The following is a 57,270-nucleotide window of genomic DNA, read 5'->3' as shown; positions in this document are numbered from 1 at the left end:
TTCAAGTACTGGAGTAATTCCTTTTTCCACATTGCCTACTGCCAACCTTTCCAGGGATGCTGCCTGATCTGTGTTTGTGATGATGACAGGAGTTACTGTACTCTTTGCTTTTGTCCTGATTATCTCAAGTTCGAAGGATACAAGTTTATCCCCAGTTTTCACAGAATCCCCCTGCTTCACGTGGGTTTCAAAACCTTCACCCTTCAGAGATACCGTCTCCAACCCAATATGGATCAGGATTTCTGCCCCATTCTTTGCCCTTATTCCTACCGCATGCTTTGTCGGGAAAACCTGCATGACTTCGCCATCTACAGGTGAGACAACAACACCTTCTTCCGGTTCAATTGCAATTCCATCGCCCATCATTTTCTCGGAAAATACAGGGTCTGGGACAGAACTCAGATCCACAGCCTTCCCAGTGATCGGCGACAGCAGCTGAACTGTATGGATTGGTTCTTCTTTTTTTCCGAACAACTTCTTAAACATGGATATCACCCCTTCCGTATGCTTAATCTTTAAAGAGTTTGATGTACTCTCCATAACCCTCTTCCGCCAACTTTTCTTTCGGAACAAATCTCAATGCTGCAGAATTGATGCAGTATCTCAACCCGTTTTCACCTGGCCCATCATCGAAAACATGGCCCAAATGGGAATCTGCACTTTTGCTCCTTACTTCTGTCCGGACCATAAAATGGCTCAAATCCTGCTTTTCGACGACTTCTTCTTCTTCAATAGGCTTTGTAAAGCTTGGCCAGCCACAGCCGGCGTCATATTTTTCACGAGAACTAAATAACGGCTTCCCTGAAACAATATCGACGTAGATTCCCTCTCTAAGGTCATTCCAGTATTCATTCCTGAAGGGTGGTTCTGTACCATTATTCTGTGTAACCTCATACTGCATCGGAGTAAGTCTCTTCTTCAGTTCTTCTAGATTCTTTGTCATGATTACTTTTCCCTCCAATGATTTTTGATAAAGTCTTCGCGGCCAGAACCCCTGTGATAAGCATTATATCTTTCCGGATTCTTCTTATAAAAACCTTGATGGTATGTTTCTGCAGGGTAGAAAGTTTGCGCAGGGATAATCTCTGTCACGATTGGCTTTGTAAAGCGGCCGCTTTCTTCCAGGCTCATTTTAGACTTTTCAGCCAATTTCCTTTGTTCTTCATTGTGATAGAAGATAGCGGTTTGGTACGACTTTCCCCTGTCGTAAAACTGGCCGCCTGGATCGGTCGGATCTATTTGCTGCCAGTACAGCTCCAGCAATTCCTCATAAGAATATACATCCGGATCAAATGTAATTTGCACTGCTTCATAATGTCCCGTATTTTCAGAACACACTTGTTCATATGTAGGATTTTCAGTTGTGCCTCCTGTATAGCCTGAAACAACGCTGACAATCCCCGGCTGTTCATCAAACGGCTTTACCATGCACCAGAAGCACCCACCGGCAAATGTTGCAAGCTCCACACTTTGTTTTTCCATATACAGCACCTCTTCCTGTAAAAGCATCTCACTCAAATACTTATTCCCTATTGTATATCTTTTAAAGCAAAAAACACATTTTGAGCTCCGATAATAAAATAGCCCCTTCCAAAGAAGAGGCTTAAGGTCATTTTCGCTTGAATTTTGTCTTTTGGCGAATTTCTTTATTGATATTTTTCCAGTGTTTTTTTTCTTCAGCCTGGGCTTTTCTATCAACCTTTCTGTCGATATATGCAAGTTCTTTTTGAAGCTTTTTATAGCTGTTAAACCTGCTTTCCTCAAGCAAACCTTCATTGATGGCGTTCCATATGGCACAACCCGGCTCATTATTATGGCTGCAATCACGGAACCTGCATGCAGAAGAATATTCTACTACATCCACAAAGCTCTCACCGATGCCTTCTTCACTCGACCAAAGCTGAACTTCCCTCATGCCAGGGGTATCGATGAGGATACCTCCCCCAGGGAGCAGAATCATTTCCCGATGTGTCGTCGTATGTTTTCCCTTATCATCACTTTCGCGAATCTCCTGAACCACTTGCTTCTCAACACCTGTCAGATAGTTGACAAGGCTTGATTTCCCTACACCAGATGAGCCAATTAAGGCTACCGTTTTTCCTGGTGAAAGAAAGTTTTTCAATGCTTGTGTCCCCATTTCCTCCACAACACTGATTGCAATCACTGGAACACCAAGGGATACCGACTCTACTTGCTTTAATTTTTCATCAAGATCATTGATCAAGTCTGCCTTGCTCAAGATTATGACAGGACTCGCTCCGCTTTCCCACGCAAGCAGCAGATATCTCTCAATTCTTCGAAGATTAAGGTCATCATTCAATGAGTTGACAATGAATACGGTATCAATATTGACAGCGACAATTTGTTCCTCTGTCACCACCCCAGCTGCCTTTCGGGAAAACTTGCTCATCCTTGGCAAAATCCCGTGAATTGCACCTTTTGATTCTCCAGGCGATTGTTTAACAGCAACCCAATCCCCTACAGCCGGCAAGTCTTTTCGTGCTGAAGCTTCATACGACAATTTTCCTGCTAAAGTACAGAGATATTCCCCATCTTCAAGCCACACCCTGTAGCTATGCTTATGCTCGAGCGCAACCCTGCCCAAAGTATAGCCTTTCTCTTTATACCCCTCAAAAAGGCTGATCATTTCAGCCGTAATTCCGATGCTTTCAAGTTTCATCATTCTCTTTTTTCCTCCATTATGCTTTTTAAATAGAAAAAACCACAGGCACACACGGCCCGTGGTTCATAAGCATAGAGAAAAAAAGACAAAAGTCGATTGATCCGCTTAGGATAGTGGGCCGTGCAACAAGTAACCATCAACTCTAACAACAATTAACATTCTGCTCATTGCACTCCACCTGCCTCTCGTATAATTAATATTAGTATATGGAAAATCGTTCCTTATGTAAAGCTTTTTTTGCTCAATTTTAAGTTGTCAGGAATTTATCATCTTGTAAATCCATTGGTGCTGGCTAATCGTACACCTGACATGCCCATTTTGCATATTTTACTGTGGAATATTGAATAAATTAGGAGTGAGGGGTATGGCCAGTTCAAGAAACCAGATTGATTACTTGCATAAAGCTGCCATGTACGATTTGTTGGCAAATTACTATAAATACCTTAATCCAAATTTGCATGTTATGTATTATCACAAGCATCTCCGCAACATGGGGAAAGCGGTCCAAATGATGCGTTCTAATCCAGTACTTGCCAATCAAACTATAAGAACTGCATCCATGCTGCGTTTTTTGCATGCGTCCCCGGATGTGAGAAATGTAGATATATATGTGAATGGCAGCCGGGTGCTGCGTGATTTTGAATACAAAAACAGCAGCAGCCATATGCAGCTGCCGCCTGGTAAATATCAGATTGATGTTTATCCTGCTGGAGAGAACGTATCCACTTTAATAAGCAAAAAAATCACGGTTGAACCTGGGAGAATTTATACTGCCGCATTCGCAGGGCCATCAACTAAATTAAGGCTGCTGCCATTTGAGGACCGACCGCAAACTCCAATCGGTGAAACAAAAGCAAGATTCATCCACCTCAGTCCCGATGCGCCAGCGGTCGATATAGCAGGGACCAATGGGGATATCATTTTCCCAAACGTGTCTTTCAAACAGGCTACCACCTATCTTGCACTAACACCAATGACAGTCACGCTTGAGGCTAGGGTAGCAGGGACCAAAAATACGGTTCTAACCATCCCTGACGTAAAACTGGAGCCGAATAACGCCTACACCATTGTTGCAGTTGGCACTGCTAAAGGTGAACCGCCTATCGAGGTATTGCTTCTTCAGGGATAATCACCCGGCCGGGAAACCGGCCCATTTTTTTGTAGGAAGAATAGCGCGCCCTTAATCCGCAGGGACAAACAAAGTGAATTTAATGTTGTCTTTTTTTAAATCAAATTCGTTTACGCGTACTTTAATATCACTTTTAAGCTTGAGGCCTTGCATGGATACATATACCCTTTCATCTTCGGGTTGTATGATCACTGCTTCGGGCAAATCGTAACTGTCCCTGACAAATTTAAGGACAGTCGAGACAGGAAGACGCAGTTTTCCAACTGAGATCGAACGCTGGTTCAGAATTAAATCGCCATTTTCCAAGGCCTGAGGCTCAAAGGTCAATCTTAATTCCAGCTCCTGGCTGAATAATGGGAGTGTTCCATATAACTCTACTTCATCCGTGAGCAAAACCTGATAATCAATCTTACTGTTTTTCACTTCTTCTTCAATATAATGATTAATGACCCTATTTAGATCACGTTTGTTTGTTTCCACACGGAACGCAACATCATCCGAACCTTCACTCTTTTTTACAGGTTCCGCCTTTGATTCTCCGGCTGGCGAAGTGATAAGGATCCAGAAAAACAGAACGGCTGCCGTAACTATGCCCAGTAAAACAAAGAATCCAAGTTTCCATTTGTTTCTCATCATTCTTGCAGCTCCTCTTCCATCCACCTTGATCAATGCCCCAATGTGTCGATGACTTGTTGATCAAGTTTTTCATATACCCTGTCAGAGATCAGTTGATAACCTCGGTCATTCGGGTGAAAATAATCAGTATAAAGCAAGTTTTCCTCATTATTCAGGAAAATGTCATGAATGTCGACAAAAAAGGCATTTCCGTCATTCGAGACAATGGCCTGGCTCTCACTATTCCATTCATCTACGATTTGGTTCATTTCTTTAACATCAGCAAACCAATTATAAAAAGGGTTATACAACCCGATTAAAACGATTGGTGCATCTTGATTCAGGCTTCTTATTTTAGAAAAGATGGCTTCTAATTGCTCGCCGAAGACTTCCTGTTCTGCTTTAAAGTAATTCAGCTTCAAGCTGGTAAAATTCCTTTTCACAACTTCCATGAGATCATTGCCGCCAATTGTTAAGATGATCAGATCAGCTTCCTCAACAGAGGATTGCATATTATGGCTCTCCAGCCTTACAAGAAGCTGGTCTGTCCGGTTTCCCCGAACACCGAAATTTTCAAAATTGGCATTCCTGATGGTCTTTTCTTCTTCAAGCTTTTCGGCAAGATAAGGTATATAGCCTCCGGAATCTGTACTATCCCCTACCCCTTGGGTCAACGAGTCTCCTGCCGCTACAATATGTAAGTCCTTTGGGAAGAATGAAGATGGCAATGCCTCCTTCAATTCCAGGCTCGTTTCCTTCACTTTATTAAAATTCCCTTTTTGCAAGCTATCAAACTGGCTGCAGGAAACTAATATTGCGCCAAGAAAGAAATAAAGTAAGATAAGTTTCTTCCGCATCCTTGATCACCTGCCATTAAAAGTATTCCTATTATATCATTTACGAGTATTTGATTAAAATTTATTGCAGTCTTTAATCACCGGTTAAAAAAAATAGGCCACAAGCTGCGGCCTACTGTAATGCTTTAATATCTTCGATGATCTGCTCGAAAGGAACTTCATTCAACCCAGTATAATATTTTCGCATATCCCCATTTTGGTCGACAAGATAAAAATCTGTCCCGTGGATAACCTGGTCACCGGATTCCGGTTTTTTGACAAGTGCTTTGAAGCTTTCAAGTGCGAACTTTTCAATTTCTTCCTGGGAATATCCAGTCAGGAATGACCAATTGTTAAAGTCGACATTGAATTTCTTGCCGTACTCCTTCAAAACTTCAGGGCTGTCAACTGTCGGGTCTACACTGAAAGAAACAATCTCTACGTCTTTCAAGCCTTCCTCTTTGATCATGTCCTGAAGCTTTGCCATATTGGCAGTCATTGGCGGGCATACATCCGCACAATTCGTGAATATAAAATCAGCTACCCAGACTTTTCCTTTTAAATCCTTCTTGCTGACAGATTCACCATTTTGATTGGTAAAGGCAAAATCCTCGAGTGGATAATTCTTCGCATCCTTTAAACCGCTATTGCCGCACCCGCCGGCAAAAGCCATTACTGCAGCTATGAGAATTATGAACAATCCTTTTTTCATTATATTCACCTTCGTTCTCTCAATAATGTCCATTCCAATTCTAGCAGACGTTTTTGAGAGAAGAAAGAAAAACATGTGATAGAAGTGTGAATTTCATATTCAATTATTGGGACTAAAAGAATTCTTCATCGCCGTGAAAAAATCCTTTATAAACTCTGTGTAACTGAAATTGACTGCCACTTTATGGACAGGATAATCAGCTTTGTTGACTGTTTTTCTAAAATCACCAATGCTTTGGCCGAATGATTCACCTCTATTCACAATAATTTTCACAGGAATTTCACGGTAAACCATATGATTTTCATTTACCATCCCCCAGAGGGTGAGGACATCATGAAACGGAGCACCGGTTAATTCAGGAGTCCTGGTCTTATAAAATTTGTAGTAATAATCGAACATAGGCTTTACCAGTTTGCCTACTTCACTGCCTACTGATTGGTAATACGCATCAAGTTCATTGATTATGGCAGGGGTCACAATCGCCCCGCTGGTTACATTCAACGGAAAGATTTTCACAGGAGCTTTTGCATGTGTGAGGACAAGATTGGCTGCATATGGATCTCCATAGAAATTAGCTTCTGCAACTGCGGTTACATTTCCCGGTTCATTGAAAGCGCCGCCCATCAAGTAAAACTCTTTGACCTTTTTCATTGTTTCGGGATAAAGAACGAAAGCTGCAGCAAGCGAAGAAAGCCTGCCGACATTGACTATGATAATTTCATTCGGGTTTTCTTCAATGATTCCCTGAATACCGTGAAAATTTTCCAATGTGTAGTCCACTTCGAAATCTGGTATAATCGGTCCCAATCCTTCAAGACCGTGGACATCGGGTACATATTCAGGCGGATCACCTGTCAATGACAATTCCGCCCCAGCAAAAACCGGGATATCTTTCCTTCCAGTCAGTTCCTGCAGATAAGCAGCATTTCGCAAGGCATCCTGTTTTGAAACATTTCCATAATCAGCCACGACACCAACCAAATCTATATCTTTATTGAAAAATGCATATAAGACAGCAATATTGTCATCAATTCCAAAATCGCTGAAAAACAACACTTTTTTCACCATAACGGACATCCCCCCCATATAAAAATATATTGAGGGATTCAAAAAATGATGGCAAAAATTTGAAAAACCCTGAAATTTACTCAGGGCTTTTCTTAACTATTGGGACAAATATCTCAAAAGCTGTCCCCTTCCCTTTTTCGCTAGACACCTTTATTTGACCCTTCATCCTTTCAATAATCTGGTAACAGACCATTAATCCCATTCCTGTTCCCCGTTCTTTCAAAGAATAGAATGCTGTTCCCAGTCTCGATAATTCCTCCTCTGTCATGCCAATGCCCGTATCACGGATTATGAAGACACAATACTGGCCTTGCTGCTCAAGAATCAGGCTTAACTCGCCGCCTGCTTTCATAGCTTCAATTCCATTCTTAAGGATATTAATCAGCACCTGTTTTAACTCATTCTTATTTCCCCTGATATTGACATCCGTTTTTATTTGGGTGTGCAGGGATATGTTTTTTGACATCATTGCATACGAAGCCATCAAATCCATCGCCTGCTCTGCCATATCTTTGCTTTCAAATATCTCAAGCTTATCTACATCAGGTTTGGCAAGGCTTAAATAATCATTAATAATCGTTTCAGCCCTGTTCAATTCTTCAATCATCAGCTTTACATACATATGTTCTTCCTCGCTCAATTTTTTAGCAAGAAAGATTTGAAGAAAACCTTTGACGACTGTCATTGGATTACGGATTTCGTGCGCTACTGATGCAGCCAGCTGGCCAATTGCATTCATTTTTTCAGCCCGCTGCAGTTCCTGCTGCAATTTTGTCTTTTCGTAAATATCCTCAATCGTATTGATCGCTTCTTCCAGTAACAAGGAATCCTTATCCTTTATTGGCGTTTGGCCCAACTGTTTTGAGGCAGCAGATACCCTTTCGAATAGATGGGACAGCTGGGAAGCCATTTCATTAAAACCGTCGCTCAATAAGCTCAGCTCCGATTGGTCATGAACCGGAAGCCGGACAGCGAAATTGCCAGAGCTGATTTCCTTGATTCCAAAAAACAAATCCTCAACTGGCTTCAGTACCTTCTTCAACCCCCAATTAAGGGTAAAGTAGACGCCGACAATGATTGCGGCCATTTCCAATAGCAAGATAAAGAGAATTTCTGCCTGATTTTCTTTTATGACCGAAGCTTTTGCATCAATTCCAAGGATTGCCACAACATTCCCGTTTTCATCAAGAATTGGTGCAAATGATGAAATCCATGACCCATATTGGTCATTGAATATGTCTGTGCTGGTAATCGTCTTATTTTCCCTGGCACTTCTGAATTCCTCTAAGAATTCATTACCGGCGTCATAGTACATAAGCGAACCAAATGCGTAATCACTGTAAATATCAGATGCCGCGAGGATATAAACCTTATTGTTCTGATATTCATCGGGCAGAACAATATAAGCCCCCAGGAAAGATGCACTCCTGTCACTCACCATGCTCAGCAGCGTCTCAAGGCGGTTTATGGAGGGATTCGAACGATCCCTGAACTCATAAGCCTTCTGGATGTCCGCCGGAGAAAAAGTAGATGACCAGAGGCCAGCTACTCCTTCAACCTTGTCTGCCATTTGGCTTTTCAACTGTTTTGACTGGAGATAGAAGCTGCTTCCGATTGTTGATACAACAACGAGGGTTGTAATCATAAATGAAAACAGGAGTATTTTATTGAACAATGGCAAATTCTTCACATTAAGTTTCATAATTTCATTGTCACATTCCGTTTCATTCAAAAGTGAATTCATGTGAATATTCGACGTATTCATTTAAAAATCCTGTTTTTTAGGTGGTGCTATTCCTGATTTAGTAATATTTAGAATTTTCAAGTATGATTCAAAAGAAAAAAATCCCGAACCGAAGGATTCAGGACTTTTAATTCAGCAAAATATTGGTTTATGTAATCATTATTCAAAGTAGTACATAAATCCGATTGTTCCGGGTCCGGTATGTGTACTAATAATCGGGGTTGTTTCTTCTATGGTAAAATTGGCATAACCTGTGGTTTCAATCACTGCTGCTTTGACTCTCTCAGCCAGCTCAACACCTTCAGCCTGCACGAGGCCGACGCCTTTGATTGTCTTGCCTTTCACATCTTCTGAGAATTGATTCCTGAGGAATTTCACTACTTGAGTGTGGCTCCTTGCTTTTGACACTGGAGTGTATTCCCCGCCTTCCAGCGACGCAATCGGTTTGATATTCAAAAGGGAACCGATCATCGCTTTCCCTTTTCCGATTCGGCCACCTTTGACCAAATTTTCAAGGGTATCCACTACCACAAACAGACGCGTATTTTCTCTGATCCGAGCTAACCTTGATAAGATTTCGTCTGACGTTTTGCCTTCATATGCCATTTTCGCTGCCTCAATCACCTGAAAAGCCAGAGCTTTTGAAATGAATCGTGAATCGACTACATTCACCTTTGCACTGGTCATCTGTGCAGCACTTTCAGCTGAGCGGACAGTGCCGCTCATTCCTCCAGTCATGTGGATAGAAATCACTTCATACCCATCTTCAGCCAGCTGATCATAAACTTTTAGGAATTCACCGGCAGGGGGCTGTGAACTTTTAGGCAATTCTGCCGAGGCTTTCATTTTTTCCATAAATTCTTTTGGAGTAATGTCCACCCTATCCAAATAACTCTCACCATTAATTGAAATTGACAACGGAACAACAGTGATTCCTAATTCTTTAATGGTATTCTCACTTAAATCACAAGTGGAATCTGTCACAATTTTGATTTTTGTCATAAATTCACATCCTATCAAAAAACGCTATTACTATTATACCTGTTCCATAAACCGTTTAAAATAATTGTTGCTCAATTCACATGCCTGTTCATTTACCTCAAGTGTGAGCGCGACAAAACTCTATAGATACCTCATTAAAAGAACAAAAGCGCCCTGTAGAGGCGCTTCAAAATGAATCTTCATGCATTATTTTTCAATTCGGCCGATTTGAATAATTGCTCATAATCAGGCCATTTCATGACTCTTTTTAAGTACTCTTTGAACGAATAAAATTTCTTTGCGTTTCTTTCCTGGTTTATTGCGGTAATGAATGTTTGCAAACGGACTTGGATCATAAAATAATAACGGCTTTCTTCTTCTAACACAGGAATATCCACGACTTTAACCTTCTGTCCAACAACATTTTTGAACTCTAGGCTTTTGAATAGCAAAATATCAATCCTCTTTTATACCCGTTTGATTTTATTATACCCTAAATCCCGGTCGAAATGTGTCTGTTTGCGCGGTTAAAATAATTTTTTATAAAAAAATTAATTTGATTTTATTAGTTTAATGGGACAAAAAAACGAGTGATTTAACACTCGTTTTGATCTGATTCTCATTTAATTCATGCTTAGACTATAATGATGATTCCTCGCTATTTTCCTCTTCCATGTCCCCATACTTCTCCTGCCATTCTTTTTCCTTCCTCAGCTTTCTTTTATAGACGACTTTGGAAAGATTGATGCTGATTTCATATAAGAGCAATAGCGGAATCGTAACAATGATATCTGACATGAAATCAGGCGGCGAAATGATGACTGAAATTACTATTAGGACAAAGTATGCGTATTTCCGGATCTTGACCAGAACATACGGGTTAATAACTCCCAGGGATGTCAGGAACATGACGACAACCGGCAATTCAAACAGTATCCCGAATGGGATCGTCATATGCATGATGAACTTGAAATACCTGTCTGCCGTAAAGTTCGTCACAAGCATATCTCCGCTGAGTTCTACCAGGAAATTCAGTACTGTCGGGAAAATGACAAAGTAACCGAATGCAAGTCCAACGATGAACAGGATAAATAATGCCGGAATATACGAAAGTGATATTTTCCGTTCTACGGAACTTAATGCCGGTTTGACGAATAGCCATATCTGTGTGGCCAAGACGGGAATCGTGCCAGCAATCGCGATGATTGTGGCTATCATAAAGTAAATCCAGACTATGTCACTTGGCCCCAGAACGATTAACTTTACATCCAGATCCCGGACAAAAAAGTTATAAATTTCTTTAACGTAGACAAACCCTACACCAAAGAATATAAGGAATGCCACTGCAGAAATGATCAGCCTATTTCTCAGTTCATCAAGATGATCAACAAGATTCAATTCTTTATCTTCCATACCTATCCCCTGCCAATTCCGTTTGTTGCAATTTAAATTAAGTTTGCCTCAATAACATTTTGGAATAAAAAAGATGTAAGACATAAGTATCTTACACCCTATTTAGTAACTTTATGGATTTCCTTCTTTTCTTCTTCGAATTCTTCCATAACATCACTTGTCAATTCACGAGTCGATTTCTTGAATTCACGAAGTGTCTGGCCAAATGCACGGCCGATTTCAGGAAGCTTCTTCGGTCCAAAGATAATTAAAGCTAATACAAGGATCAAGATTAATCCAGGAACTCCGATGTTTGATAACATATCAACATCTCCTTTTTACATTTTGTAAATCTACTATGATTATAGTACTTTTACTCCGTGAATTGCAGGAAAGTCGTGAAAGTTCATAAGAAATTCACAAAGGATGCCATAATCCAATATTGTAGGACATTTCTTATTCTATAACAACTTTCCTTAATTATCTATTATTAATATTATACCAGTAAATTAAACAGCTGATTATCCTTGTTTAATTCCATAAAAGCGAAACCCTTTTTCTCCATGCTGGCGATGAGCCTCGGATAATCATGCTTATTCTTCAATTCAATCCCAACAAGTGCGGGTCCACTTTCTTTATTATTTTTCTTCGTGTACTCGAATCGTGTAATATCATCACCTGGCCCAAGCACATCATCCAGGAATTCACGCAACGCTCCAGCACGCTGCGGAAAGTTGACAATGAAATAATACAATAAACCTTCATGGAGTAAAGAGCGTTCCTTAATTTCCTGCATTCTGCTGATATCATTATTGCCCCCGCTTACCACGCATACTACAGTCTTTCCTCTAATTTGCTCCTTCAAAAGATCGAGTGCTGCGATTGGCAATGCTCCTGCAGGCTCCGTTACAATCGCATGTTCATTATACAGTTCAAGGATAGATGTACAAACCTTGCCTTCCGGGACCGCAACAAGTCCGTCAACGTTTTCGCGGCAGATTTCATAAGTTTTCCCGCCTACACATTTTACTGCAGCACCGTCAACAAATGTATCAATGGCTTCTAGTGGGAACGCGCCCTTTCCCTCAAAAGCTGCGGCCATGGAGGCTGCGCCAGTGGGCTCTACACCGATTAACCTGGTTTGGGGTGAAACACTTTTTATGTATGTGCTCAAACCAGCCATTAATCCCCCTCCGCCAATGCTGGCAACAACAAAATCCACACTCTCCTGGCAGTCATTTAATATTTCCACGGCTACAGTCCCCTGGCCGGCAATAACTTTTTCATCATCAAAGGGATGGATGAACTCCCTTCCTTCCCTTCTTGCGCATTCACGCGCCTCACGATAGGAATCATCGAAGGTATCTCCAATGAGGACAATTTCCACAAATTCACGGCCGAACATCTCAACCTGGCTTACTTTCTGGCCTGGCGTGGTTGCCGGCATGAAGATTTTCCCGTTCACTCCCAGCTGTCTGCAGGCGTATGCTACACCTTGAGCATGATTTCCCGCACTGGCACACACAACACCTTGTTCAAGACCTGCTTCCCATAAAAGCTTCATTGAATAATAAGCTCCCCTTAATTTAAAGGAACGCACATGCTGCAAGTCTTCACGCTTCAGGTAAATTTCCGCTTCGTACTTCTCTGATAACCGCTGGTTCAATTGCAATGGTGTATGGGCAACAATCTCTTTCAGATGCCTGTAGGCTATTAAAATATCCTCCACATTCACCCATTTTTTCTTTAATGTTTCTTGTTCCATTTTTGTCACCCTCTATTCGCTGAAAATATTAATTTGTCCATTATAACATGAATCATAAAAATATCGAGAGAATTTTTACAATATTTAAAATCTTATACTTTTGATTTGAATAAAATGGTTATAAAATATCATAAAATAACGAAAAGACGCTGGAGGGAAATGAAATGGAATTTTCATTGAACAGTTATGACGGGGCTTTACCAGTTGAGGTTACAATCGATGAAGACAATGGCCGTTATATGATTAGAAAAAGTGACACAAGCGGAGAATTTTTCAACAGTCCAATTGAGATGGTCAAATGGATTCGGGCAAACCTAAAGCCTGATGACTTTTGCATTCCGGCAGAATTCACAAAAATGATGGAGAGCCTTACACAGTTCGAATGATGAAATTGGGTGAGTTACAAGTAAAAACCCCTGCAAAGAGCAGGGGTTTTCCATTATGATGCGATCCTCTTTGCTTTCCGGGAATCGATTATGATTTCTCTTACTTCCCCCGCAAGGGTAATTAAATCCTTATCTTTGTATTGCCGGCTGTTGATGGGCGGATTGATAATGACTTTTATTTTTGCCGGTCTGATCAATCTGCCATTTTTCTCAAAGACATCAGCGGTACCTTCAATGGACACAGGAACAATCGGGACACCCGACTCCTTAGCCAGCCTGAAGCCGCCTGCCTTGAAAAGTCCAACCGGACCCCCTTTGCTCCTTGTACCTTCTGGAAATATCACTAGTGAATGCCCATTTTTCAGCAATTCCACACCAGACAGGATCGATTCAGCCGCTTTCTCGCTATTTTTTCGATCAAGGAAGACACAGTTGATTGCCTCCATCCACGCAGACAGGATCGGAACTTTTTTAACTTCAATTTTTGAGATGAATCCAAAGGGTTTGTCAATTGCCCCAATGAGCACAGGGATATCAAAATTCCCCTCATGATTGCTGGCAAATAGGACAGGACCAGCCGGAATATGATGTCCCCCCTCTACAATAACCTCAGATCCAGTTAATCCCAGGAACGTTTTAGACCAGTTTTTAGGAGTTTCGTGAATCAGCAAACTTCTTTTGTCTGCCGGCAAATCCTTGGGCATTTTTTTAATCTTTGAAAGCTTAGGCAAGCTGTAAACAAGATAGCCACCCATATACAAAAAACATGCAATAAGTCGAAGCATTGTTTCCTCCTCAAGTTATTCTGTTGCCATTATAATGGATTTGCACTTTCAAAACTATATATATCATGAAATTCATATGCAAAAAAGCAGCCCTTTTGTTAGGACTGCTTTGATCAATTATTTACGCTTATAAATTAAAAACTCATAATCATACGGATTTTTTTCATTCCTCAGTCCGATTTCCCTTGACTCTAATCCCCATTTTTCAATATCAAACACAGGGAAGAATGTGTCGCCTTCGAACTGGTGATGAATCATGGTGAGATAAAACTTGTCTGCATGGCGGAGTACTTCCTTGAAAATTTCGGCGCCTCCAATAACGAAAATCTCATCATCCTTTTCGGCAGCATACTTCATGAAATCATCAATTGAATTCATGACTACACATCCATCTGGCTGGTAATTTTCATCGCGGGTTATGATGATATTTTCTCTTCCCGGCAGAGGCTTGCCAATTGATTCATATGTTTTCCTGCCCATGGCGATTGGGTGGCCCATAGTCACACGCTTGAAGAACTTCAAATCCTCAGGGAGCCTCCACGGCAGCTGGTTATGCAAACCGATGACGCGATTTTCATCCATTGCCCAAATTAGTGATATCATACACTGACAACCCCTTTAATATGTGGATGCGCTTCGTAATTGATCAATTCAAAATCTTCATATGTAAAATCAAAGATAGATTTGACGTCAGGGTTGATCCTCATCTGCGGCAATGGTTTTGGATCGCGGCTGAGTTGCAGCTTCACCTGTTCCACATGATTCAGGTAAATATGGGTATCCCCAAAAGTATGGATGAACTCACCAGGCTCCAGATCGCATACATGCGCAACCATCATCGTCAGAAGTGCATAAGAAGCAATATTGAAAGGCACTCCAAGGAAAACATCTGCAGACCTTTGGTAAAGCTGGCATGATAACTTGCCATCAGCTACATAAAACTGGAACATGCAATGGCATGGCGGCAATGCCATCTTATTGACTTCAGCTACGTTCCAGGCATTGACAATCATCCTTCTGGAATCGGGATTGTTTTTAATTGTCTGGATCAGTTCAGTGATCTGGTCCACAGTCACTCCATCAGCTCCTGTCCATGACCGCCATTGGTGACCGTAAACAGGACCTAGCTCCCCGCTTTCATCGGCCCATTCATTCCAGATCCTTACTCCATTCTCCTGTAAGTACTTTACATTCGTATCACCGTCCAAGAACCAGAGAAGTTCATGGATGATGGACTTTAAATGAAGCTTTTTTGTGGTGAGCAGCGGAAATCCATCTTGTAGGTTAAACCGCATCTGGTAGCCAAATGTACTGATTGTCCCGGTACCTGTACGGTCTTCCTTTTTCACACCGGTATTCAATACATGCTCGCAAAGTTGTAGATATTGTTTCATGAATTTCCCTGCCCTTCAAACGTACAAATTTGTTCCTATTATTTTAGCAATAGATTCATTAACTGAAAAGAGTATACTCATCACAATATTACTATTTATACTTTTGATGCAGAAGGTACTAATTCCTGCCCATCTGCAAAAGAAATCATATAATAGGAGAAAAATACTACTTGAGACTATTAATATATTGATAGGTTTGCGGTGCCGCTTCCTTCAGCAGCTTTGCAGGCATTCCTCCGATGTAGAACATCGCAAAGCTTTCTGCGAAATATTCTTCCGGATAGTCAAGGAAATAGGCACGCCCTGGAAAAAGGAGCCGGCTTTCGCGCTTCCAGATTTTCAAAAACTTCTCTTCATTCCGGATTTCTTCATAAACATGACGGTCGAGCGAATGTGCCAGTTCATGCAGTTCCAAATTTACCGAGCCGTGCCCGTTTCCTTTTTCACTGCTGCCGATCTTCACCAGCACGATTCTCGAACCTCCTATCCCTGGAACCTGATCCCAGGTCCTTTTGGATGTATATCCTCGTGGAACAATGCCCTTTAAATGTCTTGCCGAAGGATTATCAGTCAGATTTCCTTCAAATAGCTTCACCTTTATATTGCTGTTTACTGCTTTCCTAATCATGGAATCTGGCAGCATCATCAGCCTGTTGATGATCTGTGAGGCTTCCAGCTGGTCGAAATCCTCTTCTGGCAATACAACCAAATTTCCCGCCAGCCCTGCAGCATCTGGATCCAGTGAATCATAAAGCAGTGATTGTTGTGGATATTCACTAAGGAAGATGCCATCCATGTCGGCATTGGAGCTCCCGAGCAATGTAAAGGAAAGTATGATAACAACGAATATTTGGAAAAATTTTCGCACTGATTATCTCCCTTTCCAGATGAGTATTTGCATGAAGATGTAAATTGACGGAGAGGTTAATTGCGGGATTTAAACGTTAGAATTCTATTAAAATTATAACATATGAAAGCTTGCCTGCTGGCTGAGAATTTCAGGAAGGTTACAAATCGATGACAATGATTTGCCATAAAGGGAAGGTATTAAAATGCGGATCAAAAAATCAGGCCCATCCAGATGTTACCTGGATGAGCCTTCAGAACACAATCAAACATCAAGTCCGAAATTGCCGCAAAGCGCTGCAAGTCCTCCCGAGAAGCCGCTGCCAATGGCATTGAACTTCCACTCCCCGCCATGGCGGTACAGTTCACAAATGACAACCGCAGTTTCTACCGAGAAGTCCTCTCCAAGGTCAAAGCGAAGGATCTCTTCTCCATTTTCTTCATTCACTACTCTGGCAAATGCGTTTGAAACCTGGCCGAAGTTTTGGTTCCTTTGTTCCGCATCATGTATGGTGACTGCAATGGCGATCCTGTGGACATGTGAAGGGACTTTTGAGAAATCGATGAGGATCTGTTCATCGTCCCCATCTCCTTCCCCCGTTCTGTTGTCACCAGTATGTTCGACCCCACCGCTAGGATGCTGTAATTGATTGTAGAAGACAAAATCTGAATCCTGCCTGCACTTGCCATTTTCATCTGCCAGAAAAGCGGAGGCATCGAGGTCGAAACTGCCGCCGGCATAGCGATTTGTATCCCATCCAAGGCCTACGATCGCGCGCGTAAGTCCTGGATTGGTTTTCGTCAGATCAATCCGTTGACCCTTTGACAGGTTAATTCCCATTCCAAACACCCCTCGTTTTAAAAGCATGATATTTTTCAGTTCACAAGATTTTAAGTATATGAACGGACAACCTCACTCAAGCCTGATGCATTTGTTCCTGTTCCTACTGCAGCAAACTTCCATTCATTGTTGTTTCGATAAATTTCACCAACTAGCAAGCTTGTTTTTCCGTTATAATCATCAGTCAGATTATATTTAATCAATTCCTGGTTATTAGAGGGATTGACAACGCGGATAAACGCATTGCGGATCATGCCGAAGTGCTGCTTGCGCTTTACAGCATCGTAAATATTCACGACAAAGACAAGCTTTTCAATATGGATTGGCACTTTGCTAAGCTCAATGAAAACCTGCTCATCGTCGCCAGCACCATCACCTGTCAGGTTGTCTCCAGAGTGAGAGACACTGCCATCCTTGCTCTTCAGGTTGCCAAAGTAAATGACATCATTATTATTTTGAAGCTTATCATTTGAACCAAGCATTATGACGGATGCATCGCAGTCAACATTGGCACCGCCTCCGCCACCGAAAAGCCCGCCAAACAAGCCGCCTCCTCCGCTTTTTTGTACAGGATCCCATCCTAAACCAACCATGATCTTGGAAAGCCCTGGATTTCCTTTTGTTAAGTCGACTCGCTGACCTTTTTGTAAGCTGATAGCCATTTCCTTCACCTCGTGTAAGTATTTTAATAGATTTATGGTAAAAATGAGCTGCAGTCTTTATTGCTGCTTCATTTTCTTAAAATTTTCCTGTAGCTGCATCAAACGTTTTGTTCCTTCTTCTCTTAATCGCTTGTTTTCTTCTTCAATTGTCTTCGTCTCCTGCATACCTTTCATGATAATATTCCAGCTCTCCTCGATGGTTTCGATTTTGATGCTTGGGGCACCGGAAAGTCTGGCAATATCGACGCTCTGGCTGGAAATGTTCTGTGCATTCCTGACGAGCATTTCATTCGTGCGGCGGTCGAGCTCATTCATAGAATCAGCCACAAGCTTCTGCCTCTTAGCCGCAACTGCCTGGATCAAGCCATTCTTGAAGATTGGAATAGTTGTTACGAATGCTGAGTTGATTTTGCCGATCAGCTTCGTGTTTCCTCGCTGGAGCAGCCTGATTTGCGGAGCAGTCTGCAAGGCAACCATTTTTGCCATTTCCAGATCATAGATTCTCTGCTCCAAAAGTTCTACCGCATTACGGAGGGTATCCAGCTGCATGGAAGCCATCTGGTCACCTGCTGCTGCTTTTGCTTCAAGCTGAGGAAGCTGAGTGGTTTTCAGTTCATTTAACTTCAACTCACCGGCCACTACGTATTTTTCCAGAGTCAGATAATATTGATAGTTTTGCTCATACATTCTTTCAAGCATATTTGTGGAATCAACCATCTCAGTCTGGTACTTGGAAATTTCAATGTAAACATTATCAATCTCCCTGCCCATGGTCTGATATTTTCCAAATAGCTTCTCAACCAGCTTTTCACTTTTTTTGAACAGCTTTCCGAACAGTCCGCCTGAAGTTTTCTCAAAATCTTTCTTATCGAATCGGTCCATGATCTTGCCGAGCTGCTTCAACAATTCCCCTGAGTCTTCCACTTTAGTCGTACGCATGTTTCCGAGGATTTGATCAGAGAACCTGGAAATTTCAACTGCTGGCTCTTTCCCGAATTCAAGGATTTGTATTTGATCACGTTCATCAATACCGCGTGCCAGGTTCTGTACTTCTGGCTCGTTTCTTAATGCTAATTTCAAATCGGATACCGATGCTTCGGTCAATTTATCTTGTGGATTGGCAGTTGCAAGGCTGACATCCTGATTTTGTGTTGGATTCATCAAGTCAATCTCCCCTTAAGTTTTTTAATATACCTTGAAATAGTACTTTTTTAATGATGGATGGCTCCTTGAATTCCTGTTCGAAAACGACATCTTCAAGCCAGTGTGAATCGAAAGCGCTTTCCTCGATGAAACTCTCTATATCATTGTGGCCAGGCGGGTTGTAGATGACCAGGTCGACACCGAATTGATTCAATAACAATAGGAGAGCGGCATCTGACCTTGTCATCGTGCCGTTGAGCTCATTATTATATAAAATCACCTTGGGAACATCCTGGGAATAATCAAATTTTTGAAGCATTTTTAAAATGTTTTCCGGCACTTGCATTGCCTGGGTGAATAAATAGATTTTTAATTCTTCTTCATTTTCACGATGTTGCGGTTTCAGCTTTGGGCTGGCACATAGATTCCTGATTGCTCTCGCCAGGCCTTTTTGGAGGCCGGTTGGCAAATGGTTGTACTTCCAGTAGTGTGTGCCAGACATTTTTTCCGGATCGAGAAGTCCATCATTCCCTAAAGCATTTCTGTAGTGGAACCTGAAATCACTGTTTGCTCCAGAAGAGAATGGGAAGTTTTTTACCAGCATCGCATTCTCATTGGCTATCAAAGCGTGAAGGCGATCCCAGTATTCGCGGCGATTTCTGCTGACGCCATTTACCTTTGCAAATAAAGCCGGGACCTTCACGCTTCCGTTTTTAACTTCGAAATTCGGTCTGATCATCGCTTTTTCCCTTGCCAGCAGGAATAGCTCATCATATGTTGTTTTCAAAGTAATCGAAGACGGCGAATAATCCCTTAGCTGCCATGGTTTATACAAACCTGACCCTTCATGGTTGAGGATTGTTTCGATTTCCCGCGAGGCCCGGTATGCAACAGTTGCCGTACGCTTGCGCTTTTCTACAGGAAACGGTTCCGGTTCTTTATTCTCGGGAAAAACATGGACAAAGGTTTTTTCTTTATCAGGATCATGCAAGGAAAATACATCATTGCCGCCAGGTGTGAATGAAATGAGATCACAGCCGATTTTCATTACAAACATCAGGAAGTATTGATGGCTTTTCTTGTAATTGCCATACCACATGAAGCCGGGCATCTTTTTTTCGGGATCAGCGTCCTTCAGAGGACTTTCCAGATGGTTATAAGACCATTTAATTACATCCACAAGTACCCTCCGAAGTTCAGGGCTTTTCAATCCGCCGTCTTCTGTATGTGCGAAAAATTCAAAAATCTCAATTGCTGCTTCTCTGATTTTCCTATGAACAAGAGGGTTACGTGAGGATATTAACAATTTCTCACCATCCAGGAATGCAACAAATCGATTGATTGAGAGATTTTGTTCTGCATTGATATTGATGATTTTCTGAATCGATTGAAAATGAGCATTATCAATCTTCTTATCAAGCGATTCCTCACTTAATAAAATCATGCCATTCATATGTACATAATCATACAGCTGATTGTAATATTCGTCCTCATCAAGTGTAATGCCGATGAACCTCGTCAGCACCTGGCCGAGATGCATCGCAGTTCCCTCCTTCTGAAACAGCGGTCGTTCACTTGACGGTTTCTCGAATAGAGACAACCAATTGTCGTATGTAACGGGCAATGTATGTATTTTTAATTGGCTAATTGATGGATACATGAAATCACTTCCCACTAAGCACGAAAGTCTAGAATTTTTTTCAAAATAAGCTTTTCTGATTAACAGCCTATATTTACCATCATACCATACAAAGAGCATTCTATTAGCAAGTACGGATGAAATCGAAAAAAAGTTTCACTTTTTTGCACAACCCTTGTATTTTCACCTTTGTTCTTGTCCATGCATATAGTTGAGTACTAAGTTCAGGAAGGTGGACTCACATGCGTTTCTTATATAAAAGGAAGCCAGCCGGCGAATTGCAGCTTGAAATCCAGGAAGTCAGGCAGGCTATGTGTTCAGGATCTCTCGTTTTGTTTGATTTGCTCTTCTATTCTTTTATTTTTTCAATGTTAATTTTGCCTGCGACTGCAAGCTTCTTTCATTTCGGAGGACTATTCGTGCTTATTTACGCATCATTTGCGTGTTTATTTCTCTTTATCCGCAGGTCTTTAAGTAAAAATAATGGTCTCAACGATTCTTTTCGCTGATTGCCACTCTGATTTTCTCAAGTATTTCTTCCCCGGCATATGCTCCGGTTTGTTCTGTGAAGATATATGACAGTAATGGATTGTGTGCTGCCAGTTCACCATGCGCCGGTATAAAGCTATGATCGCATTTCACAAGGAAATCTTCATCGAGAAGCGAATCACCCGCGCCGAATAGTGTGCTTATTCCTTCCCTGTCTTTTACAAAGGCTACCGCATCTCCCTTACTGATTGGGTTTGGCATGAAATATAGCTTCCTTCCCTGGTAAGATACTCTCCACCCATACACAGAAGCCAACCTTTTGAAATCCCGGACTTGCTCTTCGGAAAGTTTTTCATCTAAAAGAAAATACAAAAATAACCCCTCAGCAGAATTAAGCTTTCCATTGACATGATAGATATCTTTTTGGAGATGGTCCTTTAATTCATCCAATGCAGCACATTCCTGCTTCAGTCTTACTGAAATATTCTCACGCCAGTCCGGCAGCGGCTTCCCTTCAAACAAAATCTCTGCACCATTGAAGGTGACGGCATATTTAACAGGTATTTGTTCCTTGAAAATAAATACCCTTTCGTACTGTGCAGTTGTTCTAGTCGTCACAGGCACAAGGAGAAGCTCCTCTGATATTTCCCGTAGAACCTCCAAAGCTTTTCCAGTCATGTACGCAAGATCCTGAGTTCCCTTTTTTTCAACTGCATGTAATTGGTCATTCAATCGTGGCCCCAGGTCCTCGATTGCTTTCCTGGAAAAGATCATAGTCCTGTCCAGGTCGGTTGCGAACATCATGTTGTTTTACCCCTTTAACTGCTTAATCAGGCCGCAGCAAGCATAATCCATATCCGGATAGTGTATTAGTTCGACCTGTTTCTCTTTGGCAAGCATTACTATATGCTTGATATACGGGTTGTCAAAATCTTTCACAAGGATTTTCCACGGAATCCTGCGCAAAAGGACTCTTGTTGTTTCACCAACACCAGGTTTAATTAAATTGATATTGTCTACTTCAAATTCGCCAGCAATCCTTTTAACGATGTCCATCCCTTTAAAATCGGCATGCTTTTCACCTGACACTATAACAGCTGCCTCTTTTGCCGCCAATTCAAAGACCCCATCGAATTCTCTGCTGATGATTTCAATAAACTCATTCGAAACATCAATATCCTCAAATTCGTTATAATACTTTGCGCCATGGAAGTCGTCTCTTTTTATGAAGTACTCATTCAGTACCGTCCTGCTGACCAGGCCAGACACTGTTGAATTCAGGCAGGCGCTTGGGAGAAGAAAATCTTCCCTTGTGCCATATAGTGTGGAACAATGTCCTGGGTCAGCGAGCACAGCGATATTATCATCAAGAAGGTAACCCTGTTCTTTATGGAACAAGGCGCATGATTTTTGAAGTTCTCTGGAGATAGCCCCTTTGCCGGTCCAGCCGTCAATGAACTGGATTTGCTTCCCTTCATGATGATCCAAGATATACAGCAACGCATTTTCATCCACGCCTTTACCTCTGATAATCGAGATGCTGTAATGCGGCAGGCTTATCCCATATTTCGCTTTAATATACCGTTTAATAAGAACGCCCACAGGAGTGCCTGCCCTTGCAAGTGAAACAAGGACGGCATTCTCGCCCTTCGTTCTGTATATTTGTTCTGCGACAATCCCTGTGTATATGGCCACATCTTTCTTATAGGAACAAACCAGGTCCCGGAAAAGGTCCATATATTCTTCGCTGGGCTTTTCTTCGATCGGCAATGATTCACTATAATGCCGGCCATTCTGAATTTGCTTTTCTCTTACCTCCGGGGAACCTTCAAGTTCGATACCGGACAGGTCCTTAAGGAGAAAAATGACATCTTCCGTGTCGTATGATCCAAACTTCCGTCCAGACATCATTCCGCCACCTGCCTGCTATGATAGAAGACGATTTTTATTGAAGGAATCCCGGAAATTCTCAATTGCTCAACAAATGGATTCAGCCATTCATCCGGTACTTCTCTCTCAAAGAAAATGACAGCCTCGTCATAGCTGCAGGGTGCTACGTTATATAAGAAATGCTGTATTTCTGGTTCTTCAGGATTAGGGAATGCCATTCCATGTCTGGCTCCGTACCCTTCCTTGTTGACGATATGGATCGGACTCCGGGTGGTAGATTGATAGCTTATATCCCCCTGCATAAGTGCAGCTGTTTTCATCGGAATGTACATAAACTCCCCTGTACCAATAAGCAAAATCCTTTTTGCTGTTATCTTTTCTGAAAGGGTTTCTGCCATTTTTTGAATTAAACCGTCCAGCAAATCCCTTTCCGGGACACTCATTCCAAATCTTCCCGTTTGAGCTGCATATTGGATGCCTTCAAGCTTCCCGCCGTAAAAGCCCGAAACGAATTCAGACGTTATTTCGTCAAGGAACACTTTTTCAACCACTGGGTCAGGCATATCTAAGTGCTGGTTCTCACTTTGGAACTCTTTTTCAGGAGAATGTCCGGCAACTGAAAAATTGCCTTTCAACAAACTAACCGAGTTGATTTGAATTCCCAATTCTTTTTCAAGCTGATTGAATCTTGCCACATCCTCATCTGAGCGCCAATCAAGAATCGAAACAACCGTATAAACCTTTCGAGGAAATTCAGCATGAATCGATCGGATGATGTTAATAGCTGTCTTACCCGTAGACATCTCATCATCAACAAGTACGATTTCCCTGTCATTATCCAGTAAGTCCGTTGACACATAACAACGGTGAGAGGTAGCATGTGAATGTTCTTCCTCGAACGTGATGACAGGATTTTCTTTTGAAACTAGTTCTCTAGTTGTATGAAAATAATCTGCTTTTTGGAACGCAGCAAAAAAAGATTGTCCCAGAGCGGTTGCAGTTTCTGCAAACCCGATAATGACCGGTGAAATTTCTGAAGGAATAAAAGCCTCCGGTATTTCTGGATACTCTTTGGTAAAAAGCTCTGACAACTTTAATTCCTGAGCAAAACTTTTTCCCGAAGTCTTTAAGGCATATTGGTCAGCCAGCAGCAAACCTGTCAACAAACTTTTTGCAGCACGGATCGGCAAATGCTTACCCAGAATTTTGCTGACGAATAGGAACGAACGCTTTTTATTCCTTCTTGCTGCCATGACGAATAATTCTTCGAGCGGGAGATTATAAGGATTATAGGTTATTTCCAAATTGATTAATAGGTTCTCAAGAATTTGATATGAATATTTCTTGTTTGAGTAAGTCGATATTTGTGATTCCATCTTGAAGCACCCCATATACCTTTGATTTCCGCAATATTTTTTGTGCCCAGTAGTAATGCGGTTTAATTTCATTCATCTTATTCGAAAATTCACTTTTTCTGACTCCATTGTGCTGGCCAGCACTTTCCAGTATGGCTTTTGCATCTATGTATTCTTCATAGCTGACTGCATTCAATGCATGAACCGTTTTGATATGGCTTGGGTGGATGATTGTTTTGCCAGTCAATCCATTGGCAATGTCCATCAAAATTTCCTGGATCAAGCCATCCATATGCCTGTCAATCAATTCCGAACGCCATTTCAGCCCTTCTTGTCCGAATGCCGCTTTGAATGGAGTCTGCCTAAGCTGCGGCTTCAAAATCCTTTGGGTAGATGAAAAGTATTCCCACACTGGTCCTGAAACAACGTATGGACTGTCAAAACGCAGGAACACATTTACAATGTCAGAAATACAGTCACGAATCACTCCAATGTCGTATACCGTTGTATCAGCATTCCTCCTGATCCCGTACAAGCCGCTGAAATCAGTCGCTCCTATTCGGACATTAAGAATGAGTTCCCTAAATTCATCAACAACCGATTTGATTGCGAGCAACTCTTCCATTCTTGTTTCTTTTTCTATAATTCTCTTTGTTTCCAGAATCGGCATGGCGTACAGGAGAATCCCGGATGAATTCAGGCGGCGAATATATTTCAGAAGTTCACTTCCAGCATCCGGTTCGAATTTTGGAATGACAATCCCGGTCAGCACTTTTAGTGCTTCACCTGCTGTTTCAGCTAGTTGTCTTAGCTGTTGCAAGTTCCGAATTCTCACAAATATTAATGGCAGTTCTTCTTCTGTAACAAAACCCTTATGAAGTGCTTCACTTAGATGGTGCAACTCTGCAACCAGCTGCTTTTCTGCCCTTTCAACTTCATGGTCCGCAATGGCATCCTCGAGGCAAATAACCATTGAGGCGAGGCCTTCATGTTTTTTCACAAGCAAATCCTGATGGATATTTTCCCTGGTTGCCGGCATATACAATGTCGCTCCAAGGGCATACGATAAAACTTCACGATCGGCAAGTTTATTAAATTTCCCAGGCTTAACAAAGAAAAGGCTTTCTAAATCTTTTTCATATAAGTCCGAAAATAGTTTCACTAAAATATCCCCTTTGTTTGGGTAGTAGATAAAAAGAAAGGGAGCAGACCGAAGTCAGTTCCCTTAGAGTGATTTCAATTATTGTGCGTTCTTTTGCTGCTCATTCTCTGCAGCTTTTTTCTTGTTCATATAGTGAACAACGAATGTTGCCGCGAAGGTTACGAGCAGTAGAATGAAGAAGTGAATATGTTCAACATGGTATCCAAACACGCCTGCAAACATCTTCGCTGCAATGATCAGAATCAAAATGTATGCAGTTGTTTCAAGCTCTGGTACACGATCGATCAATTTAAGGAAGACGCCGGCGACTCCACGCATCATCAGTACGCCAAGCATACCTCCGAGCAGTAATACCCATACTTCCTGGCTGATACCGAAGGCAGCAAGAACACTGTCAACCGAGAAAGCAATATCCATGATTTCAACAGCTGCAACTGTTCCCCAAAAAGTACCGAAAAGACGAATAAGCAAGCCACCCTGGTTTACCCCTTCAACCTCTTCAATATCCGGGGTTTCACCTTTTCTCTTGTCCATGAAGTATTTGATGGCCAGCCATGCCAGATAGCCAGCTCCAAGGACTTTTACCCACCAGAATTCAATTAAATAAACACCAATTCCAATTGCGATGAATCGGAATATATATGCACCAAGCAAGCCATAAAATAAAGCCTTTTTCCTTTGTTGTTCTGGCAAATGCTTGACCATAACAGCCAGAACAAGTGCGTTGTCGGCTGATAAGAGCCCCTCCATGATCACCAGTGTACCAATCAATCCCCAGCTGACTGGGTCACTTAAAACCCTAACCCACATTTCCCAATCAAAAAACTGGGCATAAGTTTCGACAAAACCTTGTAATATTGCTGACATTCTAGCAGTTCCTCCCAATATGTTCATCTATATGTTTGCTATAGAAAGACCCGGCATCGGCCGGGCCTTCCATCTATAAGCTTATCTAATTTTACCCTACCTGCAGGCCGAAGTCAGTAGCAAGTGCTGCCAATCCGCCCTGATAACCGCTGCCGATCGCGCTGAATTTCCATTCGTTGTTGTGGCGGTAAAGTTCACCAACAACAATCGCTGTTTCGATTGAGAAGTCCTCGCCAAGGTCATAGCGGATCAACTCTTCGTTTGAACCAGCATTCATGATCCTGACATAAGAGTTAGATACCTGCCCGAAGTTCTGGCGGCGACCTTCGCCATCATGGATTGTGATGGTGAACGCAATTCTTTTCACCTCAGCCGGTACTGCAGCTAAATCAACTGTGATGGCTTCATCATCGCCGTCACCTGCTCCAGTACGGTTATCCCCAGTATGTACTACAGAGCCATTTCCGCCTGTTGAATTGTTATAGAATACAAAATCGTTTTCAGATGTCACTTTCCCATTTTCCCCCAATAGGAAAACAGAAGTGTCAAGGTCAAAGTCATTTCCGCCATCGTATTTATTAACATCCCAGCCGAGTCCGACTACTACATTAGTCAACCCTGGATTCGTTTTTGTAAGATCTACCTTTTGGCCTTTTGCTAAACTGATTGCCATTTTTCCTACCTCCAAAAAATTTATTCGTTTTTCATATACGGTTTTAAACAAGTATAGTTTCGTTTTTTCTACAATTATTTTTTCATAAATGGGTCATTAATTCAAATAAATCAGCTTTTCCATTTAGGAGGAGTATTTTTTGCCCAGAAAATCGTTCCCAGCTCATAATGTGTCTGGAAGCTGTCATGATAGGTATGGTAATGGAAATTAAACCAATACCCTTCCTTTGGCGGCTGATCCCTTCTCACATGGAAACGAATGATGTCTTTTCCATTGTCGCCAGTGATGTGAAAAATCTTCTCCGATTCTCCACCGCCAGGCATTTCAGTGATGCGAAGTGAATTTAAGTCTTCACCTGGATACTGGGAAGCTACCATTTCAATTGCCTTTTCGATATTAGGCAAAATCGTCTGACGGAACTCATCCTCAATCACGGGTCCTATCTTTGTGCCAAACTTCTGGAATGATTGCTGTTCAGCTTCTTTCATTGCCCTAAAGATGAATTTTTCTTTTTCAGCTTCGTCATCAACAGGAGATTCATGCGTATCTACAAATGATGATGAAGACTTTTCAGCCCTTTCAGCAGTTGTTGTCAGCAGTACGTTCGCCTGTGCTGGCGACACCATTCCAAAAGTGAAGATGGAAATCATGACAACGAGCGATTTGCGCAGCCATGCCGGCATGTGGATCACATCCTTATACATAGGGAATTTATTATAAGCTAAAACTATTAAACTCTTTTCATCATTTTTTGATTAACAGTCCAGGCTTTTGGGAAAAATATTAGAATAAATATTTTTTGTGCTTGGTTTTATTATAACTTGTTTATACGTAAAAATGGGCAAAGGGTTTCAAATTTTTCGAAAATGGTTAAAAGAAAATATTAGGAACTCAAAAAAAGAAGAATTTCAGGGGGGGTAGGATTCATGGAGTGGACCATTGTTGCAACCAGCTTTTTGATGCTCGCTTATTTCGTATACCTGGCGATAGCAGATTAATTAAATAGAAGATGACGGACGATGAATAACTCTTTTTGTCCGTCATCTGATGTTTATTATCAGTGGGTTTTCTATCCATATTAATACTTTTCAAAAACACCAAAATGGAACTTTGCAGATTTTCTCCGATGGACCTCGAAACCGAATTCTTCAAAACGTTGGCTGCGGAAATGGTCTTTTAGTATGACTTTCTTCCTCGCCACCCTTTTAGCATGATCAATCATTTCTTTGGAAAGACTTTCAAAAACAGCAAAATGTGTAAGACTCTTGATTCCATCCGACTCTAAAATCGTTTCATCGAACATCGGGTCAAAGTAAACACAGTCAACGCTGTTGTCTTCCTGGTTCATCAGATAGTCCAACGAGAAGCCCTCAACCACTTTCATTTTCCTCATTGCATCGTTGATCGGTTCATATCCCGATTCCCAGTTTTTCAGGCCGCTTTTAACTAAGTAGGCTAATTCCCGTCTTGCTTCAATCCCTGTAACAGACCCGGATTTACCAACAGTAAAGCTGGCTGCAATGCTGTCTGATCCAAGACCGAGCGTACAGTCGAGGAAGCTCATTCCTGCCTCAAGACCTGCAGCTTCTATCAAGGGGTCTTTCTCTCCCTTCATCAGTCTTTTGATCCGGAACATGGCAGAATTCGGGTGAAAAAAGAATGGTTCATTTTCTCCGAATGCAAACAATTCTAGACGCTCTTTGCCTACTACAAGACAATCATCCCTATAAATTTCCTGCATTGCTGTTACAGACCTTTTTTTCCTTGGTATATATTCAATCCGAAGTTCTAAAGCAATTCCCTTCGCCTGATTGATCATTTCTTCATTTGTCCTGCCTGCAGTTGTCACAAACATACTTTCACCCCAGTTGCAAAAGAAAGAGGATGTCTGATGACATCCTCTTTCAAATATTTTAACAGTTGGCTTCAAATGCAGCAATCAGGTTATCCATGATCGCTTCCATTGGCTGCCCTTCAATATCATGGCGCGGAATGAAGTGTACTACTTCTTTTCCTTTTAATAACGCCATAGATGGTGAAGATGGCTCTAAACCTGTAAAATACTCACGCATTTTTGCTGTTGCTTCTTTGTCCTGACCAGCAAAAACAGTCACAAGCTGGTCTGGTTTCTTTTCACTGCGCAATACAGCCTGCGTTGCAGATGGGCGTGCAAGCCCGGCAGCACAACCACATACGGAGTTGACCACGACGAGGGTCGTTCCCTCTGCATTTCCAACAAATTCTTCCACTTCATCTGCAGTAAGAAGTTCCTTGAAGCCAGCGCGTGTTAGCTCCTCGCGCATCGGCTTGACCATTTGTCTCATATATTCTTCATATGCCATTGACATAAAAGCATCCCTCCCAACAATAGTTGCAGTGTTAGCATACTATATTATCAATGTTTTCCGCAATAAAATTACGCCTTTAATCAGGAATGGACAGGCTGATGGACTGCTTTCTCTTCGAACAGATCTGTCACTGCACCTTTGGAAGAACAGGATACAAGTCTTACGTATTTAGCCAATGTTCCTCTAGCTGGCATAGCTGGGGGATTCCATGTTTTTCTCCTGTCAGCAAGCTCTTCCTCGCTTAACGCAACGGACAATAACTTCTGCTCGCTATCCACAGTGATCATATCACCGTCTTTAAGTAAAGCAATCGGGCCGCCAACCTGAGCCTCAGGAGCAATATGGCCAACCACCAGGCCGTGGCTTCCTCCTGAAAATCTCCCATCAGTCAAAAGAGCAACTGTTTCTCCCAATCCCTTTCCGACAAGAATTGCTGATAATGAAAGCATTTCTGGCATTCCAGGTCCTCCTTTTGGACCTTCATAGCGAATAACCAGTACATCCCCCGCGACTACTTCATCAGCCATTACTGCTTTCGATGCTGATTCCTCATCATCGAATACCTTAGCAGGCCCGGTCATGCTCTTGACTTTCAATCCGGAAACTTTGGCAACAGCCCCATCTGGAGAAAGATTTCCTTTTAAAACAATGAGAGGCCCATCCTTCCTTAAAGGCTGTCTAACAGGGTAAATGACCTTCTGCCCAGGCTTCAGATCAGGGAAATCCCTAAGATTTTCTTCGATCGTTTTACCAGTGACCGTCAGACAATCTCCGTTCAGAAGACCTTCTCTCCACAGCAATTTCATAACAGCAGGAACTCCACCCGCCTCAAACAGATCCTGCATGACAAATTTACCGCTTGGCTTAAGGTCAGCAATGTGCGGCACTTTCTCCTGAAGTCTGTTGAAATCCTCAAGGGTGAGGTCCACCTCGGCTGCGTGCGCAATAGCCATTAAATGCAGAATTGCGTTTGTTGAACCGCCAAGTGCCATAACGACGGTAATGGCATTCTCGAATGCTTCTTTCGTTAAAATTTTTCTCGGACGAAGGTCCTGTTCGAGCATCTGGTAAACTGCTTCTCCAGCTTTATAGCAATCTTCGCGTTTCTCATCTGTTTCTGCAGGGTGCGAAGAGCTGCCTGGGAGACTCATGCCGAGAGCTTCAATTGCACTGGCCATTGTATTCGCTGTGTACATTCCACCACAAGAGCCTGACCCCGGGCATGCATGGCATTCTATTTTGTGAAGCTGGTCATTGCCAATCGCACCTTTGTTATATTGTCCTACCCCTTCAAAGGCCGATACGATGTCAATATCCTTGCCGTCAAGCTTACCTGGTTTAATTGTTCCGCCATAGACGAACACCGAAGGAAGATCCATTCTAGCAATAGCCATCATGCAGCCAGGCATATTTTTGTCACAGCCGCCAATCGCAACGAATCCATCAAGACTTTCCCCCTGAACCACAGTTTCAATCGAATCGGCAATCAAGTCCCGACTAGGAAGCGAGTAACGCATTCCATCTGTTCCCATTGAAATACCGTCAGATACGGTTATCGTATTGAATATTAGCGGAGCTCCTCCTGCAGCTCTTGCTCCTTCCTTTGCCTTCACTGCAAGCTGATCAATATGTATATTACAAGGAGTAACTTCACTCCAGGTACTTGCGATTCCAATCATCGGTTTCTTAAAATCATCATCATTGAAACCTACTGCCCTAAGCATTGCCCTGTTCGGGGCCTTTCTGGCATCATTGCTGAACACATGACTCTTGATTCTCAAATCTTTTTCCAATGGATGTCCCTCCCGATTTTTTATACACTACAATAACCCGTTCCATTAATAATTGCAATAATTTTCTAAACATTTTAATTGTTACAAATTTGTAAGCGGATACAGTTATACATCAAATGGGTACAGGAAATCCAATAAAAAACAGGACACAATCTGCGCATCCTGTTAGTTGACAAAATATAGTTATTGTCTTCTTGCTTCTGTCATCTGCTTCCAGACAGAACCTTTTGCTTCTTCACCGTGTTCGATGCGGGCAATTGCTAATTTCACCTGCATGCTGACCTCGAATTCCGGATCATCCTCGGCAGCTTTCAATGCAGGAAGCGCCTCTTCATCACCAACTTCGTAAAGGAACATAGCTGCACGCCAGCGAACAAGCTTGCTTGAATCCTTCAGGGCTTCCATCATTACATTCGTTGCTTCAGGGTGGCCCAAATCAGATAAACAATCACCGGCTGTCCGGCGTACCGTCACCGTTTTATCTTTCAGTGCTTTATATAAAAGTGGCAAAACTTTTTTGTCTTCAATCATGCCAAGATATACTGTCGCCAAGCGGCGGATAGATGCCTTTTCATCATGCAGCGCTTTTTCAAACACAGGCAAATCTTCTGCGGTCGGATCCTCCATCTGCTCAAGCAGCTGGTATCTCACCCGCCAATCAGGATTGTCTAAATCAGTTTCGGTTATCCTGATTTTCTTCTTTGCCGCTTTAATCTGTGCTTCATGTCCTGGATTTTTCGCGAGTTTTACCAGCTCCTCCATCCTTTCAGGAGGATAAGCAGCTAAAAGCTCTTCAACGACATCATTGCCTACCTGTTCGAATTCACCGTATCTGACCCCAAGCTCTTTCCATTTTCGGACCATTACAACATTATCCTCAGGAGTTTGCACCTCACCGACGCTATTCACAAAAAGCTCTGGGAGGCCAAAGCGTTTCTCCTCTGTTCCATCAGTCAATTTCACCTGCATCGGGATTCCCTTATATACCTGCACCAGCACTTTAATTTCACCAAAATGCTCATTGATTGCCGGTGTCCCGTTTCCTGATTCTACGGCATTTTCACCAAAAGCTCTCCTGACCTCTGGCAGTATTACTTTCCAGTCGTATTTCGCATTTCTCTCGACCGCAAGGAAATCGGCTACATGATAGACTCCTTTTACACCTTCAATATTCAAAATTTTCACTACGACATCAGGAGCACCAGCAGCTGTGTCTCTTTTATAGTTATTGCTTTTGCCCATCGGAAGTTCCTGGTCTAAATTTATTTTCATCGTATTCGGGCTTGGCGTTGGTTCTATAGATAAGATTTTCATATTCCCACCCCTTTTTATTTTTCAGGAATGAAGCCATTTTAACATACCACTTAGGAGATATCATGCTGAGGGACTCCTATAAGAAAATAAGGCCTGGAATATCCAGACCTTACCCGTTTTCAACAATCTCTGAAAGATAGCTCCATCTTTCAATCAAATACTCCAGCTGCTCATTCAGCTCTGTCTCTTCTTTCATCAAATCCTGGCCTTTTTCGAAATCAGTCCCGATGTTTGCCATTTCTTTTTGAATCTCTTCAAGGCGTTCTTCTGTACCAGCAATCTTATCTTCGATTTCTTCCCACTCTTTGGTCTCCTTGAAGGTCAATTTCTTCTTCTTCGTTTTTTCTATCTGCTCTGCCTTTTCTTTCTTCGGGATAGACGGAATTGTCTCTTGTTTCGGGCGTTTTTCCAGGTATTCTGTATAATTTCCAAAATAGAGATCTGTCCTGCCTTCGCCTTCCAGTACAAGCAGCAAATCGACAACCTTATCCAGGAAGTAACGATCATGCGACACTGTGATCACGACCCCAGGGAAGTCTTCAAGATAATCTTCCAATACGGTCAAGGTCTGAGTGTCCAAATCATTCGTAGGCTCATCCAAAAGCAATACGTTTGGTTCTTCCATTAAAAGCTTTAATAGATACAATCTTCGCTTCTCGCCGCCAGATAGCTTCCTGATCGGTGTACCATGGGCATATGGAGGAAACAGGAATCTCTCCAGCATTTGTGCTGCTGAAATTGTTTTGCCGTCAGTAGTATGGACGATTTCAGCCGTTTCTTTCAAATATTCGATTACCCGCTTATTCTCATCCATATCTTCATTTTCCTGGGTATAGTATGCGATCTTCACAGTCTGTCCTGTAATGATCTCACCGGAATCGAGCTGAATCCTTCCTGACAGGATATTCAGCAAGGTCGACTTTCCTGTTCCGTTCCGTCCGATAATCCCCAGTCTGTCGCCAGGTTTCACAAGGAGATTGAAGTGATCAAGGATGACTTTATCCTCATATTTTTTTGTGGCGTCTTTCAGTTCTAGAACCTGTTTGCCAAGTCTGCTTCCGCTTAGGGAGATTTCAAGCTTTTCGGATGACTTTACATTGGACACTTCTTCATCCAGTTTATCGAAACGCTGGATTCTGGCCTTCTGTTTCGTGGTTCTGGCCTTGGCCCCGCGTCTGATCCATTCCAGTTCCTGCCTGAACAAATTTTTCTTTTTTTCCATGGTCGCAGCTTCGTTTTCCTCACGAATGGCCTTGGCTTCGAGAAAGCTTGCATAGTTCCCTTTATAGCTGTAAAGGCTGCCGCCGTCCAGCTCAAATATCCTGTTCGTGACCCTGTCGAGAAAATAACGATCATGGGTAACAAGCAACAGAGATCCAGAATATCTGGAAAGATAGTCTTCAAGCCATTTCACTGTTTCGTAATCTAGATGGTTGGTAGGCTCATCCAGAATCAGAAGATCTGGCGATTCAATCAGGACCTGCGCCAGTGCAACGCGCTTCTTTTGTCCTCCCGATAGCTCGTGTATTTTCTTAGTAAAATCTGAAATTCCAAGCTGCATCAAAATTGATTTTGCTGCCGTATTGGCATCCCAGCCATCCGCACTATCCATCCTCCGCTGCAATTCATACAGTTTCTCCTGTAATCCCGTATCATCAGGTCTATCGCTTAGTTCAGAAATGACGATCTCATAGTCTCTCATCATCTTTAGAATAGGAGCTTCTCCACTGAAAACCTGATCAAGAACCGTTCGTCCTGGTTCCATTTCAGGTTGTTGGGATAGGAATGAGATTTTATAATCCTTGGCTAGTAGAATATCGCCTGAATCAGCTTGGTCTAAACCTGCAACGATTCTCAACAGCGATGACTTGCCCGTTCCATTGACACCGATCAAGCCCACTCTTTCCCTTTCGCCAATTGTAAAGGAAATCCCATTAAAAAGTTCTTTTTCACCATATGTTTTCGTCACGTTTTCAATCGTGATCATTTTCATGCCTTACCATTCCATTCACTGTAAAATTGTCCTAGAAAACTCTTCATGAATTGATGCCGTTCCTCTGCAAGCTGTTTTGCATAGTCTGTATTCATTTTCTCTTTAAGCTTCAATAGCTTTTCATAAAAATGATTGACGGAAGAACTGTTCCCGTTGCGGTATTCTTCAATCGTCATTTCATCCCTGATATTAAGGCCGGGATCAAAGATTGGATGCCCCTTCTTGCCGCCATAAGCAAAGGTCCTGGCAATACCGATTGCGCCAAGGGCATCAAGGCGGTCTGCGTCCTGGACTATTTCCGCTTCAATACTCTCCAGTTGGATTTCCCTGCCCCCTTTGAATGAGACAGTATCAATGCAACTTTTTATTCTTGAGATGGTTTCCCTTTCAAGTTCAAGAGTTTGTAGAAATGAATCTAGCTTCACCCATCCAGCTTCCTCTGATTCATTCAATTTCTCATCAGGGATGTCGTGGAGCAAGGCTGCCATTTCAATTATGAACCAGTCGCCCTTTTGTTCCTTGTTCCAAATAAGGCGTGCGTTTTTCCTGACTCTGTCAATATGATGCCAATCATGGCCTGACGAATCTTTGCCAAGCTCATTTTTGACAAACATCTCTGCTGCTTCTATTTTTTCTTTCATTGCATGCACCTACTTTCTTACCGAATCTCATTTTACCATATTAATCTGTTAGACATAGCTTTTGATATACACAGAAATGCTTGATCAAATCTGACCCAAAAGAAAAAAGTGCCGAATTGGCACTTAAACTTCTGCGTTATTCCAGCTGATCCCAATTGTATGCTCACCTGCATGGACACCGATTACTGCTCCGATTGGGCAACTGAGGAAGCGGATGTCAGGGAATTGTGATTCAAGCTGACTCTGCCATTCGTCTCCCGCCTCTTTATGCAGCCCGTATAGAATATAGACTTCCTTGAGCCGGTGTTTTTCATGGGAATTTCTCAAATACTCAAATATTTTCTCTCTGGCTTTTTTGTCGCTGCGGACCTTGTCCTTCGAATTTAATCCACCATCTTCAATGCTGATGATTGGTTTAATGTTCAGCATGCTTCCCAGGTAAAATTGCACGCCTGACATGCGGCCGCTGCGATGAAGCTGTTCCAAGCTGCCGATCATAACATAGGTTTCATTCGAGTCGCGCAAAGTTTCAAGCTTTTCCTGAATTTCTTCGATTGTGAACCCCTGTTCTGCCAATTCAATTCCTTTCTTTAATTGGGACGTCAGCGGGTATGTGAGAACTTTCGAGTCAAAGCTTATTACAGGTATATCTACCGATTGGGAAGCTTGAACACTCGATGCGACTGTCCCGCTTAGCTTGGCTGAAACCAGGATCGAGAAAACTGCATCATATTCTTTTGCAAGCTTCTCGTACAACTCCATAAAAACGCCGACCGGTGGCTGTGAAGTTTTCGGCGGAGTTTTCAAAGTCTTTAACTTTTCATATAGTTCATCCGCAGTCAAATCCTTACCATCCAGATATTCCACATCATCCAGTACGATGGTCATCGGAACTTGATATACATCAGGATGGTTTTTTAATTCCTTATCCAGGTAGGCCGTGCTATCAGTCACCCAGGCAATCCTTTTCAAACAATCTCCCCCTATATATTTACTATACTATTTTTAAGACAATTGATTTCAGGCTTTATAGCTTCTAAAAAACCACATTAATAGATTATTCTGAAAACAACACAGAAATTCCTGCCTGAAGGGGCAGGAATTATTATTCAGTGAATAATTTTTTTTAGTTGTTCAAGAGAAGCAATCATATAATCAAGCATTTGAGTTAAATCGTCAATTTGTTCTTCATAGACCAGTCTATTGAAGGAGACAGTGGCTTCATTTTTCACAACTCTATTTTCTTCAAGAGGTATCAGCCGGACGCTTTGGGCAATCTCTCGACCATGTCCCCATATTTCTTCTAGCGTGTCCTTAACACACCGAAAAACATTTTCATCATTTTTATGGAGTATTGAGAAAGAGATCCCGACCTGACACCCTGCCAGCTGGCTGGCATTTTCACTTGCCAACAGCTCAGCGGACAGATTCTCTAAACCTGCCTCGATTGTCATCATCGCAGACAACTCTTTTGGCTCAAAACCTGTCATCGTAAAAGAGATTTCATATTTCCGCGACAACTTTGCTGTGTTAACCCAGTCATTGCGATCAATGACATCGATCTCACCGCTTAAATCCCTGTCATATATATCGCCTTCGACTACTACCTTGATGTTTTCAAATGCTGTCGGGTCAAACATAAGATTGTGCTCCTTTCTGACTAGAACAGCCCTACTGCATTCCCATCCTCATCTACGTCCATATTTAATGCTGCCGGCAGTTTCGGCAGACCTGGCATTGTCATCACTTCTCCTGTCAATGCGACGATGAACCCGGCACCCACGGATGGCTTCAGTTCCCTGACAGTGATGGTAAAGCCTGATGGTCTTCCAAGTTTTTGAGGATCATCCGACAATGAATATTGGGTCTTCGCCATACATACTGGCAGCACGCCCCAGCCATGCCCTTCAAATTCAGTCAACTGCTTCTTTGCTTTTGTTGAGAATTCGACTCCATCTGCACCATATACCTGGCGGGCAATCTTCTGGATTTTTTCTTCCAGTGAATCTGACAGATCATATAAATGTGCGAAAGTATTTTCGCTCTTCTCTATTACATCAAGCAGTGTCTGTGCAAGCTCCACTCCGCCGGCACCGCCTTTTTCCCAGACTTCTGTCAGCGCTACTGGTATTCCTGCATTCTCGCACAATTCCTTCAGAGTATTTGTTTCAAGCTCTGTATCGGTAATGAATCTATTAATTGCCACAACAAACGGAAGACCAAAGCTTGCGATCGTCTCCACATGCTTTTTCAAGTTCGTAAAACCTGCTCTTAAAGCCTGTACATCTTCATTAACAAGTTCTGTCTTTTTCATTCCGCCATGCATTTTTAAAGCACGGATTGTTGCGACGATAACAACCGCTGCAGGCTCGATTCCAGCAGCCCTGGCTTTGATATTCAGGAATTTTTCTGCTCCTAGATCGGCTCCGAATCCAGCTTCAGTCACGACAAAATCAGCAAGTCTGGATGCAGCTTCTGTAGCGATTACACTGTTGCAGCCATGGGCGATATTGGCGAACGGGCCTCCGTGAATCAATGCAGGGGTATGTTCGATGGTCTGGACAAGGTTTGGCTTTACAGCTTCCTTAAGCAGAAGGGTCAATGCTCCTTCGACACCAAGGTCACCCACAGTTACAGGCTGTCTGTCATAATTATAGGCAATAATCATATTAGCCAGTCTGCTCTTTAAGTCTTTCAAATCACTTGAAAGGCATAGGACTGCCATAATTTCAGAAGCAACAGTAATATCGAAGCCATCTTCTCTTGGAACTCCCTGAAGAGGCCCGCCAAGTCCGATGACAACTTTTCTTAGCGCACGGTCGTTTAAGTCAAGCGCTCTTTTCCAGACGATTCTGCGCTGGTCAATATTCAGCTGGTTCCCCTGCTGAAGGTGGTTGTCAATCAAAGCAGCAAGAGCGTTATTGGCCGTTGTGATCGCATGCAGGTCCCCAGTGAAATGAAGGTTGATATCCTCCATTGGAAGGACCTGTGCAAAACCACCTCCAGTAGCTCCACCCTTGATTCCCATGGTCGGGCCGAGTGAAGGTTCACGCATGGCAATCATCGTTTTTCTTCCCAGCTTATTCAATGCATCAGCAAGCCCTACGGTCACTGTGGATTTCCCTTCACCTGCTGGAGTAGGGTTGATCGCTGTTACAAGTACGACCTTGCCGCTTTCTTTCGTTTTTAATTTAACCAAAGCTTCAGATGAGAGCTTAGCTTTATATTTTCCAAACAGCTCAATATCATCGGAATCAAGGCCGACACTGGCTGCAATTTCAACAATCGGTTTCATTGGACTTTCACGAGCAATTTCGATATCTGACTTCACTTGAATATTTGTTCCCATTTCCAATCCCCCCAGATAATCTCTATATGCTTTCCACCTTATATTCTACCATCAGAGTCCTGCTGTAAGGGGAAAAATATTCATCCTTCACAAAAATTTCCCTTTAGTCAATTGCTCCACAAAAGATTACAGATTATAATAAAAATTATTATAATTCAGCCTACTTTGAAGGAGGTTACATTTTGCCGATTAAAATTCCAATGCATCTTCCTGCAAGGGAAATTCTCGAAGAAGAAAATATCTTTATCATGGATGAGGGTCGTGCTTCTTCACAGGACATCCGTCCTTTAAACATATTAATCTTGAACCTGATGCCAGAAAAGGAAAAAACCGAAAGACAGCTTCTCAGATTGCTGGGAAACACTCCACTACAGGTGAACATAACGTTCTTAAAAACCGTTACATACGAATCCAGGAACACTTCCCAATTTCATCTTGAAGAATTTTATCAAACCTTCACTCAGGTTAAGGGAAAGAAATTTGATGGCATGATCATCACAGGAGCCCCCATCGAACTGAAGGAGTTTGAAGAGGTAGACTACTGGGACGAATTGAAGGAAATTCTTGCCTGGACTGAACAGAACGTAACTTCGACATTGCATATATGCTGGGGAGCACAGGCTGCCTTGTATTATCATTATGGAATCAGAAAATTTGAGCTTCCAAGGAAATGTTCGGGGGTTTTCAGCCATCAGGTCCTTAATAAAAAAGAAAAGTTGTTAAGAGGGTTCGATGATGAATTTCTCGCTCCCCATTCGCGTAATACTGATATTTTCTTGGAAGAACTTAAAAATAATCCGAATCTTAAGCTGCTCGCATTGTCAGATGAAGCTGGGCCATTGATCATTTCATCAATCGAGGGCAGGAAGATTATGATCACAGGACATCTGGAGTACGAAGCCACTACTCTTGCAGAAGAGTATGCCCGTGACAAGGCAAAAGGCATCGATATCCAAATACCAAAACACTATTTTCCGCAGAATGATCACAATAGGAATCCGGTTAATCGCTGGAGATCTCACGCCCATTTGTTCTTTTCGAATTGGCTGAATTATTATGTATATCAGGAAACTCCTTTTGAATGGGATTAGTAAAGGCATCGAGCGATTCGATGCCTTCTATTGTTTTCTATTAAAAAATGGCTCTGTTAAATTGGGCAATAACAGAGCCTAAAAAATAAAAATAATCTTTAGCTTTGAGGAGCATAATACACTTCTTCAAATGGCTGGACGACAACAAAGCCTTCCCCGCTGAATTTCATTTGAATCGATTCTCCGCTGCCGCGGCCCAAAAAGGTCTTGAATGAAATGTCTGTAACGAATTCCGGCTGCAGGTTTCCAGACCAGGCCACTGTGGCATTAGGATCTGTATAGACAGGATTATTAGGATTCACAAGCAATGTCAATGGTTCATAATGAGAGGTAATCGCTACCATTCCCGCACCCTCAAGTCGGACATTGAACAACCCGCCTGAAATCATTCCAGCTACCCTCTTCATAAGCTTGATATCCCAGCTTATGGAAGGTTCGAATGCAAGCAGGTCGTTGCCGTTGACGAAAATCGCTTCATTTTGGAGATTCAAGATGGATATTTTCTTACCCTGGTCAGCCAAATACAGCTTCCCACTTCCATTTGCTTTCATCAAAGAAGTACCTTCCCCGGTTAAGGCTTTCTTGAACATCTTCCCCAGGCCATGCTCCAGCACACCTTCACGCTCAAACTTAATCTGCCCACGATATGAAACCATCGCACCTGCCTTTGACCACACCTGTCCATTCAGGTTGATTTCCAGCATCCTCGGTGTTTCCAGCTCAAATAGACCTTCTCCCTTATCCTGCTGCTTTGTGTTCTTTACAAACTCCTCTATAGAGTAACGGCTCATGAAATTTCCCTCCTTATTTAATAACCTTGAACATAAAAACCCACATAAACGAAAGTGACTGCTGAAGTTCAACTGGCAATGAGCCGAGAGGCAGCTGTTCTGCAGCTTTTTTGTATACACCGAACTCACCGGCTTTACTCCAGCCATTTTCCAGTGCCAGTTTCTCAAGCTCCCATGGCATGATAGTATTGCAGATGATTTCTTCTCCATAAAGCCTCTTGAAACTATTTGATCTTGGCGCCGCTGTGGGCCCAAGAATGCCTATGCAGGCATAGCCGCCAGGCTTCAAAATGCGTGCTATTTCCTTCAAAGATTCATAGGGACTTCTCGTCCATTCTATGGAATTGATTGCCATTACTGCATCAAAAGTATTGCTTTGAATTCCGCACTCAGAAAGGTTGGCTTTCAAAAAAACAGCTTGGCTGACTCGAGGGTTCTGCTTTGCTCTCTCTAGCATTTCCTCAGAAACATCGATCCCTGTGACCATATATCCTGCTTCAGCCAGCTTTTCAGAGCCAATACCGTCTCCGCATCCTAAATCACACACACTCACTCCGACGGGCAGAAACTGTTTTATGAACGGGACAATGTCTTTGCGGCTTCCAGTTTCCCACATTCCTCTGCTTCTCGAATTCCATGAGGGTGCCATACCGTCCCACTGTTTTTCTGATTCCATTTTCCAATTGAAAGTTCCCATAAGTCACCTGCCATTATATTCATTTCTTATATTAGTTATTTCGCTATGAATAATGGATTTCCTCTTAGTTTAATTTATAGGAGAAAGTGCAAGACTAGGAGGATGAAAGGAGAGATAAAATTGGAACAGGAACAATTGATTGCCATACATAAAAATCACGCTGGGGAAATCATCAGTTTTCAGACTTCCAGCGGGAGGATCATATCTTATCGTAAAGCGATGCTTGAAGCATCATCAGGGGAAATTTCCGGTGTCAGCATCAATGAAGGTGAAGATGGATCTTCATCCTTAGTTTCAGATGGAATTGGTTTTGAACAATTTCCGGATATATACTAGAGGCAGTAAAAAAAGAGGGTGTCCCAAAAGGTATAAAACTTTTGGGCACCCTCGTGTTTTTTAGTAAGGCTTGTAAGAATGGTCCGTTGATTTCCGTTCCAGGCGCTTCGCTTTCCGCGGGGCCGGCGCTGAGCCTCCTCGCCGCCGTTGGCGTCTGCTGGGTCTCACCTGTCCAGCTGAGCCCGCAGGAGTCTTCGCGCCTTCCACTCCAATCAACTCAGGTTTCTAAATTCATTTTTAGCGCAAAATAAGAACAGGAAAATTATAACCTCAATAGCATCTTGTCCGAGGCGACTGTCAGATCTAATTCATTCAACCTTTTGAGTCAGCCTGTTTTAATTATTGTTCATCATTTTGTTTTTGTATTGCCTTCAATGCTTCAACCCTGGATTCGTCTTCCTCGAAAAACTGCACAAGGTCACCGATCCTGTCGATCGCATCCCAGCTTAAGTGATGTTCGATTCCCTCGACATCATTATAAATATTTTCTTCTTTCACGCCGATTACCTTCAATAATTGCTCCAGCAGCTCATGGCGGTAAACCAGCCTCTTGCCAGTCTTGATCCCTTTAGGAGTCAGCATCAGGCCCCGATATTTTTCATAGATCAAAAACTGGTCTTTATCAAGTTTCTGAACCATTTTTGTAACAGAGGAGGGATGGACGGACAATGCCTCTGCGATATCGACTACCCGGGCATAGCCTTTTTGTTCAATTAATATAAAAATTTGTTCAATGTAATCTTCCATACTAGGTGTTGGCATCCCATGACCTCCAATGCTTAAACAATAGCCATATTAAAGTGTACTATAGAAGAACATGGGTGACAAGGCGTTATCCACCTTGCCTGACAGGCTGGACATCTATATCGAATTTCAGCTTATTTTCCTGCCCGTCCCAAAAAAGCTTGGCGGCAAAGGTTTTATCCTTGCTTTGAAAGCCTTCGATCACATCTGTAGTTCCTTCTGACAGCAGCTTTTTGATATTTTTTTGTGTTACTGTTTTCCCGAGAATTTGTTTGGAAAGGGTGAAGTTGCACTTTGTTTTTTGATAGTTTGTACAGCCATAGAACGTTCCTTTATCCACGACCATCCCATCACACTTCTTACATTTGCCGAGATTTGTGCTTCGACGGGAGCGGCCGCCTTGTTTCCCTGGAATAAATGCATTCGACAACTCATCTGAAAATGTCCAGCCAGCAGCATCATCTGAAGTTTCTCCCACAAGGTGCTGGATCATTTTCGATGTCTGTTCAATGAACTGTTTTGGAGATGCTTCCCCTTCACCTATCTGATGCAGTCTCTGTTCCCATTTTGCCGTCATTTCAGGGGATGCTAGAATTTGACCTCCGACAGCTGCCACAAGAATTTTTGCTTTTGCTGTCGCAAAAACGAGGTTTTTGCGCACTTCAATGTAAGCTCGATCTTTAAGCATCGTGATAATTCCAGCTCTTGTCGCCTCAGTCCCGAGTCCTTCAGCTTTCATTAAAACTTTTTCAAGTTCCTTGTCTTCGATATGTTTACCAGCTGTTTTCATCAATGTAATTAATTGGCCTTCTGTCAGCCTTTTCGGAGGCTGTGTCTTGCTTTCTTTTACCTCTGTTTTCAATACGGTCCCAGTTTCTCCTTGCTGTACTGCAGGCAGCTCAGGTTCTTTATCGGAATCCTTTTGAGGAAGCACCTTTTTCCAGCCCTCCTCAAGCTGGACTTTCCCTTTGGAAATAAATTCAGCTCTGCCTTCCACAACAGTCTTAATCGTTGTATATTCTGCCACATAAGGACCATAATGAGCGGCAATCAGCGTTCTTGCCAGCAGGTCATACAACTTTTGCTCATCACCCGAAAGCCTGCTTAAGTTTGGAACTTGTTCGGTCGGGATGATTGCATAGTGGTCGGTTACCTTCTTCTCATTCACATAGCGCTTATTGTTGTTAATCGATGACACTGGCAATGGAAAAAGCGGCTGATAATCCGGTATAGCCTGCAATTTATTTAAAATTGCCGGAAAACCTTCCGCTTCCCCTGGAGTCACATACCTCGAATCTGAACGCGGATATGATACAATACCCTTTTGGTAAAGCCCCTGCAGGATATCCAATGTTTTTTTGGGAGACAATTTAAAGCGGCGATTTGCTTCCGCCTGAATGGCCGACAAGTTATACAAAAGCGGCGGAAGAAATTCTTTTTTCTCAGAGGTAACCTCTGCCGCTTCCGCAGCTTTTCCATCACAAAAAGCACTAATTTTCTCAGCCATTTCCTTCGTAGAAATTCGTGATTCCCCATCTTTTTCCCATTTGCCGCTGTACTTCTTGCCATTGATGTTAAATTTTGCGATCACTTCCCAAAATGGCTCTGATACAAAGTTTTCAATTTCCAGCTCCCGTTTCACGATCAATGCGAGAGTCGGGGTCTGTACCCTTCCGACTGAGAACACATCTGAATAACCCTTTTTCTGGAGCAATAGAGTGTACAACCTTGACGCATTCATGCCGACAACCCAGTCCGCACACGCCCGGGTATATGCCTCAAAATACAGATTCTTTGTATCTGATTCGTTTAATAGCTTTTGAAAGCCTTCCTTAATCGCCTTTGGTGTCAAGGAAGAAATCCACAGCCTTTTCATTGGCTTTGTGCAGTTTGCAAGACGGAGGATATTACGGATGATCAGTTCTCCTTCTCGCCCGGCATCGCCCGCATGGATGATTTCTGAAACCTTCGGATCAGAGGCGAGCTTTTTTATCACATTGAATTGCTTTGCTTTCGATTTGACCACTTCATACTTGAATTGCTCTGGAATGATGGGCAATGTCGTGAGAGACCATTTCTTCCAGGCAGGGTTGTACTGTTCCGGTGCTGACAATTCAGTTAAATGCCCAATAGCCCAGGAGACATATGCACCCTCAGGAAAGATATCATTAGGAAGGATTTCAATGAACCCTTCCCTTTTTTTCATTTTGAAGACGGAGGCCAGCGTTCTGCCCTGGTCAGGCTTTTCCGCAACAATAAGTTTCATATTTTCCTCCTGTGCAGCTTTTATATGAACGTTCTTTTAAATCCAAATTCTATTTTATCTTTTTTTCGACAAATGCGTAAAGGACTTTTATCGCACTTGGAAAAAGCCTGGTGAAAAAATATCTGAATTGAAAACTTTTTTAAGCTTTGATCAGTTACGGAACGAGTACCAAAGCCTGAAAAAATCAAACAGGCAGCTGATTGCTCAGCTGCCCCGATACAACTATTAATTCTCAAATGGTTCGATTGTGTTTTGGTCATTGATGTACCATCGATCCCTGGAAACAACTGCTGATACAGTTAAAATCAATGAAGGAACCTTTTCAATCCTTACCACTATCGCTCCAACCAACTGCTGAAAAATAACGAATGATTCCCCGTGGCTGAAAGCAGGCCATTGTGGGCCCATGATGGCGATAGATCGAATGATTTCCTCTTTCTCTGCTTGTTCAAGGGAAAGATGCGGAGAAAAAATAATAATCCAATTCTCATCACCTATCGAAAAGCGGTACATGCCCTCACCCTTTTAATTCATCATAATTGACTAATAAAAGATATGAATGGCAACCGAGGATTATACCCCGACGATGGAATCATTTAATACTCTGGAAATCCTTAATCCCCGATTCAGTCTCAGATCGATCAATGTATCTTCTGATTTAACCAGTGCCCTTAATGGCTCATATGGATCGACCATCAAGATCGTTCCTTCTTCTCCGCTGCTCAGAAGTACTTGCCTCCCAACAAGGCTGTGCATTACCCGGTACAGGAAAACGAGCATGATATTTGGATCGAATTTTCCGAATACATCATTTTGCATCTGGGAGATGACAATATGGAAAGGCTCTGCCTGATGGTAGACCCTTGATGATGACATAGCATGATAGACATCCGCAATGGCGACGATTTTGGCCAGCTTGTCTATTTTTTCACTTTGCAAGCTGAATGGGTAACCGCCTCCATCTTCACGTTCATGATGCTGGAGCGCGATCATCGCGACTCTTTCCTTCAGTTCAGGGATATCCTTCAGCATCCTGTACCCATATACTGTATGCCGCTTCATTTCTATATACTCTTCGTGAGTCAGTCTTCCAGGCTTATTCAATATATCTGCAGATATTCGCGCTTTCCCGATATCATGAAGAGTTGCTCCGAGAGACAGATCATACAGTTCTTCCGATGTTAAACCCAGCCATTTCCCAATCAATGTTGAAATGATCCCGACACAAACCGTATGCCTGTACGTATACTCGTCCTTCGCCTTCAACTCATAAAATAAGTGATAGATATGAGGGATTTCCGCTGCCTGCCTGATTGCAGGCAAAATGTCATGTTTGATTTCTTCTACAGGCACAACACCCGTCTTCGCGACAATATCGAAAATCTCTTCCATTTGCCTCGATGCTGCATCAATCTTCATCGAAATATTTTCAAGCTTTTTATTAACTGAAATCTTGGGTGTGTAGTCCTGAATGGCATTCCCATTCCTGATTGAATCTAATAATGTTTCAATATCATAATCAGATAAGGACGTAAACGCTGATGGAGTGGCCTTCTTCATTAGTACCCTCCTCTAAGCTTTTATCAGAGGCTCTGATTGCTGCAAATTGCAATGAATCCGTTTCATCCAAAGCCCTTGTATTAAGAAAATAATAACAAATTTTTCCGTAAATAGGAACCAAGCATATCGGGAATTCGCTTTATTTTAAATTTTTTGATTATTTACATTTAATGCGCTTTCATTTCTTGACTGCCCTTTGCCCAATATTGTATATTTAATACATCATTTAATAGATAAAATTTGCCTTTGTTCAGTAAAGCAAGTGTATTTATTAGATGATAATATTCAACTTTGACACAGCTAATGTGTCTCGAAAGACATGGGAGGAAAGTTTAACATGCAAAACGGTAAAGTAAAATGGTTCAACAATGAAAAAGGTTTCGGTTTCATCGAAGTAGAAGGTGGAGACGATGTATTCGTTCACTTCTCAGCAATCCAGGGAGATGGCTATAAGTCATTAGAAGAAGGCCAGGAAGTTTCTTTCGAAATCGTCGAAGGAAACCGTGGACCACAGGCTGCCAACGTTGTAAAATTATAATCTAAAAAAAGTTGAAGGCTGGCATTTGCCAGCCTTTTTTAATTTTTGTGGAATCTTTATTCCAGCTTCTTTCCACATGATTTTATTTGATTACCGACCGTACATTCAGTAATACAGAACCGATGTGCATATCTCTTACCCTTTTCTTGCTGGTGATGCTTCTTAAGGAAGCATCCTTTGCAATACGTACTGAGGAGGGCTTCAACCTCAGCAAGGATTTCCTTACGAGTCAAACCTTTCCCGCCTTTCGCCCGGCTATAATATTTGCATTTTACTGTTGATCATTTTTCCCTGCAGAGCCTGTGTTGCAAGTTTATCCGCTTCTTTATTTTCTTTCCTTCCGACAGGATTGTATTTTGGATACAACCCTAGTTCCTTGATCTTGTTTTCGATCCGGTCGAGCCAGCGGTTAAGCGTTTCCTCGTAGCAGGGCCATTCTCCTTCAAGCTGCTTTAAAACAACCTGGGAATCTCCCTTGAACTCACACGACATATTTTTGACACCCATCTCCTCAAGAATGCTCATTGCAAAGTATAGAGCTGCGTACTCAGCTTCATTATTCGTGTCTAGCTCATCAAAGACTTCATTGGCACGCAATCTGTACTTCTTTTTCCCTTGCTTGAAGTAAATGATCGCTCCCAGCCCTGCTTTATGACTGGAATTGTCAAAACCTCCGTCGAAATAAACAGTCAGGTCATGCGGCTCTTCCTCTACTTCCTCCAGGAGCTTCCGCATCTCTTTCATGCTCCATGAGGTCCCAATTTCATCAATGAAAGAGATTTCCCCTGCCCTGCCCGATTTTTCCAAGTCCTCACCAGCCTGCAGTGCGTGTTCCCCGTCCAGAAAATCAGAACTGAAGAGGATTGGATCCAATCCCTTCGCCTTGAATTCCCATTCCAACTTATATTTCACGATTTCTTCACCTGCTTTCTCTTCTGTTCATTACCCCCAGCATTTGGGCTATTTTTAGTTATCTTACCCATTTTCTATGCTCGTTACAATGAAAACGATGTATGTACTATTATCTTCGAATGAATTTTTTTATAAAATTTTTCATTGATTATGATACACTAACTATTATCTTTAACCTGGAGGGATTTTTGTTGATTGAAGTGTATATTGACGGCGCAAGTGCGGGCAATCCCGGGCCCAGCGGAGCTGGCATTTTCATCAGAGGAGAAGGGGAAGTTTTCAGGTATTCCATTCCTCTTGGGGTCATGTCTAACCACGAAGCTGAATATTATGCCTTTATAAATGCATTGGAAATCTGTCTTGAAAAAGGCTTTAAAACAGTATCGTTCAGGACGGATTCCCAGCTTGTAAACGCTGCTGTTGAAAAGGAGTTTGTTAAAAACAAGCTTTACGCTCCACTTCTGGAAAAAGCGTTGGCTCTTGCAGGAAATTTCGACCTGTTTTTCATGAAATGGGTGCCTTCGAGCGAAAATAAAACTGCTGACGAGTTAGCCAGAAAAGCTGTCAGAGAAAACAACATGAAAGGAACCGAAAGCTAAAATGAAAGCATCAACCTTTGCAGATTTAAGCTTATTGCTCGTAGCCCTCATATGGGGTGCGACATTTGTTCTCGTTCAAAATGCGATATCATTTCTTGAACCATTCTCTTTCAATGCAGTCCGGTTCGCTATGGCAGCTGTCCTCTTGGGTTTATGGCTTATTGTGCTTGAGAAAGACCAGTTGAAAAAACTGGACAAAAAACTGATAATATCTGGCATGATGCTGGGATTCTGGCTGTTCATCGGCTATGCTTTCCAAACGCTTGGTCTGGTGTATACCACTTCATCCAAGGCAGGATTCATAACTGGACTAAGTGTTGTCCTTGTTCCGCTCTTGATGATCGGCATCTTAAAACAAAGGCCTAACTTGAATTCAATAGCGGGGGTCATAGCTGCGACGGCAGGGCTGTATCTTTTGACGATGTCAGATGTTTCAAATCTCAATATCGGTGACGCATTTGTTCTTATTTGCGCGGGAGGATTTGCTCTGCACATTATTTTTACAGGGAAATTCAGCAGCAGCTATCCAACACTCCTTTTGACGACAGTGCAAATATCAACAGTTGCCATTTTATCTGCTGTATCTTCGGTTATTTTTGAAGACTGGCAACGGGTATTCAAACCAGAGGTTGTTTTCTCAGGAAATGTGATCATTGCCTTATTGGTTACCTCGATCCTTGCGACTGCACTCGCTTTTTTCATCCAGACAAATTTCCAGAAACACACGACGCCTACCCGAGTTGCCTTGATTTTTGCGATGGAACCCGTATTTGCAGCGGTTACAGCCTACTTTTGGGCTGATGAAAGGTTAACCATTAGCGGATTAGGTGGCTGTGCGCTGATTTTTGCTGGAATGGTATTTGCAGAAATGCCATCTGGCAAATTAATCTTTTTTAGAAAAAAAGAGGCTGACTTCAAAGCTTAAACTGCTTTGAAGTCAGCCTCTTTTCATTTATACGGCCAAAAGGTCGATTTTTTTCACAAACTGTAATGCTGCTTTGCGGGAATGAATTTTATTAGAAGCAAACGTTTCCAGCAATGATATATAGAAGCTTCCATCAAAATTCTTTTGGGCCTTAAGGGTAATTTCGATCGCGGCATTCGTCACTTCATCTGTTGAATTCGTATATTGCTGCCCAAAATAAATGAAGCCTACCGCATCATCACGCAATTGGAACCCTTTGCTCCTCAAATGGAGCAAGTAATCTTCTACTGTCCGCACTGACTGAATCAATCCTCTCATCAAGCCATCTTCTAGTAAAATTTTACCGCAATATCCGAACACTTTCTACCGTTTTTTTGTTAAATAGTAGCCGGCAAATCCCATGACCATTCCCAGCAGAGCTCCACCGAGGACCTCTTTTGGCTGATGGCCGAGCATTTCCTTAAGGGGATCAGGGGATTTTTCCTCAAACTCTACAGGGTCATCTTCATGAATTTTATCAATCAACTCATCAAGGTCATTCACCTTAAGAGTAAGTTCCCCAGTTTGTCTCCTAATTCCCTGGGCATCATACATGACAATCATCCCGTAAACGAGTGAAAGTGCGAATTCTACCGATTGCACGCCTTTTTCCAGGGCAATGTAGGTAGTTAGTGAAGACACACCAGCAGAGTGAGAGCTTGGCATTCCTCCTGTGGCTATGAACAAATTCGGTTTCCACTCTTTAGTCTTTGCATAATGAATCGGTATTTTTAAGGCCTGAGCAAGGCCGATACTGGAAAGAGCAATCGATACACCTTTATTCATCATCCGTCACCTCCATGTTATTTTGAAGAAAAATGATTTCTTTTATTCTTGCCCGTCCATAATAAGCATTAAGCTTTTTTAAAGCGGACAACCTATAAAGGTTAATTCACAATTTCCATGGACTTTAAACAATTTTTTGGAGGAATCGATATGAGCAAAAAGGGTAACAGAGGAAAAAAGGCGCCTGGAGTCAATCCACAGGGCTATGGACAGGATGCAGAATTCGCTGAAGAGCCTAAGTCAAAGCTTGAGAATGCAGCGAAGAAAAAGAATACCAAATAATTAGAAAGCGCAATAGCCTTGGCCAGATTCTACAAGCTAAAAAAACGGCTGGTATGGTACCCAGCCGTTTCCCTTTAAGCGTACATTGTTTCATTTTCAAATAAACGGTGTAGCCCTCTCAGTTCAACTTCATTAAACTTGGCAAGCAGCTTCTCCCTGTCGATTCTGAACAATGCCTCATCCATTCTGCATTCTACAGGGACGTCACATTTAATCTCAGCCAGCTGTCTGCTCAAATGCAGCATCTCCAGGTCAGCCTCGATTTTGGCACGCTGTGACTTAGTCAATTGATTCAGGTTGGCTATGACACCTTCGACGTTTCCATGCTCCTGAAGCAATTTTATCGCGGTCTTTTCCCCGATGCCGCGGACACCAGGATAGTTATCGCTTGGATCACCCATGAAAGCTTTCAGATCGATCATTTGTTCAGGCCAGATCCCTTTTTCTGCATAAAGTGTTTCACGATTGTGGACAAGATAGTTTCCATACCCTTTTTGCAGAAGAATAACAGAAACTCGGTCATCGATCAGCTGAAGGATATCCTTGTCGCCTGTCAATATCGAAACAGATTCAACTTCCCTCGCTGTTCGCGCTATTGTGCCGATGCAATCGTCCGCTTCGTATCCCGGCAGACCGATGTTTGGTACGTCAAATGCTTCAACCACTTCTTTAACAAGGTCAAATTGTGGAAGCAGTTCAATCGGAGCCTCGGGCCTGTTTGCTTTGTAATTATCGAACATTTCCGTACGGAAGGTTTTGCTCCCCATATCCCAGCATACAGCTGTATGTGTTGGCTTGAAATTTGAAACTGCAGTTGCAAAGTGCTTTACGAAACCGTGGATCGCGTTTGTCGGGACCCCTTTTGAATTTATCATGAATTGACCGGAAACAGCTGTCGCATAAAATGCCCTGAAGAGCAAGGCCATCCCGTCAACAAGCATAAGTGAAGTTTTATTATTATTTTCCAAGTCGAAACCTCCATTTGAGATTTTACTAACGTAAGGCTTTATTTTAAAAGTCTAGTCACCTGATTTAAAAGAATCAACTTCGATATTATAACACACCTTCATCACAGCCCTGCTAAATTCGGAAAAAACAAATATATTATAAGCAGCTCAAAATTTCATTTTAAAGATATAGGCTGTGTTAAATTAGACTGTTGATTTCCGTTCCAGACGCTTCGCTTTCCGCGGGGCTGACGCTGAGCCTCCTCGTCGCAAGCTCCTGCGGGGTCTCATCTGTCCAGCTGATCCCGCAGGAGTCTGCGCGCCTTCCACTCCAATCAACAGGACTTAAAACAACATTTAGTTTTAACACAGCCAAGATATAAAATCGAAATATCGCATATTCGTTTATTCTTCTCTTGCTACTGGATTTCCCAGGTGGGAAATCCAATCGCTGTAGCTCCCTGCATAGAGCCTTACATTGTTAAACCCCGCTTGTTTCAACGCAATAAAATTAGGTATGGCTGTCACTCCTGATCCGCAATAAACAATAACAGGCTGGTTTTTATCCAGATCGGCAAATCTCTTTTCCTGTTCAGAAGCTGACTTAAAATAGCCGTTTTCCAAGCCTTCCATCCACGGTTTATTGATAGCTGTCGGTATGTGGCCGGCAATCCTGTCGATTGGCTCCTCGAGCCCCAGATAACGCCTGCTTTCCCGTGAATCAATCAAGATCGCGTCATCTTTTTGATTGAAGGCTATGTCTTTCACTTCTTCATAGGAAGCAAGCATTTCTTTCTTTTCCGAAATGTTATACTCGGTTTTATCATATTTTGGCACTTCATCATCAACTGGAAAGCCAGATTTTGTCCAGGCTTCATAGCCGCCATTGAGGATATAGACTTCGTCATGACCCAGATATTTCAACAGCCACCAAAATCTTGATGCAAAAGCTCCTTCCTTCGCATCGTATACAACGAGAGTCGTATCATTTCCTATTCCGGACTCTTCAAGCCTGGCTTTTAAATGGCTAAGTATTGGTAGGGGATGCCTGCCTCCATGCTTCCCGACCGTTCCGGACAAATCTTTTTCAAGATCGAAATAAACAGCCCCAGAGATATGGCCCTTTTCATACTGGCTCCTGCCCTCATCAGGATTTCCCAGCTTGAAGCGGCAATCAATAACTCTTATATTTTCATCTCGCAGTTTTCCTTTAAGCCATTCAGCTCCAACCACATAATGCAAGGAAATCACTCCTGCCTGCTCTTATTTTTTGCCATAAGTTGTTTCACGTGTTCTTTAGGATCCCAGCAAGCAAATTGATAATGGCTCTTCGTCTCATAACCAAGCCTGCTGCAATAATATTTCATCGTGCCGTCCTTCTTTTCAGCCATAAAATTAATGCAAGTGGCGCATGCATGGTATCGGTTATTGCTCATCTTCGGCTTCAACCTTTATTGAAAGTTTTTAATTTTAAGTAGCGCTGTTTTGACGGCATCAATGGAAAAATTGTCTTCGAGAGCAGAAGTGATCCCCTCAAAGTACTCATTGACCTGTTCATTATAGTCAGTAATCATTTTTTCAAACTCTCTGTTCAATTCAGGCAGATAATGTTCTTTCATCTGTGAATTTTCTTCTTCAAGATAATCTCCAGCCGGTCCGAACAGAAGCTTTTCGAGTTGTTCACTCATCAATTTCTTTTCATTCTTTTCAAAGAATGACTTTGGATTTTTAAATATCCCCAGCGTTTTTTTGAACTGAGATCGGTCCATGTTTTTAAATGCTGTTTCAAAATCAATCCCCTTAATTTTTCCAATTTCAGATGATGATATTGAAACTGCTGAATTTATTTTTAGAAGTTCAGTGATCAGGGCTTGCTGGAAATCTTTCATAACCCGGCTGATAAACGCTTCAACCCTTAAGGAGGTCGCTCTCATTTCCTGCGCAAGGTCGTAGCCGATGCTTCCGATCAGCTCATCAAGCGCTGATTCTAAAGCCTTTTTCAAGTTGCGTCCATCATCTTTTAAAAGAGTCGGGTTGAATGCTTCCCTAAAAAATTCTCCAAAACGGATAAAGACACGCTGTCGAATGTAATAGACCAGCTCATCAGCTTCCTGATACAGCCTCTCCCCAAGAAGTGCCGATGTCTTTTTCGATAGAACCAGCAGCATTTCTTCCTGTTCAGCCTTAAGCTTCCTGCGTTTTTCTGTCCTCGCTGCTTCATCTTCCTCGGCTGATGCAATCATTTCTTCAATAACCGTAACACCCTGATTCCATTTTGCCTCGGCAGCCTCGACAGCCATATTCATAAGATCATTAGCGATAAATGAATAAAATGCCTGTTCAAAATGATTGAAGAGCGGATCCCCGCCAAGGTCTCCATCAAGCTTCGCATTTAGTCCTTGTAAGCTGGACACTGGGAAGAGATGCGGCTTCCTGATACCGTATTGAACAAGCTGGTCCTCTACATATTCCAGGACTGCATTCCGCTCCTCCTCGGAATTCGCCAAATCCACTGCATTGACAATGAAAAACATTTTATCAAGTTCAAACGTATCCTTTACCCTTCCAAGCTGGATCAGGAATTCCCGGTCCGCTTTTGAGAAGGCATGATTATAATAGGTCACAAACAATATTGCATCGGAATTCTTGATATAGTCGAATGCAACACCGGTATGCCGGGCATTGATCGAATCTGCCCCAGGTGTATCAACCAGGGTGATTCCTTCCCTGGTAAGATCGCAGTCATAATAAACCTCAATCCATTCAACAAAACAAGATTTCTCCTCTTCAGCCACATATCCACGGAAAGACTCGAGATCTACAAATAGCTTTTCGCCGAATTGTTGTTTGAAATTATCGAAGCCCTTGGCAAATGCCTGCAGGAAGGAATAATGGGTCTTCTCGACGGCACTGTATCCGCTGTCCTCCCATTTCAAGCTATGGATTTGATCGATCGCTCGCTCAAAATCAGTGGTCACCTGTCCAAACAAACTCAAAGATCGCTCCAGTTCTTTTAAAAGCTCATCGGCATCCTTGACCTTTACGATTACAGACCCGTGCGGATGTTCATCTGATACTGGTTTAATTTTATTAATGGCAGCAGTCGTCGGATTTGGTGATACTGGTAAAATCCTTTCACCTACGAGCGCGTTGGCAAATGAGGATTTGCCAGCACTGAATGCTCCAAATAATGCAACTGTGAATTCCCTACCTTTTAATCTTGCTGCCTTCTCTTTCAATTCACGCGCAATTTTTTTCAAGCCAGGAATACCGGAAATTTGGTCTGACGTAAAATTCAATTTTTGAAGAAGCTGCTCCTGTTTCTCATGATATTGAGAGAGACTATTATTCTGCTGCTCGATTGAAGTTCTCTCACTTTCGACTTTCTCGTTCTTGGTTAACTCCTTCTTTGAAGCAATCTTCTCAGATGACCTGGTAATAATTTCAGGTTCTTCATCCACAGCATTTAAGAGGGCATAGTCTTCATCTCTATAGTTTTCAATAGAATCACCATAAAGAATCTCAGACACTGTCCTCCTTTGATCTGCAAGGCTTTCCCGGATCGAAGTTAAGCCTTCCCAGGCAGCCAGATGCTTGCCTAACTCATTTTCCTCATTTATAAGGTCATTAAATTCCTCATCGACATTTACTTTTACATAGTCGAGGAATAATTCCTTGATTGGATCAAGCTTTCTTCTTGCCAGGTTTTTCAATGCTTCCGCTACATCGTTTGTATAATTCAGGACATAATCACCAGAAAGCCTTGCTCCCGGTTTGACAGCGTTTGAAAGCAACTCTGGCCCAAACTCAATAACGAAACCATTGACTGCTCCCTGTAATTCTGCCTGAGCAAGATTATGTTTCTTGAACAGTTTCGCTAGAAAATCTTTGATATGCCAGACAAGCTGGGATTGGGTTTTCTCCTCAATGTCCCGGTAGAAGCTCTCCAATCTTGAAGCTCTTTCCTGTTCCGTTTTCTGTTTTGAGAAAAGTAATCCAACTTTAAAATCCGGCTGTCGCGTTTTCAAATATGCTTCGGCCAGTTCCCGAGTCTGGAATGGCATTAAATAAGCACTTTTAAGGATGGCATTCAGGCCATTTAAAAATTCCTGCTCAGGATTCCGTTCGTCCTGAAGTTTTGCAATCTTTTCTCTTAGTTGTTTGAGTTTTTCCGAGAGCTGCTCACGTTCAGTTTCCGGAATACCTTCAAGGGCGTTTTCATATTGACTCATCTGTTCAGTGACATTCTGCTGAAGTTGAACCAAATGGTCTTCTGACAATTTTTCCATCGACCTGAAAATCGAGACAGGCAGAATTTCATTTCTCTTGCTTTTACGATCGATGATATACGAGCGCAGCTGCTTAAACTGATTACGAGGTGAATCTTCCTCCCTTAAGGATGTGTAAAATATCCCTGAATGCTTGACACCCCAGTCTGCAAAGGAATCTTCAACACTTTTCTTGAATTGTTCAAAAGTCAACTCAGCATCCTGATGTTTATCAATCTGGTTGATGATTAAATAGAGTTCCTTTCCAGCATCCGCCAGTTCTTTAGTGAATAAAAAATTCAATTCAGACTGGACATGGTTATAGTCCATCATATAAAAGACGATGTCAGATAAATGCAGAGCTGATTCAGTCGCAATCCGATGTGCATCGTCGGTTGAATCAATTCCAGGTGTGTCCATGATGAGGGCTTCTTCCAGAAATTCTGCACCATTATGGCTAATTTCAATTGTCTGGATCTGATCCCCATCTTTACAATAGGACTTAACCGCTTCGTAATCATATGGTGCCGGATATAGGCGCGACCCTCCGTTTTTGAAGCTTACCTTGGCATATTCAGCACCCGATTTAATCCTGACTAAATTCGCACTCGTCGGGATCGGGCTTGATGGCAGAATATTGTCTCCGATCAGCCTGTTGATCATACTGGATTTCCCGGCAGAAAAATGTCCGCAAAAAGCAATCGAAAATTCTTCTTCGATCGATTTCCTTCCAAGTTCTCTCATCTTTTCAGCAGTATCTTCATCGTGATTTGTTTTCATTAAATTATATAGTGATAATATTTTCCCTAGAAGTTTACGATCTTGCTGTGCAACAGTCTGGCCCATTCCTCTAACCCCTTGTTACAAATTTGTGAATATCTCTATTTTATATGATTTTTCGCTCTTTTCCTATAATTACATTATTATAGATAATAAAAAGAAAAACCCGGACATGTCCGGGTTTAATCTAATTGAGAATATCATTTTAATGTGGTTTAAGTACATTGCTCAAAACATATTTCATAAGTATAGTATATGCCGCTACAGTTGATACCACTAACATGGAAACCATTGATATGACACCATCCTTGGAGAACAATATTAACTGAGAACAGTTTTCATCTTCAAAGAAAGTTTATCACTATTGATTATCATTTTCAATGGATTCTGGTCAATTGTCACACTTATTTAACAAATTCGGGACGAAGCGGCCCTGATTGTTGAACTCCATTTCATATTTTGTCAGTTCCCGCAAAGCTTTTTCCTCTGCCGGAATCCGGATTGATAAGATGATTATATTTAATAATGTAAAAGCAGCCATTGTTATAAAAGCATTAAACATCAGTGGAATGATGATCAATTCCATGGTCACAATCACATAATTTGGGTGTTTAATCATTTTGTAAGGACCTTTTTTGATGACGTTCCCACCTGGAAGAATAATGATTTTTGTATTCCAGAACTTCCCAAGGGAGGATAGCGCCCATATTCTCATTGCCTGCGTAAATATGAAAAGAGCGAGCAGGATTGGCCAATAATTTGATATGTCTTTATCAAAGTAAGTTACTTCGAGGATAAAAAAGACAAAGAAAGCAGTATGGATCGCCACCATTGCAGGATAGTGGCCCTGGCCGAATTCAATTGCTCCTTTGCTCTTCATCCAGGCTTCGTTCCTTTTCGCAATAACTAATTCCATTAGTCTTTGAAAAACAATTAAGCCAACAAAAATGAAGAAGCCCATCTTATTCCCACCTCATCAACAGCAATTCCGAACTAAACCCTGGCCCGAGAGCGGCTGCCAGGCCTAAATCCCCCTCTTGTGCAGTCTGCATGAACCTTCTTAATACATATAAAATTGTCGCAGAGGACATGTTACCATATTCCCTTAAAACATTTAACGATATATGCGTCATCGTTTCCGGAAATTTCAGCGCTGAAACATATGCCTCAATCACTTTTTTTCCGCCAGGATGGGCGATGAAATGATCCAGATC

Annotated in this window: 62 protein-coding genes (2 of these 62 only partly in view); 8 read left to right on the top strand and 54 right to left on the bottom strand. The window is 42.2% G+C overall.

Translation table 11 applies throughout. The features are described 5' to 3' along the window. The 4 genes from ACXAEA_RS09790 to rsgA form a co-directional block, all read right to left on the bottom strand. A protein-coding gene (locus ACXAEA_RS09790) for a PTS sugar transporter subunit IIA (RefSeq protein ID WP_475095702.1) crosses the window boundary here: on the bottom strand, positions 1 to 486 show its 5' portion. It extends 18 nt beyond the left edge of the window; the window shows 486 of its 504 coding nt (coding positions 1-486); the start codon lies at positions 484 to 486; its stop codon lies off the left edge, out of view. 22 nt (positions 487 to 508) lie between these two features. Then, positions 509 to 943 carry a peptide-methionine (R)-S-oxide reductase MsrB gene (gene msrB, locus ACXAEA_RS09785; protein ID WP_475095701.1) on the bottom strand — a complete coding sequence of 145 codons (435 nt, stop codon included), beginning with the start codon at positions 941 to 943 and terminating at the stop codon, positions 509 to 511. Positions 944 to 945: 2 nt separating this feature from the next. Beyond that, the gene (gene msrA / locus ACXAEA_RS09780; protein ID WP_475095700.1) at positions 946 to 1,482 is read right to left on the bottom strand and encodes a peptide-methionine (S)-S-oxide reductase MsrA; all 537 of its coding nucleotides are present in this window, start codon (positions 1,480 to 1,482) and stop codon (positions 946 to 948) included. 127 nt (positions 1,483 to 1,609) lie between these two features. After that, a complete protein-coding gene (rsgA, locus tag ACXAEA_RS09775) occupies positions 1,610 to 2,680 on the bottom strand; it encodes a ribosome small subunit-dependent GTPase A (protein WP_475098100.1) in 1,071 nt (356 codons plus the stop codon). Between the two features lie 367 nt (positions 2,681 to 3,047). On the opposite strand from rsgA, the gene ACXAEA_RS09770 reads away from it, so the two are divergent. Further along, positions 3,048 to 3,812, top strand: coding sequence for a DUF4397 domain-containing protein (locus ACXAEA_RS09770; protein WP_475095699.1), 765 nt, complete (start codon positions 3,048 to 3,050; stop codon positions 3,810 to 3,812). A 51-nt stretch (positions 3,813 to 3,863) separates the two neighbouring features. Here ACXAEA_RS09770 and ACXAEA_RS09765 read toward each other — a convergent pair whose 3' ends face one another. The 10 genes from ACXAEA_RS09765 to ilvA form a co-directional block, all read right to left on the bottom strand. After that, positions 3,864 to 4,448 (bottom strand): YpmS family protein, encoded by a 585-nt coding sequence (locus ACXAEA_RS09765; RefSeq protein WP_475095698.1) that lies wholly within the window; start codon positions 4,446 to 4,448, stop codon positions 3,864 to 3,866. A 29-nt stretch (positions 4,449 to 4,477) separates the two neighbouring features. Continuing rightward, on the bottom strand, positions 4,478 to 5,284 hold the full coding sequence (locus ACXAEA_RS09760; protein WP_475095697.1) for an SGNH/GDSL hydrolase family protein: 807 nt from the start codon (positions 5,282 to 5,284) through the stop codon (positions 4,478 to 4,480). 112 nt (positions 5,285 to 5,396) lie between these two features. Then, a complete protein-coding gene (locus ACXAEA_RS09755; RefSeq protein WP_475095696.1) occupies positions 5,397 to 5,975 on the bottom strand; it encodes an SCO family protein in 579 nt (192 codons plus the stop codon). A 99-nt stretch (positions 5,976 to 6,074) separates the two neighbouring features. Next, positions 6,075 to 7,043, bottom strand: a complete 969-nt coding sequence (locus tag ACXAEA_RS09750) for a nucleoside hydrolase (protein ID WP_475095695.1) — start codon at positions 7,041 to 7,043, stop codon at positions 6,075 to 6,077. A 76-nt stretch (positions 7,044 to 7,119) separates the two neighbouring features. Continuing rightward, positions 7,120 to 8,808, bottom strand: a complete 1,689-nt coding sequence (locus tag ACXAEA_RS09745; RefSeq protein WP_475095694.1) for an ATP-binding protein — start codon at positions 8,806 to 8,808, stop codon at positions 7,120 to 7,122. 138 nt (positions 8,809 to 8,946) lie between these two features. Next, positions 8,947 to 9,789, bottom strand: coding sequence for a DegV family protein (locus ACXAEA_RS09740; RefSeq protein ID WP_475095693.1), 843 nt, complete (start codon positions 9,787 to 9,789; stop codon positions 8,947 to 8,949). A gap of 179 nt (positions 9,790 to 9,968) precedes the next feature. Next, the gene (locus ACXAEA_RS09735) at positions 9,969 to 10,220 is read right to left on the bottom strand and encodes a DUF2535 family protein (RefSeq protein WP_475095692.1); all 252 of its coding nucleotides are present in this window, start codon (positions 10,218 to 10,220) and stop codon (positions 9,969 to 9,971) included. 187 nt (positions 10,221 to 10,407) lie between these two features. Then, positions 10,408 to 11,181, bottom strand: a complete 774-nt coding sequence (gene tatC / locus ACXAEA_RS09730) for a twin-arginine translocase subunit TatC (protein WP_475095691.1) — start codon at positions 11,179 to 11,181, stop codon at positions 10,408 to 10,410. A 98-nt stretch (positions 11,182 to 11,279) separates the two neighbouring features. Next, complete coding sequence (locus tag ACXAEA_RS09725) at positions 11,280 to 11,483, bottom strand: twin-arginine translocase TatA/TatE family subunit (RefSeq protein ID WP_475095690.1); 204 nt, start codon at positions 11,481 to 11,483, stop codon at positions 11,280 to 11,282. Positions 11,484 to 11,656: 173 nt separating this feature from the next. Further along, positions 11,657 to 12,925, bottom strand: coding sequence for a threonine ammonia-lyase IlvA (gene ilvA / locus ACXAEA_RS09720; RefSeq protein WP_475095689.1), 1,269 nt, complete (start codon positions 12,923 to 12,925; stop codon positions 11,657 to 11,659). A gap of 164 nt (positions 12,926 to 13,089) precedes the next feature. Here ilvA and ACXAEA_RS09715 point away from each other — a divergent pair, with 164 nt between their 5' ends. Further along, positions 13,090 to 13,311: a hypothetical protein gene (locus ACXAEA_RS09715; protein WP_475095688.1), complete on the top strand. Its 222-nt coding sequence runs from the start codon at positions 13,090 to 13,092 to the stop codon at positions 13,309 to 13,311. 53 nt (positions 13,312 to 13,364) lie between these two features. Here the strand turns inward: ACXAEA_RS09715 and ACXAEA_RS09710 are convergent, their stop codons facing one another. The 24 genes from ACXAEA_RS09710 to ACXAEA_RS09595 form a co-directional block, all read right to left on the bottom strand. Beyond that, a complete protein-coding gene (locus ACXAEA_RS09710) occupies positions 13,365 to 14,096 on the bottom strand; it encodes a lysophospholipid acyltransferase family protein (protein WP_475095687.1) in 732 nt (243 codons plus the stop codon). Positions 14,097 to 14,213: 117 nt separating this feature from the next. Beyond that, a complete protein-coding gene (locus ACXAEA_RS09705; RefSeq protein WP_475095686.1) occupies positions 14,214 to 14,699 on the bottom strand; it encodes a dihydrofolate reductase in 486 nt (161 codons plus the stop codon). Then, a complete protein-coding gene (locus ACXAEA_RS09700; protein WP_475095685.1) occupies positions 14,696 to 15,490 on the bottom strand; it encodes a thymidylate synthase in 795 nt (264 codons plus the stop codon). Before ACXAEA_RS09700 ends, ACXAEA_RS09705 begins: the two co-directional genes overlap by 4 nt. 166 nt (positions 15,491 to 15,656) lie before the next feature. Then, positions 15,657 to 16,358: an anthrax toxin lethal factor-related metalloendopeptidase gene (locus ACXAEA_RS09695; RefSeq protein WP_475095684.1), complete on the bottom strand. Its 702-nt coding sequence runs from the start codon at positions 16,356 to 16,358 to the stop codon at positions 15,657 to 15,659. Between the two features lie 243 nt (positions 16,359 to 16,601). Continuing rightward, positions 16,602 to 17,177, bottom strand: a complete 576-nt coding sequence (locus tag ACXAEA_RS09690) for a TerD family protein (RefSeq protein WP_475095683.1) — start codon at positions 17,175 to 17,177, stop codon at positions 16,602 to 16,604. Positions 17,178 to 17,227: 50 nt separating this feature from the next. Continuing rightward, entirely contained in the window at positions 17,228 to 17,839 is a 612-nt protein-coding gene (locus tag ACXAEA_RS09685) for a TerD family protein (RefSeq protein WP_475095682.1), read from the bottom strand. A gap of 57 nt (positions 17,840 to 17,896) precedes the next feature. Further along, positions 17,897 to 19,000: a toxic anion resistance protein gene (locus ACXAEA_RS09680; protein ID WP_475095681.1), complete on the bottom strand. Its 1,104-nt coding sequence runs from the start codon at positions 18,998 to 19,000 to the stop codon at positions 17,897 to 17,899. A 4-nt stretch (positions 19,001 to 19,004) separates the two neighbouring features. Beyond that, a complete protein-coding gene (locus tag ACXAEA_RS09675; RefSeq protein WP_475095680.1) occupies positions 19,005 to 20,642 on the bottom strand; it encodes a YceG family protein in 1,638 nt (545 codons plus the stop codon). A 468-nt stretch (positions 20,643 to 21,110) separates the two neighbouring features. Beyond that, the gene (locus ACXAEA_RS09670) at positions 21,111 to 21,914 is read right to left on the bottom strand and encodes an HAD family hydrolase (protein WP_475095679.1); all 804 of its coding nucleotides are present in this window, start codon (positions 21,912 to 21,914) and stop codon (positions 21,111 to 21,113) included. 6 nt (positions 21,915 to 21,920) lie between these two features. After that, positions 21,921 to 23,018 carry a cysteine protease StiP family protein gene (locus tag ACXAEA_RS09665; RefSeq protein WP_475095678.1) on the bottom strand — a complete coding sequence of 366 codons (1,098 nt, stop codon included), beginning with the start codon at positions 23,016 to 23,018 and terminating at the stop codon, positions 21,921 to 21,923. Continuing rightward, a complete protein-coding gene (locus ACXAEA_RS09660; RefSeq protein WP_475095677.1) occupies positions 23,018 to 24,376 on the bottom strand; it encodes a phosphoribosyltransferase family protein in 1,359 nt (452 codons plus the stop codon). Before ACXAEA_RS09660 ends, ACXAEA_RS09665 begins: the two co-directional genes overlap by 1 nt. Beyond that, positions 24,321 to 25,517 (bottom strand): HpcH/HpaI aldolase/citrate lyase family protein, encoded by a 1,197-nt coding sequence (locus ACXAEA_RS09655; protein WP_475095676.1) that lies wholly within the window; start codon positions 25,515 to 25,517, stop codon positions 24,321 to 24,323. Before ACXAEA_RS09655 ends, ACXAEA_RS09660 begins: the two co-directional genes overlap by 56 nt. Before the next feature lie 78 nt (positions 25,518 to 25,595). Then, a complete protein-coding gene (locus tag ACXAEA_RS09650) occupies positions 25,596 to 26,384 on the bottom strand; it encodes a TerC family protein (protein WP_475095675.1) in 789 nt (262 codons plus the stop codon). Positions 26,385 to 26,475: 91 nt separating this feature from the next. Next, a complete protein-coding gene (locus tag ACXAEA_RS09645; protein WP_475095674.1) occupies positions 26,476 to 27,057 on the bottom strand; it encodes a TerD family protein in 582 nt (193 codons plus the stop codon). Positions 27,058 to 27,167: 110 nt separating this feature from the next. Then, positions 27,168 to 27,746, bottom strand: coding sequence for a YpjP family protein (locus ACXAEA_RS09640; RefSeq protein WP_475098099.1), 579 nt, complete (start codon positions 27,744 to 27,746; stop codon positions 27,168 to 27,170). A 389-nt stretch (positions 27,747 to 28,135) separates the two neighbouring features. After that, complete coding sequence (locus tag ACXAEA_RS09635) at positions 28,136 to 28,912, bottom strand: class I SAM-dependent methyltransferase (RefSeq protein ID WP_475095673.1); 777 nt, start codon at positions 28,910 to 28,912, stop codon at positions 28,136 to 28,138. Between the two features lie 58 nt (positions 28,913 to 28,970). Beyond that, the gene (locus ACXAEA_RS09630; protein WP_475095672.1) at positions 28,971 to 29,405 is read right to left on the bottom strand and encodes a BrxA/BrxB family bacilliredoxin; all 435 of its coding nucleotides are present in this window, start codon (positions 29,403 to 29,405) and stop codon (positions 28,971 to 28,973) included. A gap of 80 nt (positions 29,406 to 29,485) precedes the next feature. Continuing rightward, the gene (ilvD, locus tag ACXAEA_RS09625; RefSeq protein WP_475095671.1) at positions 29,486 to 31,198 is read right to left on the bottom strand and encodes a dihydroxy-acid dehydratase; all 1,713 of its coding nucleotides are present in this window, start codon (positions 31,196 to 31,198) and stop codon (positions 29,486 to 29,488) included. 183 nt (positions 31,199 to 31,381) lie between these two features. Next, positions 31,382 to 32,512, bottom strand: a complete 1,131-nt coding sequence (locus ACXAEA_RS09620) for a conserved virulence factor C family protein (RefSeq protein WP_475095670.1) — start codon at positions 32,510 to 32,512, stop codon at positions 31,382 to 31,384. 109 nt (positions 32,513 to 32,621) lie between these two features. Continuing rightward, positions 32,622 to 34,505: an ABC-F family ATP-binding cassette domain-containing protein gene (locus tag ACXAEA_RS09615; RefSeq protein WP_475095669.1), complete on the bottom strand. Its 1,884-nt coding sequence runs from the start codon at positions 34,503 to 34,505 to the stop codon at positions 32,622 to 32,624. Further along, entirely contained in the window at positions 34,502 to 35,146 is a 645-nt protein-coding gene (locus ACXAEA_RS09610; protein WP_475095668.1) for an HD domain-containing protein, read from the bottom strand. Before ACXAEA_RS09610 ends, ACXAEA_RS09615 begins: the two co-directional genes overlap by 4 nt. Before the next feature lie 123 nt (positions 35,147 to 35,269). Beyond that, the gene (locus ACXAEA_RS09605; protein ID WP_475095667.1) at positions 35,270 to 36,118 is read right to left on the bottom strand and encodes a DegV family protein; all 849 of its coding nucleotides are present in this window, start codon (positions 36,116 to 36,118) and stop codon (positions 35,270 to 35,272) included. Between the two features lie 137 nt (positions 36,119 to 36,255). Beyond that, positions 36,256 to 36,786 (bottom strand): hypothetical protein, encoded by a 531-nt coding sequence (locus ACXAEA_RS09600; protein ID WP_475095666.1) that lies wholly within the window; start codon positions 36,784 to 36,786, stop codon positions 36,256 to 36,258. Between the two features lie 20 nt (positions 36,787 to 36,806). Beyond that, positions 36,807 to 38,495 carry a formate--tetrahydrofolate ligase gene (locus tag ACXAEA_RS09595; RefSeq protein ID WP_475095665.1) on the bottom strand — a complete coding sequence of 563 codons (1,689 nt, stop codon included), beginning with the start codon at positions 38,493 to 38,495 and terminating at the stop codon, positions 36,807 to 36,809. A 182-nt stretch (positions 38,496 to 38,677) separates the two neighbouring features. Between ACXAEA_RS09595 and metA the strand changes: the two genes are divergently transcribed. Continuing rightward, a complete protein-coding gene (gene metA / locus ACXAEA_RS09590) occupies positions 38,678 to 39,586 on the top strand; it encodes a homoserine O-acetyltransferase MetA (RefSeq protein WP_475095664.1) in 909 nt (302 codons plus the stop codon). 98 nt (positions 39,587 to 39,684) lie between these two features. Here the strand turns inward: metA and ACXAEA_RS09585 are convergent, their stop codons facing one another. Both ACXAEA_RS09585 and ACXAEA_RS09580 read right to left on the bottom strand, forming a co-directional pair. Continuing rightward, complete coding sequence (locus ACXAEA_RS09585; RefSeq protein WP_475095663.1) at positions 39,685 to 40,377, bottom strand: AIM24 family protein; 693 nt, start codon at positions 40,375 to 40,377, stop codon at positions 39,685 to 39,687. Positions 40,378 to 40,390: 13 nt separating this feature from the next. Further along, complete coding sequence (locus tag ACXAEA_RS09580; RefSeq protein ID WP_475095662.1) at positions 40,391 to 41,074, bottom strand: class I SAM-dependent methyltransferase; 684 nt, start codon at positions 41,072 to 41,074, stop codon at positions 40,391 to 40,393. 120 nt (positions 41,075 to 41,194) lie between these two features. Between ACXAEA_RS09580 and ACXAEA_RS09575 the strand changes: the two genes are divergently transcribed. Continuing rightward, complete coding sequence (locus ACXAEA_RS09575; RefSeq protein ID WP_475095661.1) at positions 41,195 to 41,410, top strand: DUF3892 domain-containing protein; 216 nt, start codon at positions 41,195 to 41,197, stop codon at positions 41,408 to 41,410. 339 nt (positions 41,411 to 41,749) lie between these two features. Here ACXAEA_RS09575 and mntR read toward each other — a convergent pair whose 3' ends face one another. The 4 genes from mntR to ACXAEA_RS09555 form a co-directional block, all read right to left on the bottom strand. Continuing rightward, complete coding sequence (gene mntR / locus ACXAEA_RS09570; RefSeq protein ID WP_475095660.1) at positions 41,750 to 42,172, bottom strand: transcriptional regulator MntR; 423 nt, start codon at positions 42,170 to 42,172, stop codon at positions 41,750 to 41,752. A gap of 70 nt (positions 42,173 to 42,242) precedes the next feature. Next, on the bottom strand, positions 42,243 to 44,420 hold the full coding sequence (locus ACXAEA_RS09565; protein ID WP_475095659.1) for a DNA topoisomerase III: 2,178 nt from the start codon (positions 44,418 to 44,420) through the stop codon (positions 42,243 to 42,245). A gap of 225 nt (positions 44,421 to 44,645) precedes the next feature. Continuing rightward, the gene (locus ACXAEA_RS09560; protein ID WP_475095658.1) at positions 44,646 to 44,933 is read right to left on the bottom strand and encodes a hypothetical protein; all 288 of its coding nucleotides are present in this window, start codon (positions 44,931 to 44,933) and stop codon (positions 44,646 to 44,648) included. A gap of 60 nt (positions 44,934 to 44,993) precedes the next feature. Continuing rightward, positions 44,994 to 45,980 (bottom strand): HD-GYP domain-containing protein, encoded by a 987-nt coding sequence (locus tag ACXAEA_RS09555; RefSeq protein ID WP_475095657.1) that lies wholly within the window; start codon positions 45,978 to 45,980, stop codon positions 44,994 to 44,996. 337 nt (positions 45,981 to 46,317) lie between these two features. Here ACXAEA_RS09555 and cspD point away from each other — a divergent pair, with 337 nt between their 5' ends. Continuing rightward, positions 46,318 to 46,518 (top strand): cold-shock protein CspD, encoded by a 201-nt coding sequence (gene cspD / locus ACXAEA_RS09550; RefSeq protein WP_023627628.1) that lies wholly within the window; start codon positions 46,318 to 46,320, stop codon positions 46,516 to 46,518. A 56-nt stretch (positions 46,519 to 46,574) separates the two neighbouring features. Here the strand turns inward: cspD and ACXAEA_RS09545 are convergent, their stop codons facing one another. Further along, positions 46,575 to 46,751 (bottom strand): zinc-finger domain-containing protein, encoded by a 177-nt coding sequence (locus ACXAEA_RS09545; RefSeq protein ID WP_475095656.1) that lies wholly within the window; start codon positions 46,749 to 46,751, stop codon positions 46,575 to 46,577. Positions 46,752 to 46,773: 22 nt separating this feature from the next. Then, positions 46,774 to 47,430 carry a ribonuclease H family protein gene (locus tag ACXAEA_RS09540; RefSeq protein ID WP_475095655.1) on the bottom strand — a complete coding sequence of 219 codons (657 nt, stop codon included), beginning with the start codon at positions 47,428 to 47,430 and terminating at the stop codon, positions 46,774 to 46,776. A gap of 191 nt (positions 47,431 to 47,621) precedes the next feature. On the opposite strand from ACXAEA_RS09540, the gene ACXAEA_RS09535 reads away from it, so the two are divergent. Next, on the top strand, positions 47,622 to 48,029 hold the full coding sequence (locus tag ACXAEA_RS09535; RefSeq protein ID WP_475095654.1) for a reverse transcriptase-like protein: 408 nt from the start codon (positions 47,622 to 47,624) through the stop codon (positions 48,027 to 48,029). 1 nt (position 48,030) lies between these two features. Beyond that, the gene (locus tag ACXAEA_RS09530; RefSeq protein WP_475095653.1) at positions 48,031 to 48,954 is read left to right on the top strand and encodes a DMT family transporter; all 924 of its coding nucleotides are present in this window, start codon (positions 48,031 to 48,033) and stop codon (positions 48,952 to 48,954) included. Positions 48,955 to 48,981: 27 nt separating this feature from the next. Here ACXAEA_RS09530 and ACXAEA_RS09525 read toward each other — a convergent pair whose 3' ends face one another. Both ACXAEA_RS09525 and ACXAEA_RS09520 read right to left on the bottom strand, forming a co-directional pair. Next, positions 48,982 to 49,272, bottom strand: a complete 291-nt coding sequence (locus ACXAEA_RS09525; protein ID WP_475095652.1) for a DUF6123 family protein — start codon at positions 49,270 to 49,272, stop codon at positions 48,982 to 48,984. A gap of 45 nt (positions 49,273 to 49,317) precedes the next feature. Further along, positions 49,318 to 49,779, bottom strand: a complete 462-nt coding sequence (locus ACXAEA_RS09520; RefSeq protein WP_475098098.1) for a divergent PAP2 family protein — start codon at positions 49,777 to 49,779, stop codon at positions 49,318 to 49,320. Between the two features lie 150 nt (positions 49,780 to 49,929). Between ACXAEA_RS09520 and sspL the strand changes: the two genes are divergently transcribed. Further along, positions 49,930 to 50,061, top strand: a complete 132-nt coding sequence (sspL, locus tag ACXAEA_RS09515; protein ID WP_475095651.1) for a small, acid-soluble spore protein L — start codon at positions 49,930 to 49,932, stop codon at positions 50,059 to 50,061. A gap of 74 nt (positions 50,062 to 50,135) precedes the next feature. Here sspL and ACXAEA_RS09510 read toward each other — a convergent pair whose 3' ends face one another. The 6 genes from ACXAEA_RS09510 to ACXAEA_RS09485 form a co-directional block, all read right to left on the bottom strand. Beyond that, complete coding sequence (locus ACXAEA_RS09510; protein WP_475098097.1) at positions 50,136 to 51,002, bottom strand: 5'-3' exonuclease; 867 nt, start codon at positions 51,000 to 51,002, stop codon at positions 50,136 to 50,138. A gap of 411 nt (positions 51,003 to 51,413) precedes the next feature. Next, positions 51,414 to 52,241: a sulfurtransferase gene (locus tag ACXAEA_RS09505; protein ID WP_475098096.1), complete on the bottom strand. Its 828-nt coding sequence runs from the start codon at positions 52,239 to 52,241 to the stop codon at positions 51,414 to 51,416. Positions 52,242 to 52,255: 14 nt separating this feature from the next. Next, a complete protein-coding gene (locus ACXAEA_RS09500) occupies positions 52,256 to 52,444 on the bottom strand; it encodes a hypothetical protein (RefSeq protein WP_475095650.1) in 189 nt (62 codons plus the stop codon). A 15-nt stretch (positions 52,445 to 52,459) separates the two neighbouring features. Next, on the bottom strand, positions 52,460 to 56,122 hold the full coding sequence (locus ACXAEA_RS09495) for a dynamin family protein (RefSeq protein ID WP_475095649.1): 3,663 nt from the start codon (positions 56,120 to 56,122) through the stop codon (positions 52,460 to 52,462). Between the two features lie 325 nt (positions 56,123 to 56,447). Next, positions 56,448 to 57,017: an isoprenylcysteine carboxyl methyltransferase family protein gene (locus tag ACXAEA_RS09490; protein WP_475095648.1), complete on the bottom strand. Its 570-nt coding sequence runs from the start codon at positions 57,015 to 57,017 to the stop codon at positions 56,448 to 56,450. 1 nt (position 57,018) lies between these two features. After that, positions 57,019 to 57,270, bottom strand: the end of a protein-coding gene (locus ACXAEA_RS09485) for a type III polyketide synthase (RefSeq protein ID WP_475095647.1). 834 nt of this gene lie beyond the right edge of the window; only the last 252 of its 1,086 coding nucleotides appear in the window; its start codon lies beyond the right edge, outside the window; it ends in the stop codon at positions 57,019 to 57,021.

Source organism: Mesobacillus sp. ABV4_180 (assembly GCF_056158485.1).
Note: the sequence above shows the minus strand (reverse complement) of the source record. Positions and strands in the feature narration are given on the sequence as shown.

Excerpts from the sequence above, each read along its gene's own strand:
- ACXAEA_RS09740 (WP_475095693.1), bottom strand. The coding sequence starts at position 9,789 with ATGACAAAAATCAAAATTGTGACAGATTCCACTTGTGATTTAAGTGAG.
- ACXAEA_RS09650 (WP_475095675.1), bottom strand. The coding sequence starts at position 26,384 with ATGTCAGCAATATTACAAGGTTTTGTCGAAACTTATGCCCAGTTTTTT.
- ACXAEA_RS09595 (WP_475095665.1), bottom strand. The coding sequence starts at position 38,495 with ATGGGAACAAATATTCAAGTGAAGTCAGATATCGAAATTGCTCGTGAA.
- ACXAEA_RS09705 (WP_475095686.1), bottom strand. The coding sequence starts at position 14,699 with ATGATATCACTAATTTGGGCAATGGATGAAAATCGCGTCATCGGTTTG.
- sspL (WP_475095651.1), top strand. The coding sequence starts at position 49,930 with ATGAGCAAAAAGGGTAACAGAGGAAAAAAGGCGCCTGGAGTCAATCCA.
- ACXAEA_RS09490 (WP_475095648.1), bottom strand. The coding sequence starts at position 57,017 with ATGGGCTTCTTCATTTTTGTTGGCTTAATTGTTTTTCAAAGACTAATG.
- ACXAEA_RS09600 (WP_475095666.1), bottom strand. The coding sequence starts at position 36,786 with ATGTTTGACCCGACAGCATTTGAAAACATCAAGGTAGTAGTCGAAGGC.
- msrA (WP_475095700.1), bottom strand. The coding sequence starts at position 1,482 with ATGGAAAAACAAAGTGTGGAGCTTGCAACATTTGCCGGTGGGTGCTTC.
- cspD (WP_023627628.1), top strand. The coding sequence starts at position 46,318 with ATGCAAAACGGTAAAGTAAAATGGTTCAACAATGAAAAAGGTTTCGGT.
- ACXAEA_RS09690 (WP_475095683.1), bottom strand. The coding sequence starts at position 17,177 with ATGGGAATTAACCTGTCAAAGGGTCAACGGATTGATCTGACGAAAACC.
- ACXAEA_RS09560 (WP_475095658.1), bottom strand. The coding sequence starts at position 44,933 with ATGTACCGCTTTTCGATAGGTGATGAGAATTGGATTATTATTTTTTCT.
- ACXAEA_RS09675 (WP_475095680.1), bottom strand. The coding sequence starts at position 20,642 with ATGTATCCATCAATTAGCCAATTAAAAATACATACATTGCCCGTTACA.
- ACXAEA_RS09665 (WP_475095678.1), bottom strand. The coding sequence starts at position 23,018 with ATGTCTGGACGGAAGTTTGGATCATACGACACGGAAGATGTCATTTTT.
- ACXAEA_RS09755 (WP_475095696.1), bottom strand. The coding sequence starts at position 5,975 with ATGAAAAAAGGATTGTTCATAATTCTCATAGCTGCAGTAATGGCTTTT.
- ACXAEA_RS09680 (WP_475095681.1), bottom strand. The coding sequence starts at position 19,000 with ATGAATCCAACACAAAATCAGGATGTCAGCCTTGCAACTGCCAATCCA.
- ACXAEA_RS09500 (WP_475095650.1), bottom strand. The coding sequence starts at position 52,444 with ATGAGCAATAACCGATACCATGCATGCGCCACTTGCATTAATTTTATG.
- ACXAEA_RS09725 (WP_475095690.1), bottom strand. The coding sequence starts at position 11,483 with ATGTTATCAAACATCGGAGTTCCTGGATTAATCTTGATCCTTGTATTA.
- ACXAEA_RS09530 (WP_475095653.1), top strand. The coding sequence starts at position 48,031 with ATGAAAGCATCAACCTTTGCAGATTTAAGCTTATTGCTCGTAGCCCTC.
- ACXAEA_RS09525 (WP_475095652.1), bottom strand. The coding sequence starts at position 49,272 with ATGAGAGGATTGATTCAGTCAGTGCGGACAGTAGAAGATTACTTGCTC.
- ACXAEA_RS09700 (WP_475095685.1), bottom strand. The coding sequence starts at position 15,490 with ATGAAACAATATCTACAACTTTGCGAGCATGTATTGAATACCGGTGTG.
- ACXAEA_RS09565 (WP_475095659.1), bottom strand. The coding sequence starts at position 44,420 with ATGAAACTTATTGTTGCGGAAAAGCCTGACCAGGGCAGAACGCTGGCC.
- ACXAEA_RS09715 (WP_475095688.1), top strand. The coding sequence starts at position 13,090 with ATGGAATTTTCATTGAACAGTTATGACGGGGCTTTACCAGTTGAGGTT.
- ACXAEA_RS09770 (WP_475095699.1), top strand. The coding sequence starts at position 3,048 with ATGGCCAGTTCAAGAAACCAGATTGATTACTTGCATAAAGCTGCCATG.
- ACXAEA_RS09610 (WP_475095668.1), bottom strand. The coding sequence starts at position 35,146 with ATGAAAGAAAAAATAGAAGCAGCAGAGATGTTTGTCAAAAATGAGCTT.
- msrB (WP_475095701.1), bottom strand. The coding sequence starts at position 943 with ATGACAAAGAATCTAGAAGAACTGAAGAAGAGACTTACTCCGATGCAG.
- ACXAEA_RS09630 (WP_475095672.1), bottom strand. The coding sequence starts at position 29,405 with ATGTCAATGGCATATGAAGAATATATGAGACAAATGGTCAAGCCGATG.
- ACXAEA_RS09685 (WP_475095682.1), bottom strand. The coding sequence starts at position 17,839 with ATGGCTATCAGCTTACAAAAAGGTCAGCGAGTCGACTTAACAAAAGGA.
- ACXAEA_RS09620 (WP_475095670.1), bottom strand. The coding sequence starts at position 32,512 with ATGAAAATCTTATCTATAGAACCAACGCCAAGCCCGAATACGATGAAA.
- ACXAEA_RS09670 (WP_475095679.1), bottom strand. The coding sequence starts at position 21,914 with ATGATGTTCGCAACCGACCTGGACAGGACTATGATCTTTTCCAGGAAA.
- ACXAEA_RS09745 (WP_475095694.1), bottom strand. The coding sequence starts at position 8,808 with ATGAATACGTCGAATATTCACATGAATTCACTTTTGAATGAAACGGAA.
- ACXAEA_RS09615 (WP_475095669.1), bottom strand. The coding sequence starts at position 34,505 with ATGAAAATGATCACGATTGAAAACGTGACGAAAACATATGGTGAAAAA.
- ACXAEA_RS09710 (WP_475095687.1), bottom strand. The coding sequence starts at position 14,096 with ATGCTTCGACTTATTGCATGTTTTTTGTATATGGGTGGCTATCTTGTT.
- ACXAEA_RS09645 (WP_475095674.1), bottom strand. The coding sequence starts at position 27,057 with ATGGCAATCAGTTTAGCAAAAGGCCAAAAGGTAGATCTTACAAAAACG.
- ACXAEA_RS09510 (WP_475098097.1), bottom strand. The coding sequence starts at position 51,002 with ATGCTTGTTGACGGGATGGCCTTGCTCTTCAGGGCATTTTATGCGACA.
- ACXAEA_RS09555 (WP_475095657.1), bottom strand. The coding sequence starts at position 45,980 with ATGAAGAAGGCCACTCCATCAGCGTTTACGTCCTTATCTGATTATGAT.
- ACXAEA_RS09585 (WP_475095663.1), bottom strand. The coding sequence starts at position 40,377 with ATGAGCCGTTACTCTATAGAGGAGTTTGTAAAGAACACAAAGCAGCAG.
- ACXAEA_RS09765 (WP_475095698.1), bottom strand. The coding sequence starts at position 4,448 with ATGATGAGAAACAAATGGAAACTTGGATTCTTTGTTTTACTGGGCATA.
- mntR (WP_475095660.1), bottom strand. The coding sequence starts at position 42,172 with ATGCCAACACCTAGTATGGAAGATTACATTGAACAAATTTTTATATTA.
- ACXAEA_RS09760 (WP_475095697.1), bottom strand. The coding sequence starts at position 5,284 with ATGCGGAAGAAACTTATCTTACTTTATTTCTTTCTTGGCGCAATATTA.
- ACXAEA_RS09635 (WP_475095673.1), bottom strand. The coding sequence starts at position 28,912 with ATGTTTGTGACAACTGCAGGCAGGACAAATGAAGAAATGATCAATCAG.
- ilvA (WP_475095689.1), bottom strand. The coding sequence starts at position 12,925 with ATGGAACAAGAAACATTAAAGAAAAAATGGGTGAATGTGGAGGATATT.
- ACXAEA_RS09580 (WP_475095662.1), bottom strand. The coding sequence starts at position 41,074 with ATGGGAACTTTCAATTGGAAAATGGAATCAGAAAAACAGTGGGACGGT.
- ACXAEA_RS09750 (WP_475095695.1), bottom strand. The coding sequence starts at position 7,043 with ATGGTGAAAAAAGTGTTGTTTTTCAGCGATTTTGGAATTGATGACAAT.
- ACXAEA_RS09520 (WP_475098098.1), bottom strand. The coding sequence starts at position 49,779 with ATGAATAAAGGTGTATCGATTGCTCTTTCCAGTATCGGCCTTGCTCAG.
- ACXAEA_RS09495 (WP_475095649.1), bottom strand. The coding sequence starts at position 56,122 with ATGGGCCAGACTGTTGCACAGCAAGATCGTAAACTTCTAGGGAAAATA.
- rsgA (WP_475098100.1), bottom strand. The coding sequence starts at position 2,680 with ATGAAACTTGAAAGCATCGGAATTACGGCTGAAATGATCAGCCTTTTT.
- ACXAEA_RS09660 (WP_475095677.1), bottom strand. The coding sequence starts at position 24,376 with ATGGAATCACAAATATCGACTTACTCAAACAAGAAATATTCATATCAA.
- tatC (WP_475095691.1), bottom strand. The coding sequence starts at position 11,181 with ATGGAAGATAAAGAATTGAATCTTGTTGATCATCTTGATGAACTGAGA.